This is a genomic window from Nonomuraea sp. NPDC050202, from assembly GCF_040656115.1.
Classification (GTDB): Bacteria; Actinomycetota; Actinomycetes; order Streptosporangiales; family Streptosporangiaceae; genus Nonomuraea.
In genome coordinates, this window is the sequence record NZ_JBFALF010000013.1 from 1 (window position 1) to 57,671 (window position 57,671).

Below are 57,671 nucleotides of genomic sequence, written 5' to 3' on the forward strand. Positions count from 1 at the left end.
GCAGTGAGAAAGGCCTCCGCTGGGGCGGTCGACCACTCACACCGGCAGCCTGAACCCCTCACCCAACCCGGTGATCGTTTCCGGTCACAGCACTAGCCGTCCAGTACAAGGTCTGCTCGACGTTCGACTCCTCGCCCGGGCACGGCAGCATCGGCGCGGTCATCGCGGCCCTGCACCGCGAGGGGCTGGCTCGCGGCGCGGTGCCGGTGCTGGCCGCGCAGCCGGAGTTCGGGCGTTACACGTGGTTCGCCAACCACTTCGTGCGGGCGGGGGAGGAGGTGGTCAGGCTCGACCGCTACCCGCCGACCCGCGACCACCCGGTCACCCCGGCGACCGAGGCCGACCTGCGGGTGCGGCTGGCCGAGCAGGGGGCGGGCCGTACGGGGTGGCTGCCGGCGGGGGCGTCGCAGGAGGAGTACGCGGCCAGGCGGTCGGACGCGGCCGTCGTCGCCGACGCCATGACGGAGGCCCACCTTGTCGCGTTCGGCCGCCTCCTCCTCACCGCCGCCGGCAGTCGGGCACCGCACCTGGGCGAGGGCACGGCGCACCCTGGGGGCGTGCCGGACGCCGGCGGGGGAGCGCTGTACTGCGTCGGATCGGGGGGCCTGAGTTACTCCTTGGCCGCTGCCCTGACCTCCGGCCGCCCGGCACACGGCGGCGCGACGCTCGCCGCGGCCGAGCCGGTGCTGGTGGTGTCCGGGAGCCGGTCGCCGGTCACCGCCCGGCAGATCGACGCGGCCGAGCGTGCCGGATGGACGGTGCTGGACGCCGCCGACGGGCTCGACGCGATCGCGCACGCCGAGGCGAGCCTGCGCGAGGGCCGTCACACCATCGTGCAGTCGACGCGCGGGCCGGCCCGCGACCCCGCGGGCGTCGGCGAGTCGCTCGGCCGGGTGGCCGCCGCGGCGGTCCGGGCCGGGCTGGTGCGGCGGCTGGTGGTGGCGGGCGGCGACACCTCCGGCCAGGTCGTCGCCGCGCTCGGGGCCCGCGCCCTGGACGTGGTCGGCACGCTGGCGGTCGGCGGCCCGGTGTGCGTGCTGGCATCGGACGACCCCGCCTGCGACGGGCTGGAGGTGGCACTCAAGGGCGGCCAGGTGGGCGGCGAGGACTTCTTCCTGAGCGCCGCCTCGGGATCCGGGCCGCGCCCGGCGCGGGGACGCTGAGATCATCCGCCCCGCGTACAGCTCTCCCAAGCGAATATGATATGGAGGCTTTGTCCGGGCGGCAATTTATGTCCGGATTCTGTGACACAAGGGCTTATGGGGTGATCTCGCAAGGTCATCGGTAAGCGGCATTTCCGCAGGTCGAGTGCGACATTTGGGCACCTGGGGCGCCTTGTCGATCTATTGTAGGTGACCTTACCGTTATATATCGCCGTTTCTGGCTGTTATATTTTTACTTATATTCTGCGCCCTGATCGCCATCTCGACATCGCGTTGACATTTCACGATGCGAGATGGGTTTTCGTTGCGGGGGGCGCCTCTCCGTCAGGAAGGTTGGGCCCCCGGTCAGCGCGAACGGAGAGTGATGGGCAAGTACCTGCTCCGCAGGTTGGCAATAAATGTGATCTTGGTCGCCATCGCGGCCAGTCTGGCGTACATCCTCGCGGCCTCCACCATGAGCCCGCGCGGCGCGTACGAGGGGCGCCAGCCCCCGGTGGCCGAGGCGGTCATCGACGCCACACTTGATGCCTACAACCTGAACGACAAGACCCCCGTGCTCCAGCGCTACGCGACCTGGGCCAAGGGTGTCGTCACCGGAGACTTCGGCAGGACCTGGAACGGCGGCTCCGTCAACGGCGAGATGGGCCGGCGGATCATGGTCAGCGCTCGGCTCCTGCTCATCGGCACGCTCCTCGGCTTCGCCGTGGGCGTGGCGCTGGGGGCGTTCTCGGCGGTGAAGCAGTACAAGCTCAGCGACCGGTTAATAGGTGTCTCCTCCTTCGTGATCATGGCGATCCCCGTGTTCGTGCTCGCCACGCTGCTGGCGATCGGCACGTACAACCTGAACAGAGGGCTCGGGTTCACGCTGATCGAGTACACCGGCGAGTACAACCCGCAGCTGTCGGGCTGGGACCAGTTCCTCAACCGGCTGAACCACCTCATCCTGCCGACGATCTCGCTCAGCCTCGGCTCCATCGCCTTCTACAGCCGCATCCAGCGCAACATGATGCTCGACGTGCTGAACCAGGACTTCGTGCGGACCGCGATCGCCAAGGGCCTGCCGCGCAGGAAGGCGCTGATCAAGCACGCGCTGCGGACCGCGCTGATCCCGTCGGCCACGTACTTCGCGTTCGCGTTCGGCACGATGTTCACCGGCGCCACGTTCACCGAGAAGATCTTCGCCTGGCACGGCATGGGCGCCTGGCTGGTCGACTCGATCAACCAGAACGACGTCAACTCCGTCGCCGCCGTGACGTTCTTCGCCGCCGTGTGCGTGCTGGCCGCGTCGTTCCTGTCGGACCTGCTGGTGGCGGCCCTCGATCCTCGGGTGCGGGTGAGCTGAGATGCGATCGAAAGTCGTCTTCAAGCGCCTGCTGGCCAACAAGCAGGCCCGTTACGGGTTCATCGCGCTGATCCTGCTGGTGGCGCTGGCCTACCTCGGCCCCTACTTCGGCCCGTACGACTGGACCGAGAAGGACTTCATGGCCTTCCTGTCCGGCCCCAGCCCCGACCACTGGTGGGGCACCACCTCGATCGGCGCCGACATGTACGCGGTGACGCTGCGCGGCATGCAGAAGTCGATCGTCATCGGCCTGCTGGTGGCGCTGATCTCCACCGGCCTGGCCGCGATCGTGGGCGCCTTCGCCGGCTATTTCGGCGGCTGGATCGACAAGGTGCTCATGTGGGGCGTCGACCTGCTGCTCGTCCTGCCGAGCTTCCTCATCATCGCCATCGTCTCGCCGCAGCTCAGGGAAGGCGCGTCGTGGTTGTGGTTCGTGGCGCTGCTGGCCGCGTTCTCCTGGATGATCACCTCCCGGGTGGTCCGCAGCATGACGCTGTCGCTGCGCGAGCGGGAGTACGTGCTGGCCGCGGTCTACATGGGCATCCCGCGCTGGAAGATCATCTTCCGGCACATCGTGCCCAACCTGTCCTCCTTGCTGATCATCGACGCCACGCTCAACGTCAGCGGCGCGATCATCGGCGAGGCGGCGCTGTCCTTCTTCGGCTTCGGCATCCAGCCGCCGGACGTCTCGCTCGGCACGCTGATCGCGGAGGGCTCCCGCAACGCCACCGGCTACCCGTGGCTGTTCGCCTTCCCCGCCGGTCTCCTGGTCGCGCTGGTGCTCAGCGTCAACCTGATCGGCGACGGCCTGCGTGACGCACTCGACCCGGGGAGCAACTCGTGAGCATCTTGGAGGTCAGGGACCTCACCGTCACCTTCCCCGGCGGCATCCAGGCCGTGCGCGGCGTCAGCTACGAGGTCGAGCGCGGTGAGGTGCTCGGCATCGTGGGCGAGTCCGGCTCGGGCAAGTCCGTCACCTCGCTCGCCGTCATGGGGCTGCTGCCGCGCGACGCCCAGGTCAGCGGCTCGGTCAGGCTGCACGGCCAAGAGCTGCTCGGCATGAAGGAAGACGACCTGGTCAAGGTGCGCGGCAAGGCCATCAGCATGATCTTCCAGGATCCGCTGTCGGCCTTCACGCCCGTCTACACGATCGGCGAGCAGATCGCCGAGGCCGTCCGCATCCACCAGAGGCTGGGCAAGGACAAGGCGGCCAGGCGCGCCGTCGAGCTGCTCGACCTCGTCGGCATCCCGAACCCGCACCTGCGGGCCAAGGCGTTCCCGCACGAGTTCTCCGGCGGCATGCGGCAGCGCGCGATGATCGCCATGGCCGTCGCCAACGACCCCGACCTGCTGATCTGCGACGAGCCGACCACCGCGCTCGACGTCACCATCCAGGCGCAGGTCCTGGAGGTGCTCAAGACCGCGCAGCGGGAGACGGGCGCCGGCATCGTGATGATCACCCATGACCTGGGCGTCATCGCCGGCATGGCCGACCGGGTGCTCGTCATGTACGCGGGCCGCCCGGTCGAGCAGGGGCCCGTGGACGACATCTACTACCGGCCGCGCATGCCGTACACGATGGGGCTGCTCGCCTCGATCCCCAGGATCGACGGCGAGGAGGGGCCGCTCGTGCCCATCGAGGGCAACCCGCCCTCGCCCGCCTCGCTGCCGCCCGGCTGCCCGTTCGCGCCGCGCTGCCCGATGAAGGTGGACATGTGCGACGACGAGGAGCCGCCGCTGACGCCGTTCGGCGGCGGGCGTCACGTCGCGTGCATCCGCGCGCACGAGATCGAGCACAAGGGCCTGAGCGGCGCCGACGTGTTCCCGGTGCCGGTGATCCCGCCGAGCGACGTGGTACGCGTGCCGCGCACCGAGCGCGCCACCGTGCTGGAGCTCGACGACATGAAGCGGCACTACCCGCTGATGAAGGGCGCGGTCTTCAAGCGCCGCGTCGGCACCGTGTTCGCGGTGGACGGCATCAGCTTCGACATCGCCGAGGGCGAGACGCTGGCCCTGGTCGGCGAGTCGGGATGCGGCAAGACCACCACGCTGCAGCAGATCATGCAGCTCGAGCCGCCGCAGGGCGGCCGGGTGGTGGTGCTCGGCAAGGACAGCGCCACGTTGGACAAGGCCGCTCGCAAGGCGCTGCGCGGGGACCTGCAGATCGTCTTCCAGGACCCGATGGCCGCGCTCGACCCGCGCATGCCGATCGGCGACATCATCGCCGAGCCGCTGCGCGCGCACGGCAAGACGGGCGACGTGCGGGCCAAGGTCGCCGAGCTGCTCCAGCTCGTCGGGCTGGCCGCCGAGCACGCCGAACGGTACCCGCAGCAGTTCTCCGGCGGCCAGCGGCAGCGCATCGGCATCGCCCGCGCGCTGGCCCTGGAGCCGAAGGTGCTGGTGCTGGACGAGCCGGTTTCCGCGCTCGACGTCTCCATCCAGGCAGGCGTGATCAACCTGCTGGAGGAGCTGAAGAACAGGCTCGGACTGTCGTACCTGTTCGTGGCCCACGACCTGGCCGTGGTGCGGCATCTGGCCGACCGCGTGGCCGTCATGTACCTGGGCAGGATCGCCGAGATCGGGACGGTCGAGAACGTCTACGACCACCCGGCGCACCCCTACACGCAGGCGTTGCTGTCGGCGATCCCACTGCCCGACCCCGAGATGGAGCGCACCCGCAAGCGGATCCTGCTCGAAGGCGATCTGCCGAGCCCGGCGGATCCGCCGTCGGGGTGCCGTTTCCGTACTCGCTGCCCCAAGTTCGCCCGGCTCAGCGAGGCGGAGCGGCGGCGGTGTGTGGACGAGGAGCCCTCGGTTGCCCGGCTGGCGAACCGCGTCGACCACGGCGCCGCCTGCCATTACGCGGAGGAGATCGAGGTCATCACGGCCTCGGACAATCAGGAGGAAGAGTGAAGGTTCGTTACCGTGCGGCCGCTGGGCTGGCGGTCCTCGCCCTGGCCGCTGCGGCCTGCGGCGGAGGCGGCGGCTCCAACAACAGCCAGCCGAACGCGCAGCAGTCCCAGCAGGCGCAGCAGCAGATGGCGGAGACCCCGGCCATCAGCATCAACCCCGTCCCCTACGAGCAGGTCAAGGACGGTGGCACCCTCACCCTCGCCATCGGCCAGTGGCCGAGCCAGTGGAACCCGATCCACGTGGACGGCAACCAGCGGGACACGGCGGACATGCTCGACCCGCTCCTGCCGATCCTGATGCGGTCCGACCAGGAAGCGACCTTCACCCCGAACCCGGACTACCTGACCGACATCAAGAACGACCAGTCGTCGGGTAAGCAGGTCGTCACCTACACGCTGAACGACAAGGCCGTGTGGTCCGACGGCACGCCGATCACGTGGAAGGACATCGAGGCCCAGTGGAAGGCCCAGAACGGCGAGAACAAGAAGTTCAAGCCGGCCTCCACCGAGGGCTGGGACCAGGTCGAGTCGGTCACCAAGGGTGACACCGACAAGATCGCCATCCTCACCTTCAAGAAGCCGTACCCCGAGTGGAACAGCATGCTGTCCCGCTCGCCGCACCTGATGCCGGCCAAGCACATCACGGAGCCGGACGCCTTCGACAAGGACTACCTGCAGAAGATCCCGGTCACGTCCGGGCCGTTCAAGGTCGAGAGCATCGACGAGGGCACCAAGACGCTCACGCTCGTGCGTGACGACAAGTGGTGGGGCAAGAAGGCCAAGCTCGACAAGATCATCTTCCGTGGGATCGAGACGCCCGCCGCGCAGGTCAACGCCTTCGCCAACGGCGAGCTCGACATGGTGGAGATCCCGCCGGGCAGCCCGGCCGACCTCAAGCGGGCCAAGGAAGTCCCGAACGTGGACATCCGCAAGGCGCTCAGCCCCAACTGGCGGCACATCACGGTCAACAACCAGAGCGACTTCCTGAAGGACAAGTCGGTCCGGCAGGCCGTGCAGTACGCGATCAACCGTGACGTGATCACGCAGTCGGACCTGAAGGACATGGACTGGCCGCTGCAGACGCTCGGCAACCACGTCTTCATGAACAACCACAAGGGGTACGTCGACAACTCCGGCGACCTCGGCAAGTACAACCTGGACAAGGCCAAGCAGCTCCTCGACGCGGCCGGCTGGAAGCAGGAGGGCGAGTACCGCAAGAAGGACGGCAAGGAGTTCGCGCTGAGCTTCGTCGTCCCGTCGGGCCTGCCGTACGCCAAGACCGAGGGCGAGCTCACCCAGGCCATGCTCAAGGAGGCCGGGATCAAGGTGACGATCCGGCCGGTGCCCGATGACAAGTTCTTCAACGACTACATCATCAAGGGCGACTTCGACCTGGTGCCGTTCTCCTGGATCGGTGACCCGCAGCCGATCAGCAGCCTGCAGCAGATCTACAAGACCGGCTCCGAGAGCAACTTCCCGAAGGCGAGCGACCCGGCCGTGGACGCCGCCATCGAGGACGCCGTGAGCGAGATGGATCCGGTCAAGGCGATCGAGAAGGCGAACGCCGCCGACAAGCTCGTCTGGGACATGGTGCACACGATCCCGCTGTACCAGCGCCCGGACATCCAGGCGGCCAAGAAGACCCTGGCCAACCTCGGCGCCAAGGGTTACTCCTTCTACGACTGGACGGCGGTCGGCTTCACCGGCTGACCCCCGCTGCCTGACCGAAACCCCCGGCCCTCCGGCCGGGGGTTTCGTCGTTCCGGGATCAGCCGTGCGAGTCGGACACCGAGCCCTTGAAGGTGGTGAAGCAGGACGGCCCGTTGGCGCCGTCGAAGCGGACGGAGTCGAAGAAGTCGCGGAAGTCGATGAAGAAGTTGCCCTTGTCGCGCGGCATGGTCACCGCCGAGCAGCCGTCGTAGCCGGCCTCGGAGAACAGGTGGATCCAGGAGTCGGTACGGTTCCAGTCGGACTTGGCGCGGTCGGCCATGCCCAGCGCGGCCAGGTCGGGGGTGTCGGTCTTGATCTGGATGATGTCCCCGGTGCCGTCGAGGCCGGAGAACATGCAGTAGTAGCCGTCCTGGCACCGGTCGTACCCCTCGGCGGCCTGAGCCGGGGCCGCCAGGGCGGTCAGGGCGGCGGCGGCCAGCGGGAGCGCCAGCATGTGAAGCTTCTTGCCCACTCTTCCTCCATGGGTGAAACTTTCCTTCCGCCCGAACATACATGGCGCGATCTTGTCAGGAAAGGGGTTGACTCAACCGGCGGCGAACTCCCGCAGCGTCATGGGAGGCCGGCCGCCATGCCGCTCGATGGTGTCGGTGACGCGGTAGAGCGGATGGTCGCCGGTGCCGATGGCGCGGAAGATCGCCCACAGGTGCGTGAGGTGCTCGACCGCGTACGGATCCCCGTACACCTCCATCGCGCCCGCCTCCCACTCCTCGGGCGGCAGGTCCACGTACTCGACGCCCAGTGCCCGCGCCGCCTCCCCTGCGGTGGACATCTGCCCGGTCAGCAGGCACACCGGATCGGCCGGAGCCGGATCCAGCAGCAGCCCCGCCCCCACCGCGGCCACGTCGGCGGCCGCGACCAGCGGGATCCGCGTGGAGGGCGGGCCCAGCGGCAGCGCCAGCCGGCCCGCGGCGGCCGCGACGACGGCCAGGTTCTCGAAGAACACCGCCGCCCGCAGGTGCACCGCCCCCACCCCGGCCCAGTCGAAGACCTGCTCCGACAGCCAGTGCCGGCGCATCCGCGGCGTGCCGGCCTCGGGCTGGGCGTCGAGCTGCGACACCTCGACGACGCGGTCCACCCCCTCCTGCCTGGCGGCGGCGGCGAACGCGGCGGTCGCGTCCATCAGGCCCGCAGTCACCGGATAGGTGAAGAACGCCCGCGTGATCCCGCGCATGGCAGGGCGGACCGCGGAGATCTCGCGCAGGTCGCCCACCACCACCTCCGCGCCGAGCTTGCGCAGCTCGGCGGCCCGATCGTCGTCGGAGCGCACGAAGGCCCGCACCTTCTCGCCGCGCTCCAGCAGCAGCTCCGCGACGCGGCGCCCGGTCGCGCCCTGCCGCCCGCCGGCCGCACCGGTGACCAGAATCATCTCTCCTCCTGAAGGGTGAGCCTGAACAGGCCGAGCCGTTCCAGATCGCGCAGGAACGGCTCGGCGGGGAACGCCTCGGCCGGGCCGAAGACGCCGGGGCCCGGGCCCCGGCCGCCCGCCAGCCGGACGGCGGCCTCGACCGAGGCCAGCGCGCTCATCCGCCACAGGTCCTGCCCGCGCGCCTGGCCGGCCCGGCTGCCGCCCTCCGCGATCACCTGCGTGGCGACCGTGAAGTGCGAGCCCGCTCTGGTGGCCGCGTCCACGTGCTCGCTGGTGAACGCCTGCTCCTCCTCGAACGTGTGCGCCGTGAGCTGCGCCTCGACCTGCCGCGCCGCGACGTGCCTGGGCACCGTGACGACCTCGGGGAACGGCACGGGCGCGATCATCGTGCGCGGCCCCAGCGGCGGCGGGAACGGGAAGACGGCGTTGCGCGGCTCGACGTAGCCGACGTGCTCGGCGCCGCCGGTGTAGGTGATCCGCCGGGTGTCGGCGAACAGCAGCTCGGCGGTCTTCCTGGCCCCCGTGGTCAGGCGCCAGCCGGTCACCGAGTACGCGGTGATCACCCGGTCGATCCCCGTCATGCCGGCGGCCGCGGCCCCGGCGAGCAGGTCGCCCAGCCCGCCGTAGAAGCTCATGGCCGTGACCATGGTGATGCCCGCCTCGCGCGCGGGCCCCTGCATGGTGTCGAACATCCACTTCGTGTGGTGCTGCTCCAGGGCGTGGTCCACGTAGTGGCAGCCGGCTCGCACGGCGGCCGTGGCCAGTGCCCTGCCCGTGTCGGTGAACGGGCCCGCGCAGTGGATCAGCACGTCCGCCGAGCCCGCGAGATCGCGCAGCGCGGCGGGCTCGTCGAGCGCGGCCTCGTGCACGAGGGCCCCGCTCAGCTCCTCGGACATGGTCTTGAGCGCGTTGCCGTCGCGTCCGGCCAGGATGATCTCCACACCCCGGTTGTGCAGGTCGGCCGCCACCAGGCGGCCGGTGTGTCCTGTCGCGCCGTAGACGGCGATGTGCGGTGGTGACATGAGTGGTCCTCATTGGGATACTCGGAGTACGTAACTATGTTCGAAGTTACGTACCGCGAGTATGTAAGTCAATGGGAGCACGATGATGCGCCGTACCCAGGCAGAGCGCTCGGACGAGACCACCAGGCGGCTGGTGGACGCCGCGCGGGAGCGGTTCGGAGCCACCGGATACGCGCTGACCTCGATCGACGCCATCGCCGCCGCGGCCGGGGTGACCAAGGGAGCCGCTTACCACCACTTCGGCGGCAAGGCGGAGCTGTTCCGCGCGGCCTTCGTGGCCGAACTGGAGACGGTGGACGCCAAGCTGCTGGGCATCGCCGCCGAGGAGCACGACGTGTGGGCGGCGCTGCGGCGCGGTTGCCGGACCTTCCTGGAGCACTGCCTGGACCCCGGGTTCCGCCAGATCGTGCTGCTCGACGCGCCGGCGGTGCTCGGGTGGGAGACCGTACGCGAGATCGAGCACGACCACATGCTGCGCATCCTGCGCGACGGGCTGCACCTGGCCGTGGCCGCCGGGCTGGCGCCGGACGGCGACCTGGACGCCCGCGCCCAGCTCGTCTTCGGCGCGCTGTGCGAGGGCGGCATGCTGCTGGCCAGATCGAAGGAGCCGGCGGCCGACCTGCCGGGCATCGCCGCGGAGGCCGACCGCCTGCTGTCGGCGCTGGTCACGCCACCACGCTGAGCCCGCCCATCGGCGACGATGGGCGGGCGTTCATGCCGGTGACCGGGCCGGCTCCAGCGGGCTGATCACATGCCGGCCGTTTGCCGCCCCTATCCGATCTTGCCGACGCCCGCGCCCGCACGGACCGCTGACGGCACGGTCTGCGGTGCGTCGACCGTGTAGGAGTAGTACGTGCGGGGCTCGGTCACGGTGCCCGCCACCTCGGGAGTGCCGGAGTTGACGAAGATGTTGTTGCGCTGCACCGCCCTGCCGGGGCCGCTGTCGGCGTAGCCGCTGGCCGAGTAGAGCGGGTGCGGCACGTTCTCGAAGTAGTTGCCCTCGACCACGGCCCCGGCGTTCTCGGTCGAGGCCACCCCGTACAGTTCGTTGCCGAGGAAGTAGTTGTTGTAGATGTGCACCGGCTCGCCGAAGCGGATGCGCGGGTGCCGCTGCCTGCTGTTGTCGAAGAAGTTGTGGTGGATCGTCACCTTGAGGTGGCCAATGTCGGTGCCGCCCGCGCCGTCGGAGTGGCTGATCAGCATCGACTTGTCGGAGTGGTCGAAGTGGTTCCAGGAGACGGTGACGTAGTCGGCGCCCCGTACGACGTCCACCGAGCCGTCCACCGCGCCGGAGAAGGTGTTGTGGTCGATCCAGATGTGGTGGGAGTTCTGGCCGATGTTGACCGCGTCGTCCTCGGCGTTGGTGAAGCGGAGGTTGCGCACGATCACGTTGTACGACCGGTAGAAGTCCAGGCCGCCGCCGGTGATGTGGCCCGAGGTGCCGACGCCCACGATGGTCTTGTTCGGGCGGACCCCCTGCTTGCTGGTGATCGCGATGGTGCCCGAGACCTGGATGACCAGGGGTTCGAGGCTGTCGATGTACTCCAGGAACTGGTCGGCGTTCGTGGCGGTGACGGTCCTGCCGCCGGCGCCGCCCGTGGTGCCGTTCTGGCCGAGCGCGTTGACGGCGGCGAACCCGGTGGGCGCGTCGGCCGCCGTGCGGGCTGCCGTGTGGGCTGCAGTGTGGGCTTCAGTGTGGGCTTGAGTGGCGGCGGGTAGCAGGATGAGGACGGCCGCGAGAACGGCCGCCCAGAGCGAGGGGCGTGACGCGGTCAAGGGCATGGTGCTCTCCGCTGATCTCCGGTGGACGTCGGTCGGTTCGGAAAGCGCTTTCCTGACTGCATTATCGGCACCCCTTCACAGGCGGTAAAGCGGCGATGAAACTTTCACCGGATCGCGACCCGTTTTCCCTGGTGCTCGGGACCGCCGGGGCGCCGGTGGCCGCAGGCCCGGGAAACTCGGCAGATGTGACCTAGAGTGCCTTTGGGAGCGCTCCCAAACCATCCCTCGAGCCGAGCGCGGAGCAGCGTGCCATGAGCAACCCGAGCAGAAGATGGACGAGCAGGGCCGCCGCGCTGGTGCTCGTCGCCGCGAGCCTGGTGACGGCGCCGCCCGCGGCCGCCGCGGCGACGGCGGCCTTCCCCTACCAGGATCCCACCCTCCCCGTGCCCACCCGGGTCGCCGACCTCCTGTCCCGGATGTCGCTGGACGAGAAGCTCGGCCAGATGACCCAGGCCGAGCGCGGCTCGGTCAGCGAGGCGGACGTCACCACGTACCGGCTCGGCTCGGTGCTGTCGGGCGGCGGCTCCGCTCCCTCCCCGAACACGGCGACGGGCTGGGCCGACATGTACGACAGGTACCAGAACGCCGCCCTGGCCACGCCCCTCGGCATCCCCATGATCTACGGCGTGGACGCCGTGCACGGGCACAACAACGTGCACGGCGCCACGATCTTCCCGCACAACATCGGCCTCGGCGCCACCCGCGACCCCGCCCTCGTCGAGCGGATCGGCCGGGCCGTGGCCGAGGAGGTGTCCGGCACCGGCATCGACTGGAACTTCGCGCCCTGCCTGTGCGTGGCCCGCAACGACCGGTGGGGCCGCACGTACGAGTCGTTCGGCGAGACCCCCGACCTGCCCTCCTCGATGGCGTCCATCATCACCGGCCTGCAGGGCAGCGCGCTCAACGGCCCCGCCTCCGTGCTGGCCACCGCCAAGCACTACCTCGGCGACGGCGGCACCACGGGCGGCACCGACCAGGGCGACACCCAGCTCTCCGAGGCCGACCTGCGGGCGATCCACCTGCCGCCGTTCGAGGCGGCCGTGGAGCGCGGGGTCGGCTCGGTGATGATCTCCTTCAGCAGCTGGAACGGCGCCAAGCTGCACGGGCACCAGTACCTGATCACCACGGTGCTCAAGGGCGAGCTGGGCTTCGACGGGCTCGTGGTCTCCGACTGGAACGGCATCGACCAGATCGACGGCGCTCCCGGCACCTCGGCGCAGGACGTGCGCACCGCCGTGAACGCCGGCATCGACATGGTCATGGTGCCCGTCGAGTGGCGGCGCTTCATCGACCTGCTGCGGGCCGAGGTGCAGGCCGGGCGGGTCACCACGGCGCGTGTGGACGACGCCGTGCGCCGCGTCCTGACCAAGAAGTTCGAGCTCGGGCTGTTCGAGAAGCCGCTCACGGACCGGTCTTACACCTCCACCGTGGGCAGCGCGGCGCACCGGGCGCTGGCCCGCGAGGCGGTCGCCAAGTCGCAGGTCGTGCTGAAGAACGCGGGCGGCGTGCTGCCGCTCGCCAGGACCGGCGGCAAGATCTTCGTGGCCGGCAAGAGCGCGGACGACATCGGCAACCAGAGCGGCGGCTGGACGATCTCCTGGCAGGGCTCGTCGGGCAACATCACGACCGGCACCACCATCCTGCAGGGCATCAGGAACACCGTGGGCTCCGGCACCACCGTCACCTACAGCCGCGACGGCAGCGGCATCGACGGCAGCTACCGGGCCGCCATCGCCGTCGTCGGCGAGACCCCGTACGCCGAGACCCAGGGCGACCGCCCCGGCGGCCTCGGCCTGGACACCGCCGACCTGAACACCATCGCCACCCTGCGCGCCTCCGGCGTCCCGGTCGTCGTGGTGCTCGTCTCCGGCCGTCCCCTCGACATCGCCTCCCAGCTCTCCGGCTGGAACGCGCTGGTGGCCGCCTGGCTGCCGGGCACCGAGGGGCAGGGCGTGGCCGACGTGCTGTTCGGCGCCGCACAGCCGGCGGGCAAGCTGCCGATGACGTGGATGAGCAGCGCCTCCCAGCAGCCGATCAACGCGGGGGACGGCAAGACGCCGCTGTTCGCGCAGGGGTACGGCCTGACGTACGAGCCCTCCGGCGAGGACGACACCAGCCCGCCCACCGCGCCGGGCACGCCCGTCGCCTCCGCCGTCACCTCCTCCTCGGCCACCCTCACCTGGCCGGCCTCCACCGACGACGTGGGCGTGACCGGCTACGACGTGGTCCGCTTACAGGGCACGGCCGAGACGGTGACGACCACCTCGGCCACCGCCTCCGCCTCGCTCACCGGCCTGACCGCGAACACCTCCTACACGTTCGCCGTCTACGCCGAGGACGCGGCCGGCAACCGCTCGCCCCGCTCGGGCACGGTCACGCTGACCACCACGGGCGGCACGGGCGGTGGATGCACGGCGACCCCGTCCACGCAGAGCCAGTGGGGCACCGGGTACGTCATCCAGGTCACGGTGACCAACACCGGTACGACGCCCCGCAACGGCTGGACCGTCACCTTCACCCTGCCGCCCGGCCACGCGATCAGCGGCGGCTGGAACGGCACGTTCACCTCGTCCGGCCAGACCGTCACGGTCCGCGACGTGGGCCACAACGGCACGCTGGGGCCGGGCGCCGGCACGTCGTTCGGCTTCCAGGGCACCCGCCCGAACGGCGACACCTCCCTGCCGTCCGGCTACACCTGCGCCTGAGCGCCGCCCGGGCCGGTGGTGCGCTCGCCGCACCACCGGCCCGGCCGGTCCCTTACCGTTCCTCGTACAGCCGCCCGAACTCCACCAGCGGCGTGCCACCGGCGAAGTTCCGGTCCACCTCGGCTCGCTCGGCGGCGCTGGGCGTCGCGTTCGTGCAGCTCACGGGCGCGCTCGACCCCGACATCAGATCGGAGCAGCGCCCGGTGCGCCGGTCCGGCAGGCCGAGGATGTGCCCGATCTCGTGGGTGGCGATCCGCAGCGGGTAGTAGCCCTGGTTGACGGCCTGCCGGCCCATCCAGATCGTGCCCCGCCCGAGGCTGGTGGGCAGGGCCCGGGGCCAGCCGTTGTCGGCGTACACGACGAAGTGGGCGGGCGTGCCGCGGACGAGCCGGACGTTCACCACGTTGGAGTTCCAGACCTGGGCCGCCTGGTCGATCGTGGCGCTGAACTCGGCGGCCCGGCTGGCGTCGTACCTGAGCACCGTGACCAGGGCGGTGGCCTGAGCGGGCGCGGTGACGAGCAGGAACGCCAGGCTCAGGACGACGGAGAGCATGATGCGGAGAGGTCTTGACACGGGGCCTCCTCCAGGAGTTGGGGGTGTTGTGACGGTATGCGCACCCCCTGGTCCCGGAGACGTGGCAAATTGCCCCTATCGCCGTGATATGGCCACTCAGCAGATGGTCTGGCGGCTGTTGACCAGCGTGTTGTTCCTGAAGGTCGTGTTGACGCCGCACGGGTTCTCGGTGATGGCGGAGTTCGTCACCGTCAGGTTCTGGATGACGATGTCGGAGGTGTTGGGGAACTCCGAGCGGGCCGCGAGCCGGATGTCGCCGGGGCCCGTCACCGTGCCGCCCTGGGCGGCGATGTTCACGTTGTGGCAGTTCTCGATGAGGATGGCGTTGTTGCCGGTCTGCGCGATGTCCACCCGGTCGATGACCGCGCCGCCGCTCTCCGAGACGCAGAAGACGCCGCGCCCGCCGCCTCGCGCGATGACCTGGCCGACGCGGATGTTGGTGGGGTAGCCGCTGCCGATCCGGCCGTTCCTGTTGGCCATGCGGAAGGCGGCGTAGCCGGTGCCGGTGCCGGCGCCCTGGGCGTCGACCCTGGTCACCGTGGCGTTGATGGTGTCGTTCAGCAGCAGGCCGGAGTGGCCGGTGTTGCGCGCCGTGACGGTGCCGACGGTCAGGCCGTCCACGCCGTACGTCTCCACGCCGTGGGTGCTGGTGCCGGAGACGTAGACGTTGTCGATGCGCACGTTCCTGGTGCGTACGCTGCGGTCGCCGTGGTTGTCGACGCGGATGCCCAGGCCGCTGGACAGGCGCATGTCGATCTGGCCGAGCGTGACGTTGACGCCGTTGCGCACGAAGATGCCGTAGAGCGGGGCGCCGGTGACGTTCAGGTGCTGCACCTCGACGTCCGTCACGCCTCTGGCGTACACGACGGCCTGGTCGCCGGAGCCGGAACCGGTCACGTTCACGGTGCCGCAGACGTCCAGCACCGTGTAGCTCGGCAGGGAGAGCCGCGAGCCGGCGCTCATCGAGCCCGAGCCGCGGACCACGACCCGCTGCTTCGACGTGCGGCCGGCGGTGAGGCTGCCCACGGCGGCCTGCATGGCCGACAACATGCTGCTGCCGGTGTAGACGGTCCTGCTGCCGTTGCGCGCGGTCCAGGTGCTGCCGCTGAGCACCGCCTCCGCGTTGTACGAGCCGTCGCCGCACGCGAGCGCGGACGTCGCGGCGCTGCTCTGTGCCGTGGAGCCGCTCTGTGCCGTGGCGCCGGCCGGGGCGGACAGCGGGGCCGCCATGAGCGCCATCGCGGTGAGACCGGCCGCTAGGCCGAAGGTCCTGGGCTTGCTGCTGCTTCGCATGCTCCGCTCCTGGGGGTCGGGGATCCGGAGAGACTGAATCGATTCATCGCCCGTCACGCCTCTGAACTGGGCCGATACAGGGACGGTGAGGTGGATGCGGCGGCTGAACCGTGGGGAGTATTGCAACGTTCAAATCAGCAGTCAACAAGCCGTGAAACTTACATGACAACGCCCCTGACTCCGCCGGCCGCCCGGCCCCGGCCATCTGTTCGGCGGTCATCCGCAGGGCCGGACTGGTGGGGCGCGGCAGCGGCATGCAGCAGTCCAACCGCCGGAACGGCTTCTGGATCGGCTGCCGTCAAGCCGCCTCGTCCTTGGAATCGGGGACGGGAGCCAGCCGCACGCTGCCGGGGTGGGCCTTCTCGTCGGGGAAGACCCACTTCCGGAGCGCCCAGAAGCGGAAGACCATGGCGATCAGCGTGCCGATGATCTGCGCGCTCATGAAGTCGGCGATCTCCTGGGTCACCAGGCTCACCTCCGGGGTCTCCAGGCCGAACACGTACCGGGAGATCCACAGCGGCGCGGAGCTGAGCACCAGACCGACGCCACTGACCAGGAAGAACAGCGCCGCCTCGTGACGGCGCTCGCGGCCGCCCCTGGTCCGGAACGACCACTCGCGGTTCAGCACGTAGGACACGATCGTCGCCACGAGCACCGCGATGATCTTCGCGGTCACCGGCTTCGGTTCCAGAACGGTGAGCTTCAGCCCATAGAACACCGTGTTGTCCACCAAGAACGTGGTTCCACCCACCACCGCGAACTTCAGCAGTTCACGATGCTTGAGCGCGAGGGCGCGCAGCGGTTCCGGTATTCGCGCGAGTACCGCGTTTGCAATTCGGAGCACCCCCGATCTTCTCACCGGTCGAACACCTGGTGACAAGGTTCGGGGAAACGGCTCGGTCGCGAGCCGGCACCGTGGCGGTGTGTTCCATCCATGCAGCGGCGGCGGAGGTCTACGGGGCGCTGCCGGAAGGTAGGTCACGCAGGTGTCCGGTGGCCGCGTCCTCGGGCAAGGAGGGCACCGGCCAGGTCTCGTGTGGGAGCGGCGTCCAGTCGTGCGCGAACGGGCCCTGCCGGGTTTCGATCAGCCCGACGACCTCCTGGCGAGCCTCGGTCACGCGGCGATGCACCCGGTCGTCGATCAGCCCCAGCCGTCTGGCGTGCTCGTAGTCGTCCTCGTCCTTCCACCTGTAACCGGAGAGATCGGGGTCGGCGATCAGGTCCACCATGAGGTCGAAGGTGTCGATGCCCAGGGGAGTGCGTTGTTTCGGCAGGTCGAAGTCGACGTACCAGCACAGGGGGCGGTGCTCGGCGTCGAAGAACTGGCGGATCGTGAAGTAGGCGTCGAGGCCGTACCAACTGCGTACCGAGGTGCGCCGCCAGGCCCACCAGCCCAGCTCCCACGTGCCGGAGGCGAGCTCGCGGATCGGCCGGTCCCGGTCGTGGCCGCCGTTCGTGATGGTGTCGATCAACGTGGTGGAGACCAGGCCGCGCAGCCCCGGCCATCCGGCCACGACCAGGTAGTCCTCGGTGTCCTGGAGCACGCGGTACGGGACCGCCGTCCAGACCCTCCCCCGCCAGACGTGGCGGCGTACCGCCGTGCTGCCGGGGGCGAGGCGCGCGGCCCCGAGACGGGAGGCCATGTCCGCGAAGGACGGGTCGCCCGCCTGCTTCTTGAGCTCCCACAGCCGGCGGGCGAGGAGCGCGACGGGGCCGGAGTCCGGGCCGGGCCGGACGGGGCGGCGGCCGCGCCGCGCCGCCGTACCCCCGTCCTGCGATCCGGACGACTGCGTCACCTCTGCTCCGGTCGGCCGCGCCGTGCGGCCCCCTGCCGCACGGCGTCAAGACCCATGGAGGTTACCAAAGCCGCTTCATTCGGCCCTGATGTTGTCGATGAACACCTCGCCCCCGGTGTTGAGGAACACCCACACCGCGCGGATGTCGCTCCGGTCGAGGGTGACGCCGGCGGGGCAGCTGAGCTGGTCGAACCGCTCGGTGACGGTCTTGCTGGAGTGCGGGTTCGTCCAGGTCCACAGGCCGCCCTGGCACCACGAGAGCTCCTCGCCGACCTGGACGGCGATCTCGCCGACGGTGCCGACGTCCCCGGCCTTGAGGTCGAACTCGATCATCGTCGCGCCGGACAGGTCGAGCGGCGTGGCCAGCGGCCTGCCGAACCAGTTGCCGGCGACCGGGGTGGACACCTTGAGGCCGTTCGCGCCCTCGGTGTGGAAGAGGGATGACTGTGCCACGGTGCCGCCGTCGCCCGGATTGGCGATGGTGAAGCCCTCGGTGCCGGACTCGAAGGAGAACAGGGTCTGCGACTCCGGCAGGACCGGGCTGTCGTCCGCGACGTCGCCGCAGGTCAGTACGGGTGCCGCCCAGTCGGCGTGGGTGCCGGCCGTCGCGGACTCCGCCACCAGGCGCAGCCACGCCGCGCCGGTCAGGTCGGCGGTGAGGGTCTTCGGCGCCTCGCCGGCGGCGACCGGGCCGCTGGTGGCGGCGGTGGCGTCGTCGGCGTACACGGTGAACGTGGCGGGGCCGCCCGCCGCCTCGTCGTCGATGCCCACGTCGGTGACGAGCCGCGAGCACCGGCCGCCGAGGTAGTAGCGCAGCTCGCTGCCGGTCGTGGTGCCCAGGCCGCGGGTGTGGACCCGGCCGCCGATGGTGATGAGGTTGCCGTCGTTCTCCAGGGGCCCGCCGTTGCTCTGGTCGGCCTCCACGGGGCCGGTGGCGTTGACCGAGGTGACGGGGGAGATCGTGCTCAGGTGCCGCCGGCCGTCCTCGGGGGCGGTCACGACCACGGCGATGATCTGGCTGGAGGTGGCGGCGGAGCGTTGCCGGGGGCCCCACCTGTAGGAGGCGGTGACGTCGATCGGGTAGCGGCCCGCGGGAGTGCCCGCCGGGACGCCGACCCGCCAGGCGGTCTCCAGCGTGGCGTCCGTGGACAGCCGGGCGCGGCGCGCGGGGGCGGCCGGGGTGGCCGTCCAGCCCTCCGGCACGTCCGCCGCCACGGACAGGTCGCGGATCGTGCCGACACCGCGGTTGGTCACCGTCGTCGTCAGCGGGTCTCCGCCGGTGGGGCCGGGTACGAGGGTGCCGAGTTCGGCGCCGACCGCGACCGCCGGGGCCACGGTGGCGGGATCGCGCAGCGGCCGTACGCGGTAGACCACGGTGCCGTGCGCCGGCACCGCCGCCGAGATCGTGGAGCGAACCTGGGTCGTGGCGCCGGTCCAGACGTCCGTCAGCCGGTACGCCCCCGCGGGCCGCAACCCGGTCTCGCCCGTCGCGACGCTGACCGTGGCCAGCGTGTCGGTGGAGTTGTACAGGGCGATGGCCCGGTCGCCGTTCGCGAGGGGCTTGTCCAGCACCATGAGCCCGTTCTCGTCCGAGACGACCGCGCCCTGCACGCCGAGCCGGTCCTGGTCGATGGCGATCAGCTCTCTGTTGCCGAGGATCGACAGCGTCTCGGCGGAGGCCGTGCGCAGGTCGGTGCCGATGATCAGCGGGGCGGCCATCATGGCCCACATGCTCATGTGGGTGCGGTACTCGGTGGCCGTCATCCCGCCGTTGCCGATCTCCAGCATGTCGGGGTCGTTCCAGTGGCCGGGCCCGGCGTACGGGGCGAGCGGCGCGTTCTGCCGGATGATCGAGCGCAGGGCGGCCCAGTTGTCGCTGATGTCACCCGTCGTACGCCACAGGTGGCCGATGCCCTTCGCCCACGTCCACGGCTGCGAGGTGCCCCACTCGCAGATCGAGTAGACGATCGCCCGCCCGGTCTTGTCGAGCGCCTGGCGCATGGCGGTGTAGCGCCGGACGTAGTCCTCCTGCGACCCGTCCGACTGGTTGTTGCAGTTGTCGTACTTGAGGTAGTCGACGCCCCAGTCCGCCCAGGTCCGCGCGTCGAGCTCCTCGTGGCCGAGGCTGCCGGGGTAGCCGGCGCAGGTCTTGGTGCCGGCGTCGCCGTAGATGCCGAGCTTGAGCCCCTTGCCGTGGACGTAGTCGGCCACGCCCTCGATGCCGTTCGGGAACTTCGCCGGGTCCGGCACCAGCCTGCCGTCCGGGCCGCGCTCCCGCAGGGACCAGCAGTCGTCGATGTTGACGTACTGGTAGCCGGCGTCCTTGAGCCCGCTGGAGACGAGGACGTCGGCTGTCTCCTTGATCAGGGTCTCGTCGACGTCGCAGCCGAACGCGTTCCAGTTGTTGAAGCCCATGGGCGGCGTGGCCGCCAGCGCCGGGGGCGGGGGCGCCGCGTGGGCGGCGGGTGGGGTCAGGAACGACCAGACGAGCGCCAGGGATAAGACGAGGGCCGCGACGGGCCGTCCCCGATTCCGCATCATGCGCCTCCAGGGGTGACATGCGGTCAGCGACTGTGGACGCTATAGACGCGGGTGACAGGCGTCAATATGTGGATTAACTGGTTCATTAGGCACTTGCGGCGTTGTCGAACCATTTCGATGGGCATGAGCTGGGCGGATCGCCGTGGGTCACGGAACCGTAGAGCTATGAATCGGTTAAGCGGCGGGCCGCCGGCCCTCCTTCCTCGCGATAGGGGCGGCGGCCGGGCCGTTCGCGTTCTACGGTGAACGCAGGCAGGCGTTCGAGGGAGGGGCTCGCATGGACCGGATCGTTGTGGCGGCAGGCAAGGCCCTGGTGTCCGCCATGGCCACCGACGGCTGGCAGGCCGCGCGCGACAGCGCGGTGTCACTCTGGCGGCGGGCCCGCCCCGCGGAGGCCGAGGCCGTCGGGGCGGAGCTGGAGATCGTCCGCGGCCAGGTGCTGGAGGCCCGCGCGGACGGCGACGAGGACACCGAGCGGGCGCTGGCCGGGCCCTGGCAGCTCAGGCTGCAGGCGCTGCTGCGCGAGGACCCGGCGATGGCCGTGGAGATCCAGCGGGTGCTGGACGAGGTGCTGCGGCCGGCCCCGGCCGGGCAGGCCCGCGTCGGCTCCATCGTGATGGAGGCGAAGGCCGGCGGCCAGAGCCGGATCTACCAGGCGGGCCAGGACATGCACATCAACGAGCGGTGACGTCGCTCCGGTCCGGCGTGAGCTAGCCGAGCCAGCCGGGGACGACCAGGACGGCCCAGGCCGCCAGCGGGCCCACCAGGACGATCACGCCGCCGTAGGCCAGCAGCCTGCGGTAGAAGTCGTCACGCTGCATGCCCCTGACGTTGGCCACCAGCAGCGCCCCCGTCGTCGAGAACGGGCTGACGTCCACGATTGCCGACGACACCGACAGTGCCGCGATCATCGCGATCGGGCCCAGCGTGCCCTGCGACAGCAGCGGCACGGCGAGCGGCACCAGCGCGCCCAGGATGCCCACGGTCGAGGCGAAGGCCGACACCACGCCGCCCACGTAGCAGATGAGCAGCGCCACCAACAGCGGGATGCCGATCGCGGCCACCGCCGAGCCGACGTGGTCCACGGTGCCGATCTCCTGCAGGACGCCCACGTACGTGACGACGCCGCAGATCAGCAGCACGGTCGGCCAGGCCACCTTCTCCACGGCGCCCTTGTTGGACCTGGGCGAGGTGAGCATGAGGACGACGGCCACGGTGACGGCGGTCAGGCCGACGTCCAGCTTGAGGGCCAGGACGGCCAGGCAGAGCGCGAGGATGCCGGTCAGCGTGAGGGCCTGGTGCGGGGTGAGCCGCAGGCTGCCGCCGGTCGCGGTGCCGGAGGGCGCCTCCGTCGCGACCTCGCTCCCGCCACCGGTCGCGGTCGCGGTGCTGCCTCGTGCGGCGGTCGCGGTCGCGGCGGGGGCCGGGGTGGGCGCGGGCGCGGGCTCTTCGGATGGCGTGCCGCCGCCGCCGGCGCTTTCCCCGGTCCTGCCGTTGCCGGTCGTGGCGGTGCCGGGGGTGCCGTCGGGCGCGGCCGGGCTCAGGGCGTCGCGGCCCACGAGGTGACGGCCGCCGAAGACGAAGAAGACGGCCACGGCCGCGGCGGCGTTGAAGGCGAAGCTCGACAGGAACAGCACCAGGTTGTTCCCGGGCAGGTTCGCCTCGCGGGTGACGCCGTTCACGATGCCGCCCAGCACGCTGATCGGCGAGAACGCGCCCGCCTGCGTCCCGTGCGCCACCATGAGCCCGATCAGCATCGGATGGATCCGGTAGTCGGCCGCGAACCCGAACGCGATCGGCGCCAGGATCGCCGCCACGGCCGGCGCGGGCGCGCCCACGGCCGTCAGCAGCGCCGAGATGACGAAGACGACCAGCGGGATCGCCGCCAGCCGCCCCCGTACGAGATGCACCGCGGCACGCACGAGCCAGTCCACGGTCCCGTTGTTGGTGGCGATCGCGAACAGCAGCGTCACCCCGACCAGGATCACGAACAGGCTGCCGGGGAACGCGTCCAGGATGGCGTCGGTCTCCATGCCGGCGGCCAGCGTGCCGACCAGGAAGGCGCCGACGAGGGCCAGCGCTCCGAGGTTCACGGGGAAGATCGTGGCCACGACGAACATGGCGATGAGGGCGAGAATGGACAGGAGCTCTGCGGACACTGCGTACTCCGATCTCCCCCGAGGCGTTATGGCAGGCCGGCCGCCCAGTGGATGAGCTCGACCGGATGGCGGGCGGCGCGTCCCGCCCCGTGTGCGATCTGCTGGCGGCAGGAGACCCCCGTGGCCGCGAGCAGCGTGTCGGGTGAGGATGCGGCGATCGCCGGGAAGAGCCGGAGCGCGCCGATCTTCATGGACAGGTCGTAGTGCTCGGCCTCGAAGCCGAACGATCCGGCCATGCCGCAGCAGCCGGCGTCGAGCTCCGTCACCTCCGCTCCCGGGATCCTGGACAGCAGCGCGCGTGTGGCGGCGGTACCGGTGACGGCCTTCTCGTGGCAGTGGCCGTGCAGGAGGATCCGCCGCCCGCGCAGTGCGTCACCCAGCGCCAGCGAGCCGTCGTCGACGGCCTCGGCGAGCAGCTCGGGGACGAGCCGGGCGCGGGCCGCCACGGCCGCCACGCGCGGGTCGCCGGGGAGCAGCGCGGCGTACTCGTCCTTGAGCGTCAGCAGGCAGGACGGCTCCAGGCCGACGATCGGCGCGTCGGAGCCGGACAGCCGGGCGACGAGGTCCCCGGCCATCGCCCGCGCCCGGTCGAGCAGGCCCTTGGAGATGCTGGAGCGGCCGCAGCAGCCCTCGGCGGCCAGGCGCACCCGGTAGCCGGCGCGCTCCAGCAGCTCGACGGCGGCGCGCCCGATCGCCGGCTCGCTGAAGGTGGTGAACGAGTCCGCCAGCAGGATCACCTCCCGGCCGCTCTCCTTGGGCGGCCTGCGCGCGAACCAGCGCAGCAGGTTGTCGCGGTGGAAGCGCGGCAGCGGGCGGCGCCGGCTCAGGCCGAGCGGGCCGCGGGCGGCGCCGGCCAGCCAGTTCGACAGCGGCGCGGTGGCCGAGCCGAGCCGGTTGAGCGTCCTGATCGCCCCGAACGCCCGCGCCCGCAGCGGCACGCCGTGGAGCTGCTGGTACTGGTGGAGGAACTCGCTCTTCATCGCCGCCATGTCGACCCCGAGCGGGCACTCCGACTGGCACGCCTTGCACTCCAGGCAGAGGTCCAGGATCCCGTGCAGCCGCTCGTCGCCCATCGCCTGCCGCGGGTCCGGTGACGACAGCGCCTTGACCAGGGCGTTGGCCCGGCCGCGGGTGGAGTGCTCCTCCTCGCGGGTGGCCATGTACGACGGGCACATGACACCGGTGTCGTCCTTGCGGCACACGCCGACGTTCATGCACCGGTCGGCGGCCCCGTGCATGCCACCAGCCCCGAACGACAGAGTCGTGGCCAGCGGGCGCGGCACGGGCATGGCCGGGTCGCGCAGGTGCTCGGTCATCGGCGGGGCGTCCACGATCTTGCCGGGGTTCAGCCGGCCGTGCGGGTCGAAGACGTGCTTGACCCGCCGCATCGCCTCGTAGATCGCCTCGCCGAACAGGTGCCGGTTGAACTCGGAGCGGGCCAGGCCGTCGCCGTGCTCGCTGGAGTTCACCCCGCCGTGCCGGGCGGCCAGGTCGGCGATCTCCTCGGCCACCGCCCGCATCGTGCCGATCCCGCCGGGCTGCCGCAGGTCCACGAACGGGCGCACGTGCAGGCAGCCGACCGAGCAGTGGCCGTAGAAGCCGGCCCGCAGCCCGTGACGGTCGAGGATCCGCGTGAACTCCTCGACGTACGGCAGCAGCCGGTCCGGCGGCACGGCCGTGTCCTCGACGAACGCGAGCGGCCTGCGGCTGCCCACGCTGGAGGCCATCAGCAGGCCGAGCCCGGCCTTGCGCACCTTCAGCACGGCCGCCTGCTGCTGCGCGGTGACGGCGCGGAGCGTGTGGTAGCCGTGGCCGTTGGACTTCCACGTCGCGGCCAGCTTGTCCACCCGGTCGGCCACCTCGGCCGGAGTGTCGCCGAAGAACTCCACGAACAGCAGCGCCTCCGGGTCGCCCGCCAGGATGTCGCCGAGCCCGGCGTAGTCCACGCGCTGCCTGGACAGCTCCAGGATGGCCTTGTCGAGCAGCTCGACCGAGGCGGCGTCGAAGGCGAGGGCGTCGGCGGTGGCGGCGATGGCGGCCGGGGTGGAGGTGAAGTGGCCGACGGCGATGGCCTTGGCCTTCGGCAGGTCGACCAGCCCGACCGTGGCCTCGGTGACCACGGCCAGCGTGCCTTCTGAGCCGACGATCAGCTTGGTGAGATCTCCCCGCGCGGCGGCGTCGAGGCGGTAGCCGCCCGAGTGGCGCCAGAAGCGGGGGAAGCCCGACAGGTCCAGCCCGTCCAGTATGTCGGTGACCGCCGCGTTAAGCCGGGGGTCGGTGGCCAGGTCGGGCGTGGTGGCGTCGGCCAGCACCACGCGCAGCGCCTGGACGTGGTCGATCGTGGAGCCGTACAGGATGGAGTGGCTGCCGGCCGAGTTGTTGCCGATCATGCCGCCGATCGTGGCCCGGTTGCTGGTGGAGGTGTCGGGCCCGAACATCAGCCCGTGCTTGCGGGCCGCCCGGTTGAGCTGGTCCTGCACGACGCCGGGCTGCACCCGGGCGGTCCTGCCGTCGAGCTCCAGGATGCGGTTCATGTGCCGCGAGAAGTCCACGACGACGGCCGCGCCCACGGTCTGGCCGGCCAGGCTGGTGCCCGCCCCGCGCGGCAGCACCGGCACGCCCAGCTCGCCGCAGGCCAGCACCAGGGCCTGGACGTCCTCCGCGTGCCGGGGGAAGGCGACGGCGAGCGGCTCGATGGCGTACATGCTGGCGTCGGAGGAGTACAGGTGCCTGGTGTAGGGGTCGTCCCGGACGTCGCCGGCGATCAGCGGGGCCAGCGTGCGGGCCAGGCTCACCGCGCTCCCTCCAGGTAGGCCAGCGCCGCCCGCGTCCCGCCCTCCTTGATCGGCACCCCGGCCGCCGACAGCCCCATCTCGACGCCGCTCAGCGTGCCCGCGAGCATCAGATCGTTGAAATGGCCGAGATGCCCGATGCGGAAGACCCTGCCCGCGAGCCGCCCGAGTCCGGTGCCGAGCGACATGTCGTACCGCTCCAGGATCAGCCGCCTGACCGCGTCGGCGTCGTGCCCGTCCGGCATCAGCACGGCGGTCAGCGAGCTAGAGTGCTCCCGCTCGTCGGCGCAGAGCACCTCCAGCCCCCAGCCGCGCACGGCCCGCCTGGTCGCCTCGGCGTGCCGGTCGTGCCGGGCGAAGACCGCGTCCAGGCCCTCCTCCTCCAGCATGATCAGCGCCTCGCGCAGGCCGTACATGAGGTTGGTGGGCGGCGTGTAGGGGAAGAAGCCCTGCCGGTTGGCCGCGATGATCGGCTCCCAGTCCCAGTACGACCGTGGCAGCCGCCCCCGGTGGGCCAGGGCCTTCGCGCTGACCGCGTTGAACCCCATGCCGGGCGGCAGCATCAGCCCCTTCTGCGAGCACCCGACGGTGACGTCCACGCCCCACTCGTCGTGGCGGTGGTCCATCGAGCCCAGCGACGAGATCGTGTCCACCAGCAGCAGAGCCGGATGCCCGGCCCGGTCGAGGGCCGCGCGGATCTCCGGGACGCGGCTGCGCACGCCGGTCGAGGTCTCGTTGTGCACCACCATGACGGCGGCGACGTCAGGGGTGAGACGGCCGGCCAGCGCGTCCGGGTCGGCGCCGTGCCGCCAGTCGCCCGGCACGACGTCCACGACCAGCCCCAGCCTGGCTGCCAGCTCGCACCACAGCGAGGAGAAGTGCCCGGTCTCGAACGCCACCACCTTGTCACCCGGCGACAGCGTGTTGACCAGCGCCGCCTCCCACGCGCCCGTGCCCGACGACGGGTAGACGACGACGGGCCCGGCGGTCCTGAACACCGTCTTCAGCCGTTCGAGCAGCTCCAGGGCGAGCCGGGCGAACGCGGGCCCCCGGTGGTCGATCGTGGGCTGGGCGATGGCCCGCAGCACCCGATCGGGAACGTTCGTCGGCCCGGGAATCTGCAAGAAGTGCCGGCCCACCGTCTGACCACCTCCGTGCCATCACACGGCACGGCGTGCCGCTGTGCGGTTCATTAACATTAAGATCGGTCCACAGGGGAGTCAATGCATGCAGAACGTGATCAACGCCCTCCGCGTGCTCGAAGAGGTCGCCGACCGGCAGCCCATCGGCGTGGGCGAGCTGGCACGCGGGCTCGGCCTGCCCAAGAGCACCGTGCAGCGGTCGCTGAGGACACTGCACGAGGCCGGGTGGATCAGGCCGGCCGGGGGCGAGGTCACGCGCTGGCAGGTCACCAGCAAGGCCCTTCAGGTGGCCCGCCGCACCGAGCTGGGGCTGCGTGACGCGGCCGTGCCGGTCATGGAGGAGCTGCGCCAGCGCACCGGCGAGACCATCCACCTGATGGTGCCCGAGGGCGACGCGGTCGTGCTGATCGAGCGGCTGGAGACCGACAAGCCGCTGCGCATCGTGCTGCCGCTGGGCATCCGGCTGCCGCTGCACGCCTCCGCCAACGGCAAGGCCGTGCTGGCCCACCTCGGCCGATCGCCGGACGAGCTGCCCGGCTACACCGGCACCACGATCACCGACCCGCACGCGCTCCGTGCCGAGCTGGACGCCGTGCTGCGGCGCGGGTACGCCGACAACCGCGGCGAATGGCGTGCCGACATCGCCGCCGTCGCCGCCGCGGTCCTCGGCCCCGGCGGCCCGATCGCCGGCCTCAGCGTCTCCGTCCCGGCCAGCCGCATGACGGAGGAGCTGCGCGCGGAGTACGGCAAGCTCGTCACCCAGGCCGCCAGGACGCTGGCCGGGATGCTGCACTGAGGCGTTCCGGCCCGGCAGGGAACCGCGGCGGCCGTCGGGGCGAGGGCCGGCCCGGCAGGAAGCCGTGGCGGCCGTCGGGGCGAGGGCCGGCGCAGCTCAACCCGTGGTCGTGGCAGTCGGGCCCGGCGATCCGGTGCCCTGGTTCGTCACCTCGGGTGGCGGCGGCGAGGTGACCGGCGGCGCGGACGCCGGCGGGCCCGCCGGCGCCGACGGCAGGTTGGAGAAGTGCCCGGTCCGCGTCATGACCGGCACCATCAGGCGCACCGGCTTGGCCTCGCGGAAGGTGAACGTCATCGGCACCACGTTGCCGCGCACCCCGGTGGCCATGCCGATGGGCTTGTTGCCGGTGCCCACGGCCTGGTCGGGCGGCAGCGCGAGGGGCTGGCCGGCGAGCTGCACGGTGCCGCCGCCCTCCATGGTGATCTTCTCGAGCTGGTCCGGCTTCTGGGCGTCGTTGACGATCACCCCGAAGAGCGCCTGCTGAGGCGGGTGCGAGGCCGAGTCGGTGCCGCCCAGGAGGAAGACGTTGCGCAGGCTCAGGCTGTCTCCCCCGTTGGCGTTGGCCCCGTCGTTCTGCGGAACCCTGTTGGCCTCGTCGAAGCCGGCGACCATGCAGCCGCTGACTGCCAGAGCGACGACCGCCAAGGCGGCGGCGATGGGACGCGTCACGATGCCCTCCTCCCGGACCGTAGTCGTTCAAATACCCCCGAACACCGCCCCGAACCAGCGCTTGCAGCCTGGTGACCATCGATGATGCATCATGTACCGTCACCGTTGACGCGTGACCTACCCCAGGAGTGGTAGATGGTTGAGCAAGGACTCGACGCGACAGATCAGCAGAAACGACGGCAACTGGTCCGCGCGGTGGTCGCCTCCGCCGTGGGCACCTCGATCGAGTGGTACGACTTCTTCCTCTACGGCTTCGCCGCCAGCACCATCTTCGCGGAGCTGTTCTTCCCCACCAGCGATCAGACGACGGGCCTCCTGCTCGCCCTCGGCACCTACTTCGGCGGCTTCGCCGCCCGCCCCATCGGCGCGGCGATCTTCGGCCACTACGGTGACCGCATCGGCCGCAAGGCCACCCTCATCATCACCCTCATGACCATGGGCATCGCCACCGCCCTCGTCGGCCTGGTGCCCACCTACGAGCAGATCGGCATCTGGGGCGGCATCCTGCTCACGCTCCTGCGCCTGCTGCAGGGCATCAGCGTCGGCGGCGAGTGGGGTGGGTCGGTGCTGCTGGCCACCGAGTGGGGCAAGTCGCGCGGCGGGCGGCGCGGCTTCCTCGGGAGCTGGCCGCAGTTCGGCGTGCCCGTCGGGCTCGTGCTCGGCTACCTGGCCCTGCAGGTGTTCGAGCCGCTGGACCCGTACTGGGGCTGGCGCATCCCGTTCCTGCTCAGCGTCGTGATGGCGGCCATCGGCCTGTACATCAGGCTCGGCATCCTGGAGACGCCGGTCTTCGCCAAGGTCGTCGCGGAGAACAAGGTGGAGCGGGTGCCCGTCCGGCAGGTCCTCGTCATGAACTGGCGGGAGATCGTGCTCAGCGCGCTGCTCCGCACCGGGCAGCAGGCGCCGTTCTACATCTTCACGGTCTTCATCCTCACCTACGCCACCAGGACGCTGGGCTTCGCGGCGAGCGACGTCTACACGTACGTGATCGTGGCCGGGATCGTGTCGCTGTTCACGGTGCCGTTCTGGGGTTTCATCTCCGACCTGGTGGGGCGCAGGCGGCTCTACATGGTGGGCGCCCTGGCCATGCTGGCCTGGTCGTTCGTCTACTGGCCGCTGCTGGACACCCGCGTGCCCGCGCTGGTCTTCCTGGCCATCGTGCTGGCCGCCCCCATCCACGACATCCAGTACGGCCCGCAGGCCACGTTCATCGCCGAGAGCTTCACCGGGCGGCTGCGCTACAGCGGCGCCTCGCTCGGCTACCAGCTCGCCTCGGTCACGGCGGGCGGGCCGGCGCCGCTCATCGCGGTCTGGCTGTACGCGACGTACCAGAGCTCCATGGCCATCGCGATCTACATGGCGATCTGCGCCGCGATCAGCGTCGTGGCGGCGTACCTGCTGAAGGACCGCTCGCAGCAGGACTACGCAGTCGAGTACGACGAACCGCAGGCCAAGGCCGGTTAGGCGAGCCGTTCGAGGGCGGCCATGGTCGCGTCGAGGTGGCGCAGCACGATCTCCACCGCCTCCTCGGCGCGCCGCCGCCTGAAGGCCGTCACCAGCTCGCGATGATCGCGGTCGGCCTCGGCCCGGCGCGCCCGCTCCTGCCCGCGCAGGGACAGGCCCACGTAGACGGCGGCGCCGTCGCGCAGGCCCTTGAGTATCGCGCACAGCCGGGGCGAGCCGGCCGCGTCGCCGAAGACGGCGTGGAAGCGGCGGTTGAGCTCGACCCACTCGCCCGGGTCGAGCTCGTCGCGCATCTGCCGCCGCACCCCCTCGGCCCGGTCGATCTCGTCGTCGGTGATACGTTCCACGGCCTTCCGGATCGAGACGGGCTCCAGCATGCGGCGCAGCTCGTGGATCTCCCTGACCTCGGACAGGTCGAACTCGCGCAACATCGCGCCCTTGTGGGCGTCGATCCTGATCAGCCCCTCGCCCGCCAGGTCGCGCAGGGCCTCGCGGACGGGCGTGATGCTCACCTTGAGCTGGGCGGCGATGTCGGCCTGGACGAGCCGGTAGCCGAGGGGCAGGTCGCCGCCGAGGATCGCCCGCCGGAGCGTTTCGTAGACGAAGGCGTGCGCGGTGCGCGCGGGCGGGCCGGGCTTGAGCACGACGGTCGTCACGATTGCCACTATATGGCGCGCTCCACCGCCGTGATCGGACGGCATCCGGCAGGGTCACAGCACCCCCGAAGGGCCGAAGCCGTCACCCTCGGCTCACCCTCGGCTTCCCCTGCTCACCCGGCTTCCCCTGCTCACCTGGCGAGCAGGTCCCGCAGCGCCTTCACCACCTCCGCCGGAGCCTCCTCGGCCATGAAGTGCCCGCAGGTCACCGTCCGGTGCTCCAGATCCTCGGCCCAGGCCCGCCACCTCCCGGCGGCGTCGAACCCGAGCGCCGAGCCCCAGTCCTGCTGCAGCACCGTCACCGGCATGGTGAGCTTGTTGCCCGCCTGCCGATCGGCCTCGTCGTGCTCGACGTCGATCGTCGCCGTCGCCCGGTAGTCGGCCACGATCGACGGGACGGCCTCGCGGGACGCCTTCAGGTACGCGGCCCGCACGTCGGCCGGGATCGCGTTCGGGTCGTTGGCCCAGAGGTCGAGGAAGTACCCGAAGAACGCGTCCGCGGCCCCGCTGATCATGGCTTCCGGCAGGCCGGGCGGCTGGGCCATCAGGTACAGGTGGAACCCGACGGCGGCCGAGCGGCCCTGCATCACCTCCCAGGAGTCCAGCGTCGGCAGCACGTCCAGGGAGGCCAGGTGCGTGATGACGTCCGGGTGGTCGAGCCCCGCCCTGACGGCGACCAGCGCGCCCCGGTCGTGCCCGGCCAGCGCGAAGCGGTCGTGCCCCAGCGCCCTGGCCAGGGCGACCACGTCGGCGGCCATCGTGCGCTTGGAGTACGTCAGGCCGTCGGGGTCGGCAGGCTTGTCGCTGTCGCCGTAACCGCGCAGGTCCGGGCAGATGACGGTGTGGTCGGCGGCCAGGTCGGCGGCGACGTGCCGCCACATGAGGTGGGTCTGCGGGAAGCCGTGCAGCAGCACGACGGGGCTGCCCGAGCCGCCCACGGCGACGTTGAGCGCCACGCCGTCGGCCACGGTGACGCGGCGCTGGGTGAATCCGGTGATCTGCGGTGTCATGTTCTCGGCTCTCCTGCCGTTCTTGTCGATCGCTGGTACCGCCACCCACCGGCGCGCCGGCGGGTGCCACCTCAATCTGCCGCCCGCCGATCAGCACCTGGTCAGCGACTGCTCAGCCGCCTGACCAGGCAACACGTGCGGGCGGATAGGTTGGTGATGAAATGGTGACTTTCGGGGTGCTGGGCCCGCTGACGGCCGAGAACGAGCACGGCTCGGTGCGGCTCAAGGGCCCGCGCCACCGCGCCGTCCTCGCCAGGCTGCTGGTCGCCAGAGGCCGGGTCGTGCCGGTGTCCTGGCTGATCGGCGACCTGTGGGAGTCACCTCAGGAAGGCGCGCTGGGCGCGGTGCAGACCTTCGTCGGAGCGCTGAGAAAGGCGCTCGAACCCGATCGCCCGCCCCGCGCCCCCTCCCGCCTCCTGGTCACCTCCCCGCCCGGCTACGCGTTGCGCGCCGAGCCGGGAGCGGTGGACGCCTGGCGCTTCGAATCCGCGGTCACGGACGCCTCCCGCCTGCTCGCCGAGGGCGCCGCCGCGCAGGCCCACACCCTGCTCGACACCGCGCTGGGGCTCTGGCGGGGGCCCGCGTACGCCGAGTTCGCCGAGCTGGACTGGGCGCGGGGCGAGGCCGCCCGCCTGGACGAGCTGCGCCTGCTCGCCGTCGAACGCCGCGCCGAGGCGGCCCTGGCCCGCGGCGGCGCGGCCGAGTCGGTGCCCGACCTGGAGGCGCACGTCGCGGAGCATCCGCTGCGCGAGGACGGCTGGCGGTTGCTGGCGCTCGCGCTGTACCGGGCGGGGCGGCAGGGGGACGCGCTGGGGCAGTTGCGGCGGGCCAGGGAGGTGCTGCGCCGCGAGCTGGGGGTTGATCCGGGGGAGGGGCTGCGCCGCCTCGAATCCGACATCCTCGCCCACGCCCCGCACCTCACCCCCACCCTGCCCCCGAACCTGTCCTCGGCCAGGCCCTCACTCGGGGACGGCCCTCCGTCCGGAGACGGCCGCTCGTCGGCACCCACGAACGCAGGCCCGCCCGCTTCACCGTCCGGCCACCCGCCCGCTTCACCGTCCGGCCACCCGGCCGCATCATCGTCCGGCCACCCGGCCGCATCATCGTCCGGTCACCCGGCCGCATCATCGTCCGGTCACCCGGCCGCCTCACCGTCTAGCCACTCGATCGTCTTGTCGTCCGGTCACTCGATCGTCTTGTCGTCCGGTCACCCGGCCGTCTCGTCGTCCGGTCATCCGGCTGCCTCACTGTCTGCCCACCCGGCCGCCTCTCCCGGTGATCGGGCGGGGGAGGCGGTGTTCGGCGAGCACCCGTTCGTCGGCCGGGCCGCCGAGCTGGCCGAGCTGGAAGGGGTGGCGGCGGGCGTCACGGCGGCGGGGCGGGCGCGGCTCGTGCTGGTGTCCGGCGCGGCGGGGGCGGGCAAGACGGCGCTGGCCGGGACGCTGGCCCGGCGCCTGGAAGCCAACGGCTGGACCACCGCCTGGGGCGCCAGCCCGGAACTGCAAGGCGCGCCCTCGGCCTGGCCCTGGACTCAGATACGCGAGCGCCTCGCCACGGCCGGGCACGCGCACTCCGATGGGGCCGGCAGCGCAGAGGGGGATTCCCCGCTCGCCACCCGATTCAGGCGTCATCGCGCCATCGCCGCCCACGTGGCCGGCGTCGCCGAGCGCGCCCCGCTCCTCCTGGTCTTCGACGACCTCCACTGGGCGGACGAGGAGACCCTGGCCCTGCTCACCACGCTGGCCACCGACCTGGGCACGGCACCCGTGCTCCTCCTCGGCACGTACCGCTCCACCGAGATCTCCGCCGGCCTGGCCGAGGCGCTGGGCAGGGCCGCCCGCGCCGAGCCGGCCCGCGTCTACCTGGGCGGCCTCACCCAGCCTCAGGTGCGCGAGCTGGTCCAGGCCATCACCGGCCGCGTCACGAGCGACGGCGACGCCCGTACGATCCACACGCGTAGCGCGGGCAACCCATTCTTCGTCAGGGAGCTCACCCGCCTGTGGGAGAGCGAGGGCGACGCCGCCCTGCACACCACCGTCCCCGCCGGGGTCCGCGACGTCATCCGCCACCGCCTGGCGGGCCTCACGGAGGCGGCGCGTACGCACCTCCGGAAGGCCGCCGTCCTCGGCCAGGACGTCGATCTCGACGTGCTGATCCCGCTGGCCGGCGACGAGGACCAGGTGCTGGAGTCGGTGGAGTCCGCCCTGCTGGCGGGTTTCCTGGTCGAGCAGGACGCCGACCGGCTGCGGTTCGCGCACGCGCTGGTGCACGAGACGCTCTACGACGACGTCACGCGGGCCCGCCGCGCCCGCTGGCACGCCAGGGCGTCGGAGATCGTCGAACGGATCCGCCCCGGCGACGTGGAGACCATCGCCTACCACTGCGTACGCGCGGAGGGCCGGGCCGGCACGACCCGCACCGCCCGCTACACGCGCGCGGCGGCCCAGCGCGCGGAGGCCAGGTCCGCCCCGCACGAGGCGGCCCGGCTGTGGCGCGCCACCCTCACGGCCCTGGACCACACGACCGGCACGGATCGGTCCCGTAACCTTCGCTCGCCCGGCCTCGGTTCCGGCTCCAGCTCCGGTCCCGGCATCGGCCCCCGCTCCGGCTCGATCGGTCACGGTGCGTTCGGTCACGGTGGCGGGGTGGGCGGGCGGCTGGAGGCCGTCATGGGGCTGGTCAGAGCGTTGGCGGTGATCGGGGAGTTGCACGAGTCGCGGCGGTACCGGGCCGAGGCGGTCGACGCGGCGGAGACGCTCGGCGACCCGGTGGTGACGGCCGGGGTGATCGGCTCGTTCGACGTGCCCGCCATCTGGACCGCCAACGACGACCCCGCCCTGTCCGCCCGCCTCGTCGCCGCCGCCGAGCGTACGCTGGCCGCCCTTCCTCCCGGCGGGCACGACGCCGAACGCGCCCGGCTCCTGATCACCATCGCCATGGAACGCCGCGCCGACCCCGACCCGCGCGGCGCCCAGGCGGCCCGCGAGGCCGAGGACATCGCCCGCAGGCTGGGCGAGCGCACCCTGCTCGCCTACGCGCTCAACGGCCGGTACATGCAGACGTTCCAGCGGGCCGGGCTCGCGCCGGAGCGGGCCGCGATCGGGGAGGAGCTGGTCCGGCTGGCCGCCGGGCACGACGGGCTGGTGACGTTCGAGGTGCTCGGGCGGCTGATCCTGCTCCAGTCCGCGGCCGCGCTCGCCGAACTGGAGGCCGCCGACCGGCACGCCGCCGCGGCCGACCGGCTCGCGGAGCGGTACGACCTCCCGCTGGTCGGCGTGTTCACCACCTGGTACGCGGCCCTCCGCCGCACCGTCACGGGCGCCGGTGGCAAGGAAGCGGCCCGCTCGGCCTACCGCGCGGCCGCAGCCCGGCTCAGCGGCACCGGGATGCCCGGCGTCGAGGACGGCATGCTGCCGCTCGCCCTGCTGTGCCTGGAGGCGGGTACGGACGGCCCGCACCGGGAGGACGCCGAGCTCGATCGGCTGTCGGGTGCTGACTGGGGGCCGTACGAGAGCTGGGGCCGCCCCCTGGTCCTGCTCGCTCAGGGACGTCGCGAGGAGGCGGCGGCCGCTGCCCGCGCGATCCCCGACTCCCCGCGTGACCTGCTGTTCGAGGCGAGGACCTGCCTGCACGCCCTGACCGCGGTCGAGACGGCCGGCCGCCCGGTGCTGGAACGCCTCTACGAACGGCTGCTCCCCGCGAAGGGGGAGCTGGCCGGTGCGGGCAGCGGGCTGCTCACCCTGGGCCCGGTCGCCCTGTACCTCGGCAGGCTGGCCGCCGCCCTGGGACACCGCCGCCGCGCCGCCGCGCATTTCCGCCAGGCGGAGGCGCTCGCCGGAAAGGCCGGAGCGCCGCACTGGGCCGAGGCCGCCCGCCACGGTCTGGACGCCCTGCCCGCCGACGCCCTGCCCGCCGACGCCCTGCCCGCCGACGCCCTGCCCGCCGACGGCCGCACCCCCGACGGCCGCACCGCTGAGGGGCTGCCGCCTGAGGGTCGTTCCGGATGACCTGGAAAGCGACAGACCGCCCGCAACCGGGACTTACAGCCCACGCCTGTAGTCTGCATGTCGACGCGGGACGCCGGAGTCGGCCGGTGCGGGCCACTCGAAGCGGTGTCCGTCATGACGGCGCCTCACTCGTGTTTCCGAAAGTTTCGGGAAATTTGTCGCCTCGCTGAGCCTGTACGAACCTGTGACAGGGGCGGACCGGCCGCGGGCAGGATCTGCAACATAGCAGGTTGGCCCCACTCTTGACACGATTCAACGGGCCCCTTATGTTGCCGCAATATTAAACAGATTCGCTTGAAAGTTTCGGCGTCACCCCCGCGTAACACCCCCCGCTCTCGCCGCGGGCGGCGCCGTCATGGCCGAAGGGATGGCATGAGGGGCCAGGAACCAATCGACACGCGCTCGGCGCCCGGCGAGAGCGAGCCATGGCGGGACGCCCGGCTGTCGCCCGCCGAGCGGGCCGACGCGCTCATCCCGCTCATGACCCTCGAGGAGAAGATCGCCCAGCTCGTCGGGGTGTGGGTCGGCGCCGACGCGTCGGGGGGCGGCGTCGCCCCGCACCAGACGGACATGGGCGCCGGTCCCGAGTGGGACGACGCCATCCGGCAGGGTCTGGGCCAGCTCACGCGCCCGTTCGGGACGGCGCCGGTCGACCCCGTCGCGGGGGCGCGCTCGCTGGCGGCCTCCCAGGCCGAGATCGTCAGGGCCAGCCGGTTCGGGATCCCGGCGCAGGTGCACGAGGAGTGCCTGACGGGCTTCGCGGCCTGGCGGGCGACCGTGTACCCGGCGCCGCTGAGCTGGGGCGCCTCCTTCGACCCCGAGCTGGTCGAGCAGGTGGCCGCGCAGATCGGCCGGTCCATGCGCCGCGCGGGCATCCACCAGGGCCTGGCCCCGGTGGTGGACGTGACCAGGGACTACCGCTGGGGCCGTACCGAGGAGACGATCGGCGAGGACCCCTACCTGGTCGGCACGCTCGGCGCCGCGTACGTGCGCGGCCTGGAGGGCGCCGGCATCGTCGCCACGCTCAAGCACTTCGCCGGCTACTCCAACTCGCGCGGCGGGCGCAACCTCGCGCCGGTCGCGATGGGCCCCCGGGAGCTGGCGGACGTCCTGCTGCCGCCGTTCGAGATGGCGCTGCGCCTGGGCGGCGCCCGCTCCGTGATGAACTCCTACGCCGAGATCGACGGCATGCCGGTGGCGGCCGACGAGAGCATCCTGACGGGGCTGCTGCGCGACGAGTGGGGCTTCGAGGGCACCGTGGTCGCCGACTACTTCTCGGTCCGGTTCCTGGAGCGCCTGCACAAGGTCGCCGCCGACGGCGGGCAGGCTGCCGGGCTCGCGCTGAAGGCCGGGATCGACGTCGAGCTGCCCACGGTGGACACGTTCGGCGCGCCGCTGGTCGACGCGGTCAAGGCCGGGTCGGTGGCCGAGGCGCTGATCGACCGCGCGCTGCGCCGCGTGCTCATCCAGAAGGCCGAGCAGGGCCTGCTCGACGAGGGCTGGCAGCCGCTGCCGGGCCCGGCCGAGGACGTGCGCCTCGACGACGAGGAGAGCCAGGAGCTCGCCCTGCGGCTGGCCCGCGAGGCCGTCGTGCTGCTGCGCAACGACGACGCCGTCCTGCCGCTGAACCCCGCGGCGAAGGTGGCGCTCATCGGCCCCGTCGCCGACGACCCGATGGCGATGCTGGGCTGCTACGCCTTCCCCAACCACGTGGGCCCGCACCCCGAGCAGGGCCTCGGCCTCGACCTGCCGACGCTGCGCGAGTCGCTCGGCGCGCTGGTCCCCGGCCTCGCCCACGCGCCCGGCTGCGCGATCACCGGCGACGACACCTCCGGCTTCGCCGAGGCGGTCGAGCTGGCGGGGAGCAGCGACGTGGTCGTGCTGGCCGTCGGCGACCGGGCCGGGCTGTTCGGGCGCGGCACCTCCGGCGAGGGCTGCGACGCCACCGACCTGCGCCTGCCCGGCGTGCAGGCCGACCTGGTGCAGGCCGTGCTGGCGACCGGCACCCCGGTGGTGCTGGTGCTGCTGGCGGGCCGCCCGTACGCGCTGGGCGACGAGGTGGCCGCGGCCAAGGCCGTGCTGTACGGCTTCTTCCCCGGCCAGCGCGGCGGCCAGGCCCTGGCCGAGGTGCTGACCGGCGCCGTGAACCCGACCGGCCGCCTGCCGGTCAGCGTGCCGCGCGACGCGGGCGGCCTGCCGGCGACGTACCTGGCCCCGCCGCTGGGCCGCCGCTCCGACGTGTCGTCGGTGGACCCGACGCCCGCGTACCCGTTCGGGCACGGCCTGAGCTACACCACGTACGAGTGGAGCGGCGCGAGCGCCGGCGCGACCGAGTGGGCGGTGGACGGCGAGGTGACCGTGCAGGTCACGGTCCGCAACACCGGATCCCGCGAGGGCGCGGAGGTCGTCCAGCTCTACCTGCACGACCCGGTCGCGCAGACGACCAGGCCGGTGGTCCGCCTGATCGGCTACGCCCGCGTCCCGCTGGAGGCGGGCGAGTCCGCGCGGGTCACCTTCACCGTCCCGGCGGACGTCACGTCGTTCGCCGGGGCGAACGGCCGCCGCGTCGTCGAGCCGGGCGACGTCGAGCTGCGCCTCGGCCGCTCGTGCGCGGACGCCGTGGCGACCCTGCCGCTGCGCCTGACCGGTCCCGAGCGCGAGGTCGGCCACGGGCGGCACCTCCTGGCGCCGGCGCACATCGACCGCAACCCCCCGGAGGGCCGAGGATGAGCACATCCGAGACGCTGAGTGTCGGCACGGCGCGCGAGCCCGAGGCCGAACCCGCCCCGAAGAGCCATCGGCGTCAGGGCGGCAGCTCGTGGGGACGCGCGCTGCGCCGCGACTGGCAGCTCTACTCGCTGGCGGTCCTGCCGCTGCTGTTCTTCCTGATCTTCCGGTACCTGCCCATGCTGGGCAACATCATCGCCTTCAGGAAGTTCGAGCCGGGCGGCAGCCTCTTCGGCGAGGAGTGGGTCGGCCTGCGCTACGTGAAGATGTTCCTGAACGATCCCACGTTCTGGAACGTGTTCAGCAACACGCTGATCCTCGGGGCGCTGACCCTGATCTTCTGCTTCCCGCTGCCGATCATCCTGGCGCTGCTGCTCAACGAGGTTCGGCGGCGCGCGCTGAAGCGGTTCCTGCAGTCGGTGTCGTACCTGCCGCACTTCCTGTCGATCGTGATCGTGGCCGGTCTCGTCATGCAGATGACGGCGATCGACGGGCCGATCAACGCGTTCCTCGGCTACATAGGCAACGAGAAGATCTCGTTCATGCAGGACCCGGACTGGTTCCGGACGATCTACGTCGGCTCCGAGGTCTGGCAGACGGTCGGCTGGGGCACGATCCTCTACCTGGCCGCGCTGACCACCATCGACGACCAGCTCTACGAGGCCGCCCGGATGGACGGCGCCTCGCGGTGGCGGCAGATCTGGCACGTGACCCTGCCGGGCATCCGGCCGACGGCGGTGACGCTGCTGATCCTCAACATCGGCACGTTCCTGGCGGTGGGCTTCGAGAAGGTCTTCCTGCTGTACAACCCGCTGACGTACCCGACCGCGGACGTGATCTCCACGTACCTGTACCGGATGGGTCTGGAGGCCAGCAACTTCAGCTACGCCGCGGCCATCGGCCTGTTCGAGGCGCTGGTCGGCCTGGTCCTGATCCTCTCGGCGAATGTGATCTCCCGTCGCACAGTTGGGACGAGCCTGTGGTGACAACGCACGACATGACCCGGGGCTACCGCGTCTTCCAGTGGTTCAACGGCGTCATCCTGACGCTGGTGGTGGTGGTGACGCTCTACCCGTTCGTCAACATCCTGGCCCGCTCGTTCAGCTCCCAGAGCGCCATCAGCGCGGGCGAGGTGAACCTCCTGCCCAAGGGGTTCAACCTGACGACGTACCAGATCGTCGCGTCGGACCCGATGTTCTGGACGAACTACCGCAACACGGTCGTGTACACGGTCGTCGCGACGTTCATCGCGATGGTGATGACGACGTGTTACGCGTACGTGCTGTCCAAGCAGCACCTCAAGGGCCGCAAGCTCCTGATCGGCGTCGCGGTCTTCACGATGTTCTTCTCCGGCGGCCTGATCCCGAACTACGTGCTGATCACCGGCCTCGGCATGAAGAACTCGATCTGGGCCATCGTCCTGCCCAACGCCATCAGCGTGTTCAACCTCCTGGTCATGAAGGCGTTCTTCGAGAGCCTGCCGCAGGACCTGGAGGAGGCCGCCGCCATCGACGGCCTGAACACCTACGGCATCCTGTGGAAGATCGTGCTGCCGCTGTCGAAGGCGGTCATCGCCACGATGATCCTGTTCTACGCGGTCTCGTTCTGGAACTCCTGGTTCGCGGCGTTCCTGTACATGGACCGGTCGGACCTGTTCCCGGTGACCGTCTATTTGCGCAACCTCATCGCCGGTGCCACCGGCGCCGACTCCTACGGCGCGGCGGCCGCGGAAGTGACGCAGGTGGGGGCCAACATCCAGGCGGTGACGATCGTGCTCACCGTCCTGCCGATCCTGGTCATCTACCCGTTCGTCCAGCGTTACTTCGTCTCCGGCGTCATGCTCGGCGCGGTCAAGGGCTGACCTCCCGGCGCCTCCCCAACCCCCAGAAAGGATTCCCCCCATGCGCGACATTTCGCGGCGTCAGGCGATCATCGGCCTCGGTGCCTTCGCCTCCCTCGCCCTGACCGCCTGCGGCAGCGACAGCGAGACCCCGGCCAAGGCCACGGACGCGGCCAACAAGGCGGGATCGATGGCGTCGTACGGCGTCGGCCAGCAGTTCAAGGCCACCGAGCCGCTCTCGTTCGACGTGCTCTACAACAACCACTCGTTCTACCCGAACAAGCCCGACTGGCTGTTCTGGCAGGAGCTGACCAAGCGGACCAACGTCACGCTCAAGCCGGTCGAGGTGCCGCTCAGCGACTACGAGAAGAAGCGCAGCCTGCTCATCGCCTCCGGCGACGCCCCGCTGATCATCCCGAAGACGTACCACCCGCAGGAGGAGGCGTTCGTCTCCTCCGGCGCGATCCTGCCGGTCAGCGACTACTTCAACCTGATGCCCAACTTCCAGGACAAGATCGCCAAGTGGCAGCTCCAGCCGGAGCTGAACTCGATCATGCAGACGGACGGCAAGATCTACCTGCTGCCCGGCCTGCACGAGGCCGCGTGGGCCGACTACTCCTTCGCGGTGCGCACCGACATCCTGGAGAAGCTGAAGCTGGAAGTCCCCAAGACCCTGGACGACTTCTACAACATGCTCAAGGCGATGAAGGCCGAGTACCCGGACCTGTACCCGATGACCGACCGGTGGGGCGTGCCCACGCCGGGCGGCAACCTGATCAAGCTCATCGCGCAGGCGTTCGGCAGCAAGGGCGGCTGGGAGTACCAGCACGCGACGTTCGACGCCGCCCAGGGCAAGTTCGTCTACACCGGCGCCATGCCCCAGTACAAGCAGGCGCTGGAGTACCTCAACAAGCTGGTGAAGGAGAAGCTGCTCGACCCCGAGAGCTTCACCCAGCAGGACGAGGCCGCCAAGCAGAAGTTCATCTCGGGCAAGTCCTTCGTGATCAGCACCAACGCGCAGACGCTGATCAACGACTACCGGGCGGCGCTGACCGAGAACGACAAGGACGCCAAGATCGTCAAGATCCCGGTGCCGATCGGCCCGGCGGGCGAGTTCAAGTTCGCCAGCCGCCTGGAGAACGGCATCATGATCTCCAAGAAGGCCACGGAGAACAAGAACTTCGTCGCCATGATGCAGCTCATCGACTGGCTGTGGTACTCCGAGGCCGGCATGGAGTTCGCCAAGTGGGGCGTCGAGGGCACCACGTTCACCAAGGACTCCTCCGGCAAGTACAAGCTGGCCGACGGCGTCGACTACGTCGGCCTCAACCCCGGCGCGCCCAAGCACCTGCAGAAGGACTTCGGCTTCGGCAACGGCGTGTTCGCCTACGGCGGCCCCACCAAGCTGCTCCAGTCCACGTTCTCGGACGAGGAGATGGAGTTCCAGAAGGTGATGAACACCAGGAAGCAGTGGCCGGTCGAGCCGGCCGCCCCGCTCAGCGAGGAGGAGCGCGACCAGGTCTCGCTCTGGGAGACGCCGCTGAAGGACCACGTCACCCAGAACACGCTGAAGTTCATCCTCGGCGAGCGTGACCTCGCCGAGTGGGACGCCTACGTCAAGGAGCTGGAGTCCAAGAACTCCACGCAGTACGTCACCCTCGTGAACGGCGCCTACGACCGGTTCAAGAAGGCACACGGCGGCTGATTCCCCTCAGGCCGGGCCGTCCCCTCCTGCCGGGGGCGGCCCGGCCGCCTCTTTCCCAAGGACTGATCCATGCGCAACCCCGTCCCCGGCGAGCCCTCCGGGCGGTTGTCCGACGCCTGGCGCTTCTGCGTCGGCACCGGGCGCTTCGACCTCGCGCTGCGGCGCGACTACCAGGACTCGCTGGCGCTCGTCCAGCGGGAGATCGGCTTCCGGCACATCCGCGGTCACGGCCTGTTCAGCGACGGCGTCGGCGTGCACCGGCCCTACGAGTACGGGGGCGAGCGGCGCGTCCGGCACGCGTTCACGTACCTGGACCAGGTCATCGACGCCTACCTGGAGATCGGCATCGAGCCCTTCCTGGAGCTGGGCTTCATGCCCTCGGGGCTGGCCTCCGGCGAGCAGACCGTGTTCTGGTGGCGCGGCAACGTCACCCCGCCCAGCTCGTGGCAGGAGTGGGCCGAGCTGGTCAGGGCCACGCTCATCCACCTCATCGACCGCTACGGCCTCGACCGGGTGCGCCGCTGGCCGATCGAGGTCTGGAACGAGCCCAACCTCAAGGACTTCTGGCAGGACGCCGACGAGGCCGCCTACCACCGCCTGTACGAGATCACCGCCCGCACGATCAAGGACGTGGACGCGTCGCTGCAGGTCGGCGGCCCCTCCATCTCGCCGGGCTCCGACGAGTGGATGCCGCGCTTCGCCGACTTCGTCACCGCCCGCGACGTGCCGGTGGACTTCCTCAGCCGCCACGCCTACACCTCGGGCCCGGCCCAGCACGTGCCGTTCGGCGTGCACCAGACGATGGGGCCCGCCTCCGGCCTGCTGGAGCAGTTCGCCACCACGCGGCGCCAGCTCGCGGCCGGCCCGCTGGCGGGCCTGCCGGTGCACATCACCGAGTTCAACTCCTCCTACCGCCCCGACAACCCGATCCACGACACGGCCTTCAACGCCGCCTACCTGGCCCCCGTCCTGGCCGAGGGCGGCGAGCTGGTGGACTCCTTCTCGTACTGGACGTTCAGCGACATGTTCGAGGAGGTCGGGATCCCGACCTCGATCTTCCACGGCGGCTTCGGCCTGCTGACCCACCGGCAGATCAAGAAGCCCACCTACCACCTGTACGCGTTCATGGCCCGCATGGGCGACCAGCTCCTGACCCGGGGCGAGGACCACCTCGTGACCAGGGACTCCGGCGGCCGGGTCACCGTGCTGGCGTGGGCTCCGGTGGACGTCACGGGAGGTCCGGCCGTCGCCGGGCACACCGTGCGCCTGTCGATCCCGTTCCAGGGCGGCTCGGCCTTCATGCTCCGCTCGTCGGTGAGCGAGGAGATGGGCAACGCGTGGACGGCCTGGTCTGAAATGGGGCGTCCCCGGTCACCGCACCCCAAGCAGCTCGATATCCTCCGGGAAGCGGCGGAACCGGTCCGCCGCCACCGGAGCCTGCCGGTCACCGGCGGGACGGTCGAGCTCGACCTGACGCTCGACCGCCACGAGGTCACGCTCGTCGAGCTCTCCCCGGTGGTGGACGAGACCCCGCCGTGGTGGGACGACCGCCGGCTGCTCGGCCTGGCGGAGGGCACGTGACCGGCGACGGCCCGGGACACCTGGAGAGGGGCACGCGATGAGCGACGTGACGAGCTCACGGAAGTTCGGCACCGGCCCGCTCTCGCGGGCCTCCGCCCTGATCTACACCCTGCTGGTCGTCGAACTGCTCGTCCTGCTCACCGCGGTGCCGGGCCTGGTGGTGCTGGTCCTGCTCGACCGGGACGCCAGCAACGTGCCGCTGATGGCCGCCTGCCTGCTGCCCGCCGGCCCGGCGCTGTCCGCCGCCCTGTACGCGCTGCGCCACCGCGGCCGGGAGCTGACCGAGCTGCGCCCGGCGTCGGCGTTCTGGCGCGGTTACCGGCTCAACTTCGGCGCGTCCATGAAGATCTGGGTCCCCTGGCTGGCGGGGCTGGCCCTGGTCGGGACGAACCTGGGCAACTTCTCGGCCGCCGGGGTGCCCGGCTGGTGGGGGGCGCTGCTGGTCGTCCTGGCGGCGGGCGCCACGCTGTGGGTGGCCAACGCGCTGGTCATCACCTCGCTGTTCGCGTTCAGGGCGGTGGACGTGGCCAAGCTGGCGGCGTACTCGCTGGGCCGCTTCCCCGCCGCCACCCTGGCGAACGCGTGCCTGCTCATCGTGGCCGGCGGGGTCACGCTCGTCGCCACGGAGGCGGTGCTGGCGCTGCTGGCCTCGGTGCTCGCCGCGACGCTCCTGTGGAACAGCCGCTCGATGATCACCGAGGTCCAGCAGCGCTTCACCCGTCAGTAAGCCGCTCAGCAGATCTGCCTGCCGCGGGCGTCGGGCACCCCCGACTTGCGCAGGAAATAGGTGTTGACCTGGTCGCGCCACTCCTGCGCGCACCGGACCTGCTCGTCGAGCCGCTCCTGGACCCGCGCGTACAGCGCCGGGTCCACGGAGCCCGCCAGCTTCTCCCACGCCAGCCGGATCCCGGCCGCCTCCTCCGCGCCCGCGAAGTGGCTGTCGTAGATGTGCTGGATGACCGTGACGCCGCTCTGCAGCACGTGCTCGTACGGCACGTGGTGGAAGAAGAGCAGCAGCTCGTCGGGGCACTCGGCGAGCGACTCGTACACCTCCGACCACGGCGCCGGGTACTGGCCGGTGTAGCCGGTGCCGGTGGCGCGGGTGCGGTCCACGCCGACGCCGTCGCGGTCGGCGAAGTGGTAGGTGCCCCACGGCGTGTACTCGTACCCGTCCACGTCGGGGCCGTAGTGGTGGCCGGGGCGGACCATGAAGCCGACGCCGAGCGGCGCGGTGTACCGCTCGTAGGTCTCCCAGGAGCCGTCCATCATCTCGTGCAGCGTGTCGCGCACCAGGCCGTCGCCGCCGGGGAACGTCAGGCCGATCCACTCGTCCAGGATCGCCGCCGGGTCGAGCTCGGGGGACCAGGCGAGCCTGCCGAACGCGTACAGGTTGGCCTGGGCCAGCGGATGACCCGTCCAGTACGGGTCGTCGCCCACGTTGGAGACGGCCACCAGGCCGCCGCCGGCGGCCACGTCGGCGACCGTGCGCTCGCCCGGCCCCCAGAAGCGGAACCCGAGCACCTCGCTCCACATCGGGCCGAGGTAGCACACGTGCCGCTGCTGGCCGGTGTACTCCTGGGTCACCTGCAGCTCCACCGCGAGCCTGGTGGCGGGCATGGCGGCGATCACGGGGGAGACCGGCTCGCGCGTCTGGAAGTCCATGGGGCCGTACTTGACCTGGAGGATCGCGTTGTCCCTGAACTGGCCGTCCAGCGGGGCGAAATGGTCGTGGGCCGCGCGGGCGCGGTCGGTGGAGCGGTCGCGCCAGTCCTGGCGGTGGTTGTAGACGAAGGCGCGCCAGTACACCACGCCGCCGTGCGGGGCCAGGGCGTCGGCCAGCATGTTCGCGCCGTCGGCGTGGCTGCGACCGTACGCGAACGGTCCCGGCTGGCCCTCCGAGTCGGCCTTGACCACGTACCCGCCGAAGTCGGGGATCGTCTCGTAGACCCGCTCGGTGGTGCGCGCCCACCACTCGCGCACGGCCTCGTCCAGCGGGTCGGCGCTGTCCAGGCCGCCGAGCGCGATCGGGGAGGCGAAGTTGACCGACAGGTGCACGCGGATGCCGTACGGGCGCAGCTCCGCCGCGATGGCGGCGACCTCGCCGAGCCGGTCGGTCAGCAGGCGGGCCTCGGCGGCGTGCACGTTCACGTTGTTGACGGCGACCGCGTTGACGCCGGTCGCGGCGAGCAGCCGGCCGTACGCGCGCACCCGGGTGAGGTCCGCGCGCAGCGCGCCGTCCCGCCAGAAGATCGAACCGCCCGAGTAGCCGCGCTCGACCTGGCCCATCACCGGGTGCACGTCGATGTTGTCCCAGTGGTCCAGCATGCGCCGGCGCAGCGCGGGGCGGTGCGCCCGGGCCGGCCGGGCCTCGCCGAACGCCGCCTCGCCGAGCCGCACCACCTCGAACCAGCCGTACAACAAGCCCGAGGGGTCGTCGGCGAGCACCGCCGTGACACCGTCCTGCCGGGCCAGCACGAAACCCTCGGCGCCGATCTCCGGCCCCCGCAACGCCTGTACGGCGGGCGGCAGGTCGCCGGCCGAGGAAAGGGCGAGCACGAGGTCGCATGCCTCGCCGGGCGCGGCCACGGCGCCGCCGTGCCGCTCGCAGGCGCCGGCCACCTCGGCCCGCACGGTCGCGGCGAGCGCCGAGTCGTCGCCGAGCACGAGCACGCGGCGCGCGCCGGCCGCGCGGAAGGCCTCGGGAGGCAGCCAGGCTGGATGCACGTCGGGCACATGGGGAACGGTCACGGGGGCTCCTTGGATCAGGCGAGCGGGCGGGGACGCCGCCCGGTCACGCGCGGCGGCAAAGGCGCGCGCACGCAGCGGTTATGCACCGAATCTATCGGTTCCCGCCGAGCCGCCCCGCACCGCCTCAAGGAGTCGCGCCGGCACGGTGGCGCGTCCCCTGGCCCGGCCCTCAGGAGCCGGGGGACGCGTCCGTTTCACGGTGTCACGCGTAGAGGAAGTAGTAGTGATACTGACTCTTCCACTCGCATCGCCAATCGTCCCACCAGCCCTGGTCGTCGCCGTAGCTGCCGACCCGCTGGCATTCCGAGTATTCCCGGTAGACGCCGTTCACCGATTCGGCGTGCGCCGGGGCGGCGCCGATCGACAACGACATTCCGACGGCCAGAACGGCCGAGACGAGAACCGCGCGTGCCTTGCGCATCAATCCTCCTGCGACTCACCGGATCATGGCGGTCAAGATTATTGCTGACCGGGTGCCTGGAAAGATAGTCATCAGGCGCGCAAACCCCGGTTCATCGCGTTCGCGCGCTGATCCGTTCCCATTCGCGCAACGCGGCCGGCGCCCACCTCGCGTGCTGCTCGCGGAAGAGCCGCGCGGCGCGGGCGCCGCGCCATCCCGCAGGCAGGAGCTCCGCGGGCAGTTCCGGATCGATGAGTGCGAGATGGCGCCAGTCGTGCACGAGCCTGGTGAGCCGGACCAGCGGATCGCTGAAGGGCGGGCGGGTGAACGCGGCGAGGAACGCCTCGTACTCCCGCTCGACCTCGTCGAAGTTCCACGCCTGGCGGACGAGCGCCGACGCTTCGCCGCCCGACAGGTGTTCCGCGACGAAGATCTGCGCCTCCCGGCGGACCCCGGCCTCGTCGAGGACGAGCTCGGCCTCTCCGGCCCGGTCGGTGTGCGTGTTGACCCAGGTGCCCGGCGCTGGGTTGCCGAACCCCGCCCACCGCAGCCGCGTGCGCAGCAGGTGGCGTGCCGGCCGGTTCGTCTCCGCCGCTCGCGCCAGGACCACCAGCCAGCGGCCGTCCCAGTCGGGCTGGGCCGCGGTGAAGCGGAGGATCCGCTCGGCGCCCAGCCGCAGGAACTGCCCGAAGGCGGGGCTGAGGCGCCACCACGTGTACCGTCCCTCGCGGCTCGGGCGCAGCCAGCCGTCCGCGGTGGCGCGGGCCAGCGCCTGCCGGCAGGCATCCTCCCTGACGCCGAGGCGGCCCAGCGCCTCGACGAAGGCCGAGGTGGGCGTGGCCTGGCCGGGCGAGCGCACGTAGCCGCCGAGAAGCGTGAGCAGCAGCCCCCGGACGCCGCTCGTCCCCGCGGCGAACCGGCGGGACGGGACGGACCGCTCGCGGGAGGCGTCGCCGGGCTCGGACACCTCACCGCTGTTGACTGCCGGCGTGACGCTGCTGTCAGAGAGCATGTGGGGATTGTAGGACCTGTCACCAGGTCATCGCGGTGTGTTCGGAAATGCACTTATTTGACGAGATCTTTGACCACCGTCACATTCCTGTCATATCGTCACTTCGGCCATATCGATGCGAGACCAGAACTCGAACGGGGGCGGGCGTTCTCGCGGGCGCCACAGCCGGCGTGCCCATCACGGGCGCCCGGCGCCGGAGGAGATCTGGACGGCCACGGGGAAGCGGCGATCATCCGAACACCGGAGGCGCACCATGCATGCTCGTAACCGCACGGCCTCGATCCTCGGCATGGTCATGACCATGCTGGTCACCCTCGGTGTGTCGCTCGCCCTCTCGCCACCGGCCCGCGCCGCGCAGGTGATCAGCGACATCGCCTACGCCCCCGCCCAGCCGGCCGGCTCCAGGGGGCACCTGCTGGACCTCTACCTGCCGTCCGGCGGCATCACCCCCCGGCCGCTGCTGATCTGGCACAGCGGCTCCGCGTGGTCGAGCGACGACGGCAAGGCCGGCGCGGACGCGATCGCCGCCGTCTTCAACGCCAAGGGGTTCGCGGTCGCCGGCGTCAGCGTCCGGTCCAGCTCGCAGGCGGTCTTCCCGGCCCAGGTGCACGACGTCAAGGCGGCCATCCGGTGGCTGCGGGCCAACGCCGCCACGTACCAGCTCGACCCCAACCGGTTCGCGATGATGGGGGACTCCTCGGGCGGCTGGCTGACGGAGATGGCCACCCTGACCGGCGGCGTGCCGGCGCTGGAGGGCACCGTCGGCACGACCGGCGTCTCCAGCGCCGTGCAGGCGGGACTCGCCTTCTACAGCCCGACCGACTTCCTCCAGATGAACGCGCAGAACCTGCCGGGCGGAGGGCTGGACCACGACTCTCCCGCCTCGCCCGAATCCCTCCTGATCGGCTGTGCCATCCAGACCTGCCCCGACAAGACGGCCCTGGCCAACCCGATCAACTACGTCGACGCCAACGACCCGCCGCTGCTGTTCCTGCACGGCCAGGCCGACTTCCTGGTGCCGCACGGGCAGAGCGTCCTGCTCTACAACAAGATCAAGGCGAGCTGCGGCAACGCCCAGTTCATCTCGATCCCCGGCGCGGACCACGGCAAGAGCGACGTCATGGACCCCGCTCGCTTCGGCACCCAGACCAGCTACACCACCACCAACTGCCACGGGACCACCCAGGTCGGCTCGCCCAACCCCACCTGGGACACCTTCGAGCAGTTCCTGCGCGGCGGGCTCAAGCTGGGCACCTCCTGCCAGGTCTCCTACGCCACCACCACCTGGAACGGAGGCTTCACCGGCAGCGTGACCATCAGGAACACCGGCACGACCCCCATCGACCGCTGGGTCCTGACGTGGGGCTGGCCGGGCAACCAGCAGGTCACGACCGCCTGGAACGCCACGGTGACCCAGTCCGGCACCCAGGTGACCGCACGCGACGCCGGCCACAACGCCGTCATCGGCGCCAGCTCCAGCACCAGCTTCGGCTTCGAGGCCACCTACAGCGGGACGAACGCCACACCCGCCGAGTTCAGGCTCAACGGCATCGCCTGCACCAAGGTGTCCGGCTGAGCCGGGCCCAATTTCGGAAACACGCCCTGGAACCATCCAGGCGGAGAAACCGCAGCTCGGCGGAGAAAAGTGCATTTCCTAACTCGACACGTTCCGCCGATCCCCGATCACGGAATGACGTCGTCCAGATTTCGGACGTTATATTGATTTACTCGAGGGCCGGCCCTATCCTTTCCTCTGTGCCGACCGATGAAAGAGCGGAACTCGTGACGGCCATTGGTTCCGGCTCTTCGCCGACCGGCGGAAATTGCAGAACCTACCAGCTGACCCTCGTCTGACCGCCGACTCCGTATTCACGATATTTTTCGTCGGCTCGCTGCGTGCGCTTAGCCGAATTTCCCATACAAATCGCCGACGGCGAGATTTCGGGATGTGCGTCGCCCATCCCGCCGCCGTCCTGTTCACGCCGTTCTCCCTGGTGCTCCGTCGCATCGACGGCGCCCTTCCACGCCCTTCCACGCCGTGCCCGCAGGCGCGGCGATCGTCGACGAGTTAGGGGACGTGTGCGTACATCCAACATGTTCGTCAGAAGCCTCGGCGTCTTCGTGCCGGACATCGTGAGCGTCGAGCAGGCGGTGCGGGAGGGCCGGTACCCGGCCGAGGAGGTCGAGCGGTTCCAGCAGATCGGCGCGGCGGTCGCCGGCGACGTGCCCGCGCCGGAGATGGCCCGGCGCGCGGTCCTGGACGCCTACGACCGCTGGGGCGAATCCTCCCCGCGGGAGCTCGATCTCCTGCTCTACCCGTCGGTCTGGCACCAGGGTCCGAACGGCTGGCAGCCCCAGCACTACCTGCAGATGCATCTCCTCGGCGGGCACGTGCCGGCGTTCGAGATCCGCAGCGGCTGCGTCGGGATGATCAGCTCGCTGGAGCTGGCGGCGAGCTACCTGCAGGCCGACCCGCGGCGGGAGACGGCGATGGTGGTCTCCGCGGACAACCACGGCACCCCGCTGGTCGACCGCTGGCGCATGACGCCCGGGGCGGTGATCGGCGATGCCGCGTGCGCGCTCGTCCTCGGCAAGGAGTACGGCATGGCCGAGCTCCTCGCGGTCAACGTGACCACGATCCCGGAGGCCGACGCCGTCAACGACGGCGGCTACCCCCTGTTCCCCCCGGACGCCACCGTCGGGAGAGGGCTCAGCTTCGGGGACCGGCACGAGGAGTTCCGCCAGCGGCTGCTCAAGGCGCACGGGACCGGGATCCACCTGACGATCCAGAAGACGATGATGCAGCAGGTCGAACAGACCCTGGACGAGGCCGGCATCGGGTTCGCCGACATCACCCGGGTGGCGTTCCCGCACGGCCGCCGCGAGGACCTGGACGGCCAGATGTCCTGGCTGGGCATCGAGGAGGAGCAGACGACGTGGGACTACGGGCGGCGCGTCGGCCACTGCGGCGCGGTGGACCAGTTCATCGCCTTCGAGCACCTGATCGCGACCGGCGGGCTCGTGGCCGGTGATCACCTGCTCATGGTCGGCTTCGGCTCGGGGACGTCGGTCGCCGCGGCCGCGTTCCGGGTCCTGTCCAGCGTTCCCGTCACGAGAGGAGCACACGCATGACCGACCTCACGCAGCGGCTGGTCGGCTTCATCCAGGAGAACCTCGTCCAGGACGGCGACGACATCGAGGTCGACGAGACGACCCCGCTCCTGGTGTCGGGCCTCCTGGACTCCCTGCGGACGGCGCGGCTGCTGAACTTCCTCAGGAAGGACGTCGGCGTCCCGATCCCCGCCGCGAAGCTCGACCCCGAGAACTTCAGGGACGTCGTGACCATCGTGGCGATGGTCAGAGAACTCGAATCCGTCTAGCCGGGGCGAGGGGCGCAGTCATGCAGTGGGCGGACACGTACATCAGCGGGGTGGGAGCCTTCCTCCCCCGGACCGTCGTCAGCGTCGAGAAGGCCGTCGCCAAGGGCTGGTACCCGGCCGAGGAGGCCGAGCTGCACAACCTGGCCGGGGCGGCGGTGGCCGGTGACGTACCGGCTCCGGAGATGGCCCTGCACGCGGCGCAGAGCGCGCTCAAGCGCAGCGGCCGGGCACCGGCGGACCTGGATCTCCTCCTGTACGCCTCGACGTGGCACCAGGGCCCGGACGGCTGGCCCCCGCACTCCTACCTGCAGCGCCACCTGGTCGGCGGGGACGTCCTGGCCACCGAGATCCGGCAGGGCTGCAACGGGATGTTCATCGCGCTCGAACTCGCGGCGAGCTACCTGGACGCCGCTCCCGGACGGCAGGCCGCCCTGCTCGTCGCCGCCGACAACTACGGCACCCCGCTGATGGACCGGTGGCGCATGGGCCCCGGCTACATCGGCGGGGACGCCGCCAGCGCCCTCGTGCTCACGAAGGAGGCGGGTTTCGCCCGCCTGATGTCGGTCTGCACGGTGACCGTGGCCGAGGCCGAGGAGCTGCACCGCGGCACCGAGCCGCTGTTCCCGCCCGGCGTCACCGTCGGGCGCCGGATGAGCTTCGGCGCCAGGAACGAGCAGTTCAGGCAGCAGGTCATGCCCAAGGGGGAGGCCACCGCCGCCCTGTTCAAGATCCAGCGGGCGCTGATGGACGTCGTCGAGCGCGCGCTGGCCGAGAGCGGGATCGAGGCCCGCGATCTCGCCCGGGTGGCCTTCATGAACTACTCCGAGGAGATCGTCGAGCAGCGGTGCATGGCCGTGCTCGACCTGCCCATGTCCCGATCGACCTGGGGCTACGGCCGCACCATCGGCCACTGCGGCGCCAGCGACCAGGTTCTGGCCCTCGACCGGCTGCTGCTGACGGGGGAGCTGGGCCCCGGCGACCACCTGCTGATGCTCGGCACCGGCCCGGGGGTCACCGTCTCCAGCGCCGTGATCAAGATTCTCGATACGCCTGCATGGTCGTGAAACATCGTCATCGAAGGGAAACGAACGCGATGGTCGATAGTCCGAGCGGAGTACGGGTGGAACCGGTGGCGGTGGTCGGGATCGGATGCCGCTTCCCCGGCGACGCCGGCTCACCGGACGCATTCTGGGACCTGCTGAGCGCTGCCAGGAACACGACCCGGCCGCTGCCCGCCGAACGCTGGCGCCCCTACGAGAACCACAGCCCCGAGTACGCCGCCGCGCTGCGCGACGCCGTACGTCACGGCAGCTTCCTGCGCGACATCGAGGGCTTCGACGCGGAGTTCTTCGGCCTGTCGCCCCGCGAGGCCGAGCTGATGGACCCGCAGCAGCGCATCCTGATGGAGACCGCGTGGGAGGCGCTGGAGCACGCCGGCCTGCCGCCGCACGAGCTGGCCGGCACCGACGCCGGGGTGTTCGTCGGGGTCTGCACGGCCGACTACGGCGGCCGCCTGCTGGAGGACCTGCCCCAGATCGAGGCGTGGACCGGGATCGGCGCCGCCACCTGCGCCGTCGCCAACCGCATCTCCTACTCCCTGGACCTGCGCGGCCCCAGCATGGCCATCGACACCGCCTGCTCGGCGTCGCTGGTCGCGCTGCACCTGGCCGCGCAGAGCCTGCGGCTCGGCGAGAGCGACGTCGCCCTCGCCGGCGGCGTCAACCTGCTGGTCACCCCGGGCCAGACCCTCACGCTCGGCACCGCCGGAGCCCTGGCCCCCGACGGGCGGTCCAAGTCGTTCGACGCCTCGGCCGACGGCTACGGGCGCGGCGAGGGCTGCGGCGTGATCGTGCTCAAGCGGCTGTCCGACGCGCGGCGCGACGGCGACCGGATCCTCGCCCTCGTCATCGGCAGCGCCGTGAACCAGGACGGGCACACCAACGGCATCATGGCCCCGTGCGGGACGGCCCAGGAACACGTGATGACCAGGGCCTGCCGGCAGGCGGGCATCTCGCCCGCCACGGTCGACTACATCGAGGCGCACGGGACCGGGACCAGGCTGGGCGACCCGCTCGAGGCGGAGGCGCTGGCCGCCGTGTACGGCACGGGACGCTCCCCTGACGACCCCTGCCTCATCGGCTCGGTCAAGTCCAACATCGGCCACCTCGAAGGCGCCGCCGGCATCGCCGGCGTGATCAAGGCGGTGCTCGCCCTCGACCGCGGCGAGATCCCCCCGAGCGTGCTGACCACCCCGAACCCGGCCATCTCGTGGGAGACCTCGGGGCTTCGCGTGGTGACCGAACGGTCGGCCTGGCCGGACCGCGGCCACCCGCGCCGGGCGGGCGTCTCCAGCTTCGGGTACGGCGGCACCGTCGCGCACATCCTGCTCGAACAGGCCCCTCCCGCCGCGGACGCGGCTCGGGGCGAGGGGGCGGGGCAGCGCCTGTTCCCGCTGTCGGCCGCGTCGCGGACGGCTCTGCGCCAGTACGCGGGCACGCTGGCCGACGGGCTCGACGGGCTCGACCTGGCTTCGGCGGGGCACACGCTGGCGCTGCGGCGCTCCCACCTGGCCCGCCGAGCCGTCGTGATCGCGGCGGACAGGGGCGAGCTGGCCGCGAACCTGCGCAGGCTCGCGCAGGACCTGCCGTCCGAGGACGTCCTCACCGGGGACGTGCTGCCCGACTCCGGCCCCGGGCCGATCTGGGTGTTCTCCGGGCAGGGCTGCCAGTGGCGCGGCATGGGGCGGGAACTGCTCGCCACCGAGCCGGAGTTCGCGGCCCTGGTCGACGAGGTGGAGCCGATCTTCGCCGAGGAGATCGGCTTCTCTCCCCGGCAGGTCCTGACCGAGGGCGAGCTGGACGGGATCGACCGCGTACAGACCATGATCTTCGTGATGCAGCTGGGCCTCGCCCGGCTCTGGAACGCGTACGGGGTGGCTCCGAAGGCCGTCATCGGGCACTCCGTCGGCGAGATCGCGGCGGCGGTGACTGCCGGCGCGATGTCCGTCGCCGACGGCGCGCGCCTGATCTGCCGCCGGTCCCGGCTGCTGCGCCAGGCGGAGGGCCAGGGGGCCATGGTCATGGTCGGCCTGTCCTTCGAGGAGGCGGCCGAGCGGCTGGCCGGCCGTACCGACCTGGTCGCCGCGATCTCGTCGGCGCCCGGCTCCACCGTGCTGTCCGGGGACGTCGCCGCGGTCGAGGCGGTGCTGAACGAGTGGCCGGCCGAGGGCATCGTGGCCCGCCGGGTGGCGTCGGACGTCGCCTTCCACAGCCCCCACATGGAGCCCCTGGCCGTCGAACTGGCGGCGGCCACCGCCGATCTGTCGTTCGGCGCGCCCCGCATCCCCATGTACACGACCGTGCTGGCCGACCCCCGATCGACGCCCGTCCTGGACTCCGGGTACTGGGCGGCCAACCTCCGGGACCCCGTAAGGCTGGCCGCGGCGACCGAGGCCGCCGCCCAGGACGGCTACCGCGCCTTCCTGGAGATCTCCCCGCACCCCGTGGTCGCGCACTCCGTCACCGAGACGCTCGCGGAGACCGGTTTCGAGGACGTGTTCGTCGGCACGTCACTGCGCCGGAACCAGCCGGAGCGATCGACCCTCCTCGCGGCGCTGGGCCTGGCGCACTGCCACGGCGTCGAGGTGGACTGGAGCCGCCTGCAGCCGTCCGGCGGCCTGGCCGACCTGCCGCCGTACGCCTGGCAGCACCGCCGCCACTGGCGGGACGGCTCCGGCGGCGAGGACGAGAACCGGGGTCACGACGTGCGCTCCCACACCCTGCTCGGCGCCGGGACGAGCCTCGCGGGCAGCCGGGCGCGGCTGTGGCGGACCAGCCTGGAGGACGCCAACCGGCCCTACCCGGGCAGCCACGCGCTCAACGGGGTCGAGATCGTGCCCGCCGCCGTGCTGGTCAACACGTTCCTGCGCGCGGTCGCGGGCCCGGACGGCGCCCTTCCCGTCCTCACCGACGTGGAGATGACACATCCGCTGATGACCGCGGAACGCAGGCAGATCCAGGTCGTCCACGAGCCTCCCGCGATCCGGCTCGCGGCGCGCACACCGGCCGGGCCCGGCGAGCCGGAACCCGCCTGGCTGGTTCACGTCACAGCGTCCGTGGCGGCTCGCGGCGATGCGGCGGCCAGGAGCAACGGGGCGATGCAGAGTAACGGGGCGGTGCAGGGCAACGGGGCTGCCCAGGGCAACGGGGCAGCTCACGGCAACGGGACGGCGCAGGGCAATGGGGTGGCTCACGGCAACGGGACGGCTCACCCTAACGGGGCGGTGCGTGGCCATGCGCATGCGCTGCCCGACGTGCTGCCGGATGCCGATGCGACCGGTCTCACCCCGCTCGACACCGGATTCGTGCACCGGCGGCTGGCCGCGGTCGGCGTCCCCACGACGGGCTTCGAATGGACGATCCAGACGCTGTTGAGCGGAGACGGGGTACTCCGCGCCACGGTCCGCACCGGGCAGCCGGATCACGGGCAGCCGGATGACGGGCAGCCGGGTGAGGCGCCGCCGACGTGGGCGCCGGCGCTGGACGCGGTGATGTCCGTGGCTCCCTGCGTGTTCCCCGGCGACCCGGTGCTGCGCATGGTGGTGCACATCGACGAGGTGGTGCTGACCGGCGCGCCGCCGGAGACCGTGATCATCGAGGCGGCCGTCGACCCGGCAGGCGACGATACCGTACAGGCGCTCCTGGCCGACGCCGACGGCCGCGTGGTGGGACACCTGTCCGGGCTCCGCTACCCGGTGATCGACGCGCCGGCGGCGGCCGAGGAGGAGCTCCGGGAACCCGGGGACTCGTTCGCCGGCCTGCCGCCGGAGGAACTGCGCGAGCACGTCCAGACGGAGGTCCGCGCGGAGATCGCGGCCGTGATGAGGCTCGCCACGGAGGATCTGGCCGTCCGGCGTCCCCTCGTCGAGCAGGGGCTGGACTCGGTGATGACCGTCATGGTCAGGCGGCGGCTGGAGAAGCGCTTCGGCTGCCGCCTCCCCGCGACCCTGCTGTGGCAGCAGCCGACCATTTCCGCGATCGCGGACCATCTGGTGGGCCTGCTCACGACCCTGACGCCGAGACAGGACACCAGGGCCGAGGCCGTTCTCGAAAGCGCGCCGGCGATCGGAGGCTGAGACCTGCCGGGGGCGGCGGCCTGGGGTGGCCCTGGGCGCCCCTCGGGGGTGGTGATCCCCTGGGGGCGCCGCCCAGCCCTACTTGTTGTGCCCCGGCGGAGTGGCGGGGCCGTTGCCCTGGACCCGGCCCGGGGGCTCGCGTGTCTGGCCCGGAGGTACGTGCTCCGAGCTGGGGGCGACGGCCGGGGACGGGGTCCGGGTCGGGCGGGCCGCCTTCGTCTTGCCGGTCGTCGGCGTGCTCGCCGGAGCGGTCCTCGACGCTTCCCGGGCGCCTTCCGACGGCGGCACGGCGTCCCTCTCGCGGACCGGGCTCCGGCTGGAGCGGGGGCTGGTCTGCGGGATGGAGGGGGCGGTGGCGGCCTGCGGGACGGTCGAGGGGCGGCCGGAGGCGGCGGGCTCGACGGGGCCGGAGGCGGTGGGGTCGGCGGGGGCGGAGGCCGAGTGGGGGCTGATCGCGACCACCGGACGCCCGGTGCGGGCCTCGTCGGCGGTCTCCCCGCCGGTGTCCGGCGGTAAGGGGTCGAGGGAGGGGGAGTTGCCGGGCAGGGCGATCAGGACGGCGGCGAGCACCAGGTGGAGGACGCCCACCAGCAGGGCGGAGATCCGCAGCGCCAGCCCGCGGCGACGGCGCCGCCGCTCTTCGGCCTGGTCGTTCAGCATTTCCGGCACGTTCCTGCCGATGCCATGCGGGGGTGTCCTCCGGGGCGCGTGGGGCGGGTGAGTATCTTGATCTAGGCACGGATGGTCTCGGGGGTCAAGCCCATCGTACGAAGATCACAATCGCGTATCCGCCGCACCGTCATCTCGTGGCACGCAGCCGCGTGCGGTACCACAGTGAGATCCCCGCTCCCGCCGCATGCAGCGCCCACCCGGCCGGGCGGCCGACGACCTCGCCTCCGAGGCGTTCCTCACCGCGTTCAGGTAACGCAGACCTTCGATGCTGGACGGACGACGAACCCGCCGTGCCTGACGCCGAAGAGAACGACGGGCAGGACGGGCAGGAGCGTGCTCAAATCGTTCCAAACCCCTTTGAGTGGCTGCGCTATGATCACAGCGGACAACACGCTCGCGCCGCTCACGGGACTCGAGGAACGATGTCGAGCATGAAAGAGGTCGCCCGGCTCGCCGGGGTCTCCGTCGGCACCGTGAGCAACGTGCTCAACCGGCCGGAGATGGTCGCGCCCGACACCCGGCTGCGGGTGCAGGAGGCGATCGAGCGGCTCGGCTACGTGCGCAACGGCTCGGCCCGGCAGCTGCGGGCGGGGCGGAGCCGCATCATCGGGGTGGTCGCGCTCGATCTCTCGAACCCGTTCTTCATCGACGTCCTGCGCGGCGTCGAGACCGCCGCCCAGCAGGCCGACGTCACCGTGATGGTGTTCAACAGCAACAAGGACGCCGGCCGCGAGGCGGGGCTGCTGGAGACGTTCGAGGAGCAGCGGCCCCTGGGCGTGCTCATCACGCCGGTGAACGACAGGGGCGAGGAGGAGCGGCTGAGCCGGCTCGTCGCGCGCGGCATCCCGGTGGTGCGCTTCGACAGCTCGGCGGGCCACAGCGGCGGCTGCGCCGTCGCGGTGGACGACGTGCTCGGGGGCCGGCTGGCCGGCCTGCACTTACGCGAGCGGGGGCACCGCCGGATCGCCTTCGCCGGCGGCCCGTTCACCGTCCGGCAGGTACGCGAGCGGCGCGACGGCCTGGCCCGCGTGCTCGGCCCCGACGACACGCTGACCGTGATCCCCCTGCCCGACCTCACCGTCGCCACCGGCCGCATCGTCGGCAAGGAGATCGCCGGCCTGCCCCCCGGCGAGAGGCCCACCGCGGTCTTCTGCGCCAACGACCTGGTCGCGATCGGGGTGCTGCAGGAGATGACGCTGCGCGGGCTGCGGGTGCCCGCCGACCTGGCCATCATCGGCTACGACGACATCGACTTCGCCGCGGCGGCCGCGGTGCCGCTGTCGTCCATCAGGCAGCCGCGCGAGCAGCTCGGGCACACCGCCGCCACGCTCCTGCTGGAGGAGGCCAACCAGGCCGGCGACCACGAGCACCGCCAGGTCATCTTCCAGCCCGACCTGATGGCGCGCACCTCCACGACGGCCCGCGTCCGCGTGAACGACGCTCCCGAGTGACCGTCAGGCGCCGTGCCCGTGATGCGGGGGAACGTCCAGCGTCGGGTTGCGGTCGAAGAAGCCGACCGGCTTGAGCGTGAAGCCCGTGTGCTCCACCGG

The 57,671-nt window shown here is 71.4% G+C and carries 42 protein-coding genes and 1 pseudogene (1 of these 43 running past the window's edge); 23 read left to right on the top strand and 20 right to left on the bottom strand.

What is annotated here, in order from left to right:
• Positions 1–110: 110 nt before the first annotated feature.
• The 5 genes and pseudogenes from AB0I79_RS30140 to AB0I79_RS30160 all read left to right on the top strand — a co-directional run.
• Positions 111–1,163 (top strand): annotated as a pseudogene (locus tag AB0I79_RS30140) (nucleotide-binding domain containing protein); the annotation flags it as partial.
• Between the two features lie 364 nt (positions 1,164–1,527).
• A complete protein-coding gene (locus AB0I79_RS30145; protein ID WP_357879772.1) occupies positions 1,528–2,505 on the top strand; it encodes an ABC transporter permease in 978 nt (325 codons plus the stop codon).
• 1 nt (position 2,506) lies between these two features.
• Positions 2,507–3,349: an ABC transporter permease gene (locus AB0I79_RS30150; protein ID WP_357879775.1), complete on the top strand. Its 843-nt coding sequence runs from the start codon at positions 2,507–2,509 to the stop codon at positions 3,347–3,349.
• Complete coding sequence (locus AB0I79_RS30155; RefSeq protein WP_357879778.1) at positions 3,346–5,418, top strand: ABC transporter ATP-binding protein; 2,073 nt, start codon at positions 3,346–3,348, stop codon at positions 5,416–5,418. The genes AB0I79_RS30150 and AB0I79_RS30155 overlap by 4 nt, the downstream gene beginning before the upstream one ends.
• The gene (locus AB0I79_RS30160) at positions 5,415–7,127 is read left to right on the top strand and encodes an ABC transporter family substrate-binding protein (RefSeq protein ID WP_357879781.1); all 1,713 of its coding nucleotides are present in this window, start codon (positions 5,415–5,417) and stop codon (positions 7,125–7,127) included. Before AB0I79_RS30155 ends, AB0I79_RS30160 begins: the two co-directional genes overlap by 4 nt.
• A 58-nt stretch (positions 7,128–7,185) precedes the next feature.
• On the opposite strand, the gene AB0I79_RS30165 is transcribed toward AB0I79_RS30160, so the two are convergent.
• From AB0I79_RS30165 to AB0I79_RS30175, 3 genes are all read right to left on the bottom strand, one after another.
• Positions 7,186–7,599 (bottom strand): peptidase inhibitor family I36 protein, encoded by a 414-nt coding sequence (locus tag AB0I79_RS30165; RefSeq protein ID WP_357879784.1) that lies wholly within the window; start codon positions 7,597–7,599, stop codon positions 7,186–7,188.
• A gap of 72 nt (positions 7,600–7,671) precedes the next feature.
• A complete protein-coding gene (locus AB0I79_RS30170) occupies positions 7,672–8,514 on the bottom strand; it encodes an NAD(P)H-binding protein (RefSeq protein WP_357879787.1) in 843 nt (280 codons plus the stop codon).
• The gene (locus AB0I79_RS30175) at positions 8,511–9,536 is read right to left on the bottom strand and encodes a saccharopine dehydrogenase NADP-binding domain-containing protein (protein WP_357879790.1); all 1,026 of its coding nucleotides are present in this window, start codon (positions 9,534–9,536) and stop codon (positions 8,511–8,513) included. The genes AB0I79_RS30170 and AB0I79_RS30175 overlap by 4 nt, the downstream gene beginning before the upstream one ends.
• Before the next feature lie 82 nt (positions 9,537–9,618).
• Between AB0I79_RS30175 and AB0I79_RS30180 the strand changes: the two genes are divergently transcribed.
• A complete protein-coding gene (locus AB0I79_RS30180; protein WP_357879792.1) occupies positions 9,619–10,218 on the top strand; it encodes a TetR/AcrR family transcriptional regulator in 600 nt (199 codons plus the stop codon).
• An 89-nt stretch (positions 10,219–10,307) separates the two neighbouring features.
• Here AB0I79_RS30180 and AB0I79_RS30185 read toward each other — a convergent pair whose 3' ends face one another.
• Positions 10,308–11,318 carry a right-handed parallel beta-helix repeat-containing protein gene (locus AB0I79_RS30185; protein ID WP_357879795.1) on the bottom strand — a complete coding sequence of 337 codons (1,011 nt, stop codon included), beginning with the start codon at positions 11,316–11,318 and terminating at the stop codon, positions 10,308–10,310.
• Between the two features lie 251 nt (positions 11,319–11,569).
• On the opposite strand from AB0I79_RS30185, the gene AB0I79_RS30190 reads away from it, so the two are divergent.
• Complete coding sequence (locus AB0I79_RS30190; RefSeq protein ID WP_357879798.1) at positions 11,570–14,023, top strand: glycoside hydrolase family 3 N-terminal domain-containing protein; 2,454 nt, start codon at positions 11,570–11,572, stop codon at positions 14,021–14,023.
• Positions 14,024–14,075: 52 nt separating this feature from the next.
• Here AB0I79_RS30190 and AB0I79_RS30195 read toward each other — a convergent pair whose 3' ends face one another.
• From AB0I79_RS30195 to AB0I79_RS30215, 5 genes are all read right to left on the bottom strand, one after another.
• On the bottom strand, positions 14,076–14,597 hold the full coding sequence (locus tag AB0I79_RS30195) for a snapalysin family zinc-dependent metalloprotease (RefSeq protein ID WP_357879801.1): 522 nt from the start codon (positions 14,595–14,597) through the stop codon (positions 14,076–14,078).
• A gap of 96 nt (positions 14,598–14,693) precedes the next feature.
• A complete protein-coding gene (locus tag AB0I79_RS30200) occupies positions 14,694–15,890 on the bottom strand; it encodes a right-handed parallel beta-helix repeat-containing protein (protein ID WP_357879803.1) in 1,197 nt (398 codons plus the stop codon).
• Positions 15,891–16,188: 298 nt separating this feature from the next.
• Positions 16,189–16,734 carry a GtrA family protein gene (locus AB0I79_RS30205; RefSeq protein ID WP_357879806.1) on the bottom strand — a complete coding sequence of 182 codons (546 nt, stop codon included), beginning with the start codon at positions 16,732–16,734 and terminating at the stop codon, positions 16,189–16,191.
• Between the two features lie 109 nt (positions 16,735–16,843).
• Positions 16,844–17,686: a DUF402 domain-containing protein gene (locus AB0I79_RS30210; protein ID WP_357879809.1), complete on the bottom strand. Its 843-nt coding sequence runs from the start codon at positions 17,684–17,686 to the stop codon at positions 16,844–16,846.
• Positions 17,687–17,761: 75 nt separating this feature from the next.
• Positions 17,762–20,227, bottom strand: coding sequence for an NPCBM/NEW2 domain-containing protein (locus AB0I79_RS30215; protein WP_357879812.1), 2,466 nt, complete (start codon positions 20,225–20,227; stop codon positions 17,762–17,764).
• Between the two features lie 277 nt (positions 20,228–20,504).
• Between AB0I79_RS30215 and AB0I79_RS30220 the strand changes: the two genes are divergently transcribed.
• Entirely contained in the window at positions 20,505–20,915 is a 411-nt protein-coding gene (locus AB0I79_RS30220; protein WP_357879815.1) for a hypothetical protein, read from the top strand.
• A gap of 22 nt (positions 20,916–20,937) precedes the next feature.
• Here AB0I79_RS30220 and AB0I79_RS30225 read toward each other — a convergent pair whose 3' ends face one another.
• From AB0I79_RS30225 to AB0I79_RS30235, 3 genes are read right to left on the bottom strand one after another with little or no spacing between them, the layout of a single operon-like run.
• On the bottom strand, positions 20,938–22,386 hold the full coding sequence (locus AB0I79_RS30225; RefSeq protein WP_357879818.1) for an SLC13 family permease: 1,449 nt from the start codon (positions 22,384–22,386) through the stop codon (positions 20,938–20,940).
• 26 nt (positions 22,387–22,412) lie between these two features.
• Positions 22,413–25,181: an FAD-linked oxidase C-terminal domain-containing protein gene (locus AB0I79_RS30230; protein ID WP_357879821.1), complete on the bottom strand. Its 2,769-nt coding sequence runs from the start codon at positions 25,179–25,181 to the stop codon at positions 22,413–22,415.
• Complete coding sequence (locus tag AB0I79_RS30235; protein WP_357879824.1) at positions 25,178–26,317, bottom strand: aminotransferase class V-fold PLP-dependent enzyme; 1,140 nt, start codon at positions 26,315–26,317, stop codon at positions 25,178–25,180. The genes AB0I79_RS30230 and AB0I79_RS30235 overlap by 4 nt, the downstream gene beginning before the upstream one ends.
• An 88-nt stretch (positions 26,318–26,405) precedes the next feature.
• Between AB0I79_RS30235 and AB0I79_RS30240 the strand changes: the two genes are divergently transcribed.
• A complete protein-coding gene (locus tag AB0I79_RS30240; protein WP_357879828.1) occupies positions 26,406–27,116 on the top strand; it encodes an IclR family transcriptional regulator in 711 nt (236 codons plus the stop codon).
• Between the two features lie 96 nt (positions 27,117–27,212).
• Here AB0I79_RS30240 and AB0I79_RS30245 read toward each other — a convergent pair whose 3' ends face one another.
• Positions 27,213–27,785, bottom strand: a complete 573-nt coding sequence (locus AB0I79_RS30245) for a hypothetical protein (protein WP_357879831.1) — start codon at positions 27,783–27,785, stop codon at positions 27,213–27,215.
• 135 nt (positions 27,786–27,920) lie between these two features.
• On the opposite strand from AB0I79_RS30245, the gene AB0I79_RS30250 reads away from it, so the two are divergent.
• Positions 27,921–29,249, top strand: coding sequence for an MFS transporter (locus tag AB0I79_RS30250; RefSeq protein WP_357879834.1), 1,329 nt, complete (start codon positions 27,921–27,923; stop codon positions 29,247–29,249).
• Here the strand turns inward: AB0I79_RS30250 and AB0I79_RS30255 are convergent.
• A complete protein-coding gene (locus AB0I79_RS30255) occupies positions 29,246–29,905 on the bottom strand; it encodes a GntR family transcriptional regulator (protein WP_357879837.1) in 660 nt (219 codons plus the stop codon). The genes AB0I79_RS30250 and AB0I79_RS30255 overlap by 4 nt on opposite strands.
• Before the next feature lie 131 nt (positions 29,906–30,036).
• Positions 30,037–30,915, bottom strand: a complete 879-nt coding sequence (locus AB0I79_RS30260; RefSeq protein WP_357879840.1) for an alpha/beta hydrolase — start codon at positions 30,913–30,915, stop codon at positions 30,037–30,039.
• Between the two features lie 161 nt (positions 30,916–31,076).
• Between AB0I79_RS30260 and AB0I79_RS30265 the strand changes: the two genes are divergently transcribed.
• From AB0I79_RS30265 to AB0I79_RS30295, 7 genes are all read left to right on the top strand, one after another.
• Complete coding sequence (locus AB0I79_RS30265) at positions 31,077–34,922, top strand: BTAD domain-containing putative transcriptional regulator (RefSeq protein WP_357879843.1); 3,846 nt, start codon at positions 31,077–31,079, stop codon at positions 34,920–34,922.
• Positions 34,923–35,294: 372 nt separating this feature from the next.
• Positions 35,295–37,652 carry a glycoside hydrolase family 3 N-terminal domain-containing protein gene (locus tag AB0I79_RS30270; RefSeq protein ID WP_357879846.1) on the top strand — a complete coding sequence of 786 codons (2,358 nt, stop codon included), beginning with the start codon at positions 35,295–35,297 and terminating at the stop codon, positions 37,650–37,652.
• Positions 37,649–38,635, top strand: a complete 987-nt coding sequence (locus AB0I79_RS30275; protein WP_357879849.1) for an ABC transporter permease subunit — start codon at positions 37,649–37,651, stop codon at positions 38,633–38,635. Before AB0I79_RS30270 ends, AB0I79_RS30275 begins: the two co-directional genes overlap by 4 nt.
• Positions 38,632–39,510 (top strand): carbohydrate ABC transporter permease, encoded by an 879-nt coding sequence (locus AB0I79_RS30280; RefSeq protein WP_357879852.1) that lies wholly within the window; start codon positions 38,632–38,634, stop codon positions 39,508–39,510. The genes AB0I79_RS30275 and AB0I79_RS30280 overlap by 4 nt, the downstream gene beginning before the upstream one ends.
• Before the next feature lie 40 nt (positions 39,511–39,550).
• Positions 39,551–41,194, top strand: coding sequence for an extracellular solute-binding protein (locus AB0I79_RS30285; protein ID WP_357879855.1), 1,644 nt, complete (start codon positions 39,551–39,553; stop codon positions 41,192–41,194).
• 69 nt (positions 41,195–41,263) lie between these two features.
• On the top strand, positions 41,264–42,775 hold the full coding sequence (locus tag AB0I79_RS30290; RefSeq protein WP_357879858.1) for a hypothetical protein: 1,512 nt from the start codon (positions 41,264–41,266) through the stop codon (positions 42,773–42,775).
• Between the two features lie 37 nt (positions 42,776–42,812).
• Positions 42,813–43,502, top strand: a complete 690-nt coding sequence (locus tag AB0I79_RS30295; protein WP_357879861.1) for a YesL family protein — start codon at positions 42,813–42,815, stop codon at positions 43,500–43,502.
• A 5-nt stretch (positions 43,503–43,507) separates the two neighbouring features.
• On the opposite strand, the gene AB0I79_RS30300 is transcribed toward AB0I79_RS30295, so the two are convergent.
• The 3 genes from AB0I79_RS30300 to AB0I79_RS30310 form a co-directional block, all read right to left on the bottom strand.
• Positions 43,508–45,523, bottom strand: coding sequence for an alpha-glucuronidase (locus tag AB0I79_RS30300; RefSeq protein ID WP_357879864.1), 2,016 nt, complete (start codon positions 45,521–45,523; stop codon positions 43,508–43,510).
• Positions 45,524–45,725: 202 nt separating this feature from the next.
• Positions 45,726–45,944 carry a hypothetical protein gene (locus tag AB0I79_RS30305; protein ID WP_357879867.1) on the bottom strand — a complete coding sequence of 73 codons (219 nt, stop codon included), beginning with the start codon at positions 45,942–45,944 and terminating at the stop codon, positions 45,726–45,728.
• Positions 45,945–46,035: 91 nt separating this feature from the next.
• Entirely contained in the window at positions 46,036–46,935 is a 900-nt protein-coding gene (locus AB0I79_RS30310) for a PaaX family transcriptional regulator C-terminal domain-containing protein (RefSeq protein ID WP_357879870.1), read from the bottom strand.
• A gap of 253 nt (positions 46,936–47,188) precedes the next feature.
• On the opposite strand from AB0I79_RS30310, the gene AB0I79_RS30315 reads away from it, so the two are divergent.
• The 5 genes from AB0I79_RS30315 (at position 47,189) to AB0I79_RS30335 (ending at position 55,449) form a co-directional block, all read left to right on the top strand.
• The gene (locus AB0I79_RS30315; protein WP_357879873.1) at positions 47,189–48,511 is read left to right on the top strand and encodes a cellulose binding domain-containing protein; all 1,323 of its coding nucleotides are present in this window, start codon (positions 47,189–47,191) and stop codon (positions 48,509–48,511) included.
• A 518-nt stretch (positions 48,512–49,029) separates the two neighbouring features.
• Entirely contained in the window at positions 49,030–50,067 is a 1,038-nt protein-coding gene (locus AB0I79_RS30320) for a ketoacyl-ACP synthase III family protein (RefSeq protein WP_357879876.1), read from the top strand.
• On the top strand, positions 50,064–50,315 hold the full coding sequence (locus AB0I79_RS30325; RefSeq protein WP_357879879.1) for an acyl carrier protein: 252 nt from the start codon (positions 50,064–50,066) through the stop codon (positions 50,313–50,315). Before AB0I79_RS30320 ends, AB0I79_RS30325 begins: the two co-directional genes overlap by 4 nt.
• 20 nt (positions 50,316–50,335) lie before the next feature.
• Positions 50,336–51,379: a ketoacyl-ACP synthase III family protein gene (locus AB0I79_RS30330; RefSeq protein WP_357879882.1), complete on the top strand. Its 1,044-nt coding sequence runs from the start codon at positions 50,336–50,338 to the stop codon at positions 51,377–51,379.
• A 56-nt stretch (positions 51,380–51,435) separates the two neighbouring features.
• The gene (locus AB0I79_RS30335) at positions 51,436–55,449 is read left to right on the top strand and encodes a beta-ketoacyl synthase N-terminal-like domain-containing protein (protein WP_357879885.1); all 4,014 of its coding nucleotides are present in this window, start codon (positions 51,436–51,438) and stop codon (positions 55,447–55,449) included.
• Between the two features lie 78 nt (positions 55,450–55,527).
• Here the strand turns inward: AB0I79_RS30335 and AB0I79_RS30340 are convergent, their stop codons facing one another.
• Positions 55,528–56,109 carry a hypothetical protein gene (locus AB0I79_RS30340; protein WP_357879888.1) on the bottom strand — a complete coding sequence of 194 codons (582 nt, stop codon included), beginning with the start codon at positions 56,107–56,109 and terminating at the stop codon, positions 55,528–55,530.
• A 443-nt stretch (positions 56,110–56,552) separates the two neighbouring features.
• On the opposite strand from AB0I79_RS30340, the gene AB0I79_RS30345 reads away from it, so the two are divergent.
• Positions 56,553–57,572, top strand: a complete 1,020-nt coding sequence (locus AB0I79_RS30345) for a LacI family DNA-binding transcriptional regulator (RefSeq protein WP_357879891.1) — start codon at positions 56,553–56,555, stop codon at positions 57,570–57,572.
• A 3-nt stretch (positions 57,573–57,575) separates the two neighbouring features.
• Here the strand turns inward: AB0I79_RS30345 and AB0I79_RS30350 are convergent, their stop codons facing one another.
• On the bottom strand, positions 57,576–57,671 hold the 3' end of the coding sequence (locus AB0I79_RS30350) for a primary-amine oxidase (protein WP_357879894.1). The gene runs 1,818 nt beyond the window's last position; only the last 96 of its 1,914 coding nucleotides appear in the window; its start codon lies off the right edge, out of view; the stop codon is at positions 57,576–57,578.

Coding starts and splice junctions, on each gene's coding strand:
- AB0I79_RS30145 (WP_357879772.1), top strand. CDS start 1,528: ATGGGCAAGTACCTGCTCCGCAGGTTGGCAATAAATGTGATCTTGGTC.
- AB0I79_RS30150 (WP_357879775.1), top strand. CDS start 2,507: ATGCGATCGAAAGTCGTCTTCAAGCGCCTGCTGGCCAACAAGCAGGCC.
- AB0I79_RS30170 (WP_357879787.1), bottom strand. CDS start 8,514: ATGATTCTGGTCACCGGTGCGGCCGGCGGGCGGCAGGGCGCGACCGGG.
- AB0I79_RS30175 (WP_357879790.1), bottom strand. CDS start 9,536: ATGTCACCACCGCACATCGCCGTCTACGGCGCGACAGGACACACCGGC.
- AB0I79_RS30180 (WP_357879792.1), top strand. CDS start 9,619: ATGATGCGCCGTACCCAGGCAGAGCGCTCGGACGAGACCACCAGGCGG.
- AB0I79_RS30185 (WP_357879795.1), bottom strand. CDS start 11,318: ATGCCCTTGACCGCGTCACGCCCCTCGCTCTGGGCGGCCGTTCTCGCG.
- AB0I79_RS30190 (WP_357879798.1), top strand. CDS start 11,570: ATGAGCAACCCGAGCAGAAGATGGACGAGCAGGGCCGCCGCGCTGGTG.
- AB0I79_RS30200 (WP_357879803.1), bottom strand. CDS start 15,890: ATGCGAAGCAGCAGCAAGCCCAGGACCTTCGGCCTAGCGGCCGGTCTC.
- AB0I79_RS30215 (WP_357879812.1), bottom strand. CDS start 20,227: ATGATGCGGAATCGGGGACGGCCCGTCGCGGCCCTCGTCTTATCCCTG.
- AB0I79_RS30220 (WP_357879815.1), top strand. CDS start 20,505: ATGGACCGGATCGTTGTGGCGGCAGGCAAGGCCCTGGTGTCCGCCATG.
- AB0I79_RS30240 (WP_357879828.1), top strand. CDS start 26,406: ATGCAGAACGTGATCAACGCCCTCCGCGTGCTCGAAGAGGTCGCCGAC.
- AB0I79_RS30250 (WP_357879834.1), top strand. CDS start 27,921: ATGGTTGAGCAAGGACTCGACGCGACAGATCAGCAGAAACGACGGCAA.
- AB0I79_RS30260 (WP_357879840.1), bottom strand. CDS start 30,915: ATGACACCGCAGATCACCGGATTCACCCAGCGCCGCGTCACCGTGGCC.
- AB0I79_RS30265 (WP_357879843.1), top strand. CDS start 31,077: ATGGTGACTTTCGGGGTGCTGGGCCCGCTGACGGCCGAGAACGAGCAC.
- AB0I79_RS30270 (WP_357879846.1), top strand. CDS start 35,295: ATGAGGGGCCAGGAACCAATCGACACGCGCTCGGCGCCCGGCGAGAGC.
- AB0I79_RS30275 (WP_357879849.1), top strand. CDS start 37,649: ATGAGCACATCCGAGACGCTGAGTGTCGGCACGGCGCGCGAGCCCGAG.
- AB0I79_RS30285 (WP_357879855.1), top strand. CDS start 39,551: ATGCGCGACATTTCGCGGCGTCAGGCGATCATCGGCCTCGGTGCCTTC.
- AB0I79_RS30290 (WP_357879858.1), top strand. CDS start 41,264: ATGCGCAACCCCGTCCCCGGCGAGCCCTCCGGGCGGTTGTCCGACGCC.
- AB0I79_RS30295 (WP_357879861.1), top strand. CDS start 42,813: ATGAGCGACGTGACGAGCTCACGGAAGTTCGGCACCGGCCCGCTCTCG.
- AB0I79_RS30305 (WP_357879867.1), bottom strand. CDS start 45,944: ATGCGCAAGGCACGCGCGGTTCTCGTCTCGGCCGTTCTGGCCGTCGGA.
- AB0I79_RS30310 (WP_357879870.1), bottom strand. CDS start 46,935: ATGCTCTCTGACAGCAGCGTCACGCCGGCAGTCAACAGCGGTGAGGTG.
- AB0I79_RS30315 (WP_357879873.1), top strand. CDS start 47,189: ATGCATGCTCGTAACCGCACGGCCTCGATCCTCGGCATGGTCATGACC.
- AB0I79_RS30320 (WP_357879876.1), top strand. CDS start 49,030: ATGTTCGTCAGAAGCCTCGGCGTCTTCGTGCCGGACATCGTGAGCGTC.
- AB0I79_RS30325 (WP_357879879.1), top strand. CDS start 50,064: ATGACCGACCTCACGCAGCGGCTGGTCGGCTTCATCCAGGAGAACCTC.
- AB0I79_RS30330 (WP_357879882.1), top strand. CDS start 50,336: ATGCAGTGGGCGGACACGTACATCAGCGGGGTGGGAGCCTTCCTCCCC.
- AB0I79_RS30340 (WP_357879888.1), bottom strand. CDS start 56,109: ATGCTGAACGACCAGGCCGAAGAGCGGCGGCGCCGTCGCCGCGGGCTG.
- AB0I79_RS30345 (WP_357879891.1), top strand. CDS start 56,553: ATGAAAGAGGTCGCCCGGCTCGCCGGGGTCTCCGTCGGCACCGTGAGC.